General features: G+C 63.5%; 54 protein-coding genes and 1 tRNA gene (1 of these 55 running past the window's edge). 36 read left to right on the top strand and 19 right to left on the bottom strand.

Annotated features, from left to right (window positions below):
• From dgcN to OE747_RS21060, 7 genes are all read left to right on the top strand, one after another.
• Positions 1-687 carry the 3' portion of an N-acetyltransferase DgcN gene (gene dgcN, locus OE747_RS21090; protein ID WP_263830443.1) on the top strand. The gene continues 315 nt to the left of window position 1, outside the view, so only the last 687 of its 1002 coding nucleotides appear in the window; its start codon lies off the left edge, out of view; its stop codon occupies positions 685-687.
• Positions 688-765: 78 nt separating this feature from the next.
• A complete protein-coding gene (gene dgcA / locus OE747_RS21085; protein ID WP_263830442.1) occupies positions 766-1731 on the top strand; it encodes an N-acetyl-D-Glu racemase DgcA in 966 nt (321 codons plus the stop codon).
• Positions 1732-1743: 12 nt separating this feature from the next.
• Positions 1744-2592, top strand: a complete 849-nt coding sequence (locus OE747_RS21080) for a DUF6544 family protein (protein WP_263830441.1) — start codon at positions 1744-1746, stop codon at positions 2590-2592.
• Between the two features lie 50 nt (positions 2593-2642).
• The gene (locus OE747_RS21075) at positions 2643-3503 is read left to right on the top strand and encodes a D-amino-acid transaminase (RefSeq protein ID WP_263830440.1); all 861 of its coding nucleotides are present in this window, start codon (positions 2643-2645) and stop codon (positions 3501-3503) included.
• Between the two features lie 40 nt (positions 3504-3543).
• A complete protein-coding gene (locus OE747_RS21070) occupies positions 3544-4680 on the top strand; it encodes an adenylate/guanylate cyclase domain-containing protein (RefSeq protein ID WP_263830439.1) in 1137 nt (378 codons plus the stop codon).
• Positions 4681-4725: 45 nt separating this feature from the next.
• Positions 4726-5292 carry a tetratricopeptide repeat protein gene (locus tag OE747_RS21065; RefSeq protein WP_263830438.1) on the top strand — a complete coding sequence of 189 codons (567 nt, stop codon included), beginning with the start codon at positions 4726-4728 and terminating at the stop codon, positions 5290-5292.
• 152 nt (positions 5293-5444) lie between these two features.
• Complete coding sequence (locus OE747_RS21060) at positions 5445-6638, top strand: CaiB/BaiF CoA transferase family protein (protein ID WP_263830437.1); 1194 nt, start codon at positions 5445-5447, stop codon at positions 6636-6638.
• Here the strand turns inward: OE747_RS21060 and OE747_RS21055 are convergent.
• Together OE747_RS21055 and OE747_RS21050 are read right to left on the bottom strand one after the other, a co-directional pair.
• Positions 6622-6936 carry a DUF1244 domain-containing protein gene (locus OE747_RS21055; protein ID WP_263830436.1) on the bottom strand — a complete coding sequence of 105 codons (315 nt, stop codon included), beginning with the start codon at positions 6934-6936 and terminating at the stop codon, positions 6622-6624. The two genes, OE747_RS21060 and OE747_RS21055, sit on opposite strands and share 17 nt — an antisense overlap.
• A gap of 67 nt (positions 6937-7003) precedes the next feature.
• Complete coding sequence (locus tag OE747_RS21050; RefSeq protein WP_263830435.1) at positions 7004-7741, bottom strand: N-formylglutamate amidohydrolase; 738 nt, start codon at positions 7739-7741, stop codon at positions 7004-7006.
• A 117-nt stretch (positions 7742-7858) separates the two neighbouring features.
• Between OE747_RS21050 and pyk the strand changes: the two genes are divergently transcribed.
• From pyk to rplT, 5 genes are all read left to right on the top strand, one after another.
• Positions 7859-9304: a pyruvate kinase gene (gene pyk / locus OE747_RS21045; protein ID WP_263830434.1), complete on the top strand. Its 1446-nt coding sequence runs from the start codon at positions 7859-7861 to the stop codon at positions 9302-9304.
• Between the two features lie 29 nt (positions 9305-9333).
• A complete protein-coding gene (locus OE747_RS21040) occupies positions 9334-9558 on the top strand; it encodes a hypothetical protein (RefSeq protein ID WP_164129655.1) in 225 nt (74 codons plus the stop codon).
• 75 nt (positions 9559-9633) lie between these two features.
• Entirely contained in the window at positions 9634-10944 is a 1311-nt protein-coding gene (gene murA / locus OE747_RS21035) for a UDP-N-acetylglucosamine 1-carboxyvinyltransferase (RefSeq protein ID WP_263830433.1), read from the top strand.
• 136 nt (positions 10945-11080) lie between these two features.
• Positions 11081-11281 carry a 50S ribosomal protein L35 gene (gene rpmI / locus OE747_RS21030; protein WP_263830432.1) on the top strand — a complete coding sequence of 67 codons (201 nt, stop codon included), beginning with the start codon at positions 11081-11083 and terminating at the stop codon, positions 11279-11281.
• Positions 11282-11296: 15 nt separating this feature from the next.
• A complete protein-coding gene (gene rplT, locus OE747_RS21025) occupies positions 11297-11662 on the top strand; it encodes a 50S ribosomal protein L20 (protein ID WP_093034506.1) in 366 nt (121 codons plus the stop codon).
• A gap of 136 nt (positions 11663-11798) precedes the next feature.
• Here rplT and OE747_RS21020 read toward each other — a convergent pair whose 3' ends face one another.
• Positions 11799-12971, bottom strand: a complete 1173-nt coding sequence (locus OE747_RS21020; protein ID WP_263830431.1) for an adenylate/guanylate cyclase domain-containing protein — start codon at positions 12969-12971, stop codon at positions 11799-11801.
• A gap of 127 nt (positions 12972-13098) precedes the next feature.
• On the bottom strand, positions 13099-13701 hold the full coding sequence (locus OE747_RS21015) for a pyridoxamine 5'-phosphate oxidase family protein (protein ID WP_263830430.1): 603 nt from the start codon (positions 13699-13701) through the stop codon (positions 13099-13101).
• Between the two features lie 162 nt (positions 13702-13863).
• Between OE747_RS21015 and OE747_RS21010 the strand changes: the two genes are divergently transcribed.
• The 3 genes from OE747_RS21010 (at position 13864) to pheT (ending at position 18918) form a co-directional block, all read left to right on the top strand.
• Positions 13864-15024 carry a WD40/YVTN/BNR-like repeat-containing protein gene (locus OE747_RS21010; protein WP_263830429.1) on the top strand — a complete coding sequence of 387 codons (1161 nt, stop codon included), beginning with the start codon at positions 13864-13866 and terminating at the stop codon, positions 15022-15024.
• A gap of 110 nt (positions 15025-15134) precedes the next feature.
• Entirely contained in the window at positions 15135-16208 is a 1074-nt protein-coding gene (gene pheS, locus OE747_RS21005) for a phenylalanine--tRNA ligase subunit alpha (RefSeq protein WP_263830428.1), read from the top strand.
• 313 nt (positions 16209-16521) lie between these two features.
• The gene (pheT, locus tag OE747_RS21000) at positions 16522-18918 is read left to right on the top strand and encodes a phenylalanine--tRNA ligase subunit beta (RefSeq protein ID WP_263830427.1); all 2397 of its coding nucleotides are present in this window, start codon (positions 16522-16524) and stop codon (positions 18916-18918) included.
• A 53-nt stretch (positions 18919-18971) separates the two neighbouring features.
• On the opposite strand, the gene OE747_RS20995 is transcribed toward pheT, so the two are convergent.
• Positions 18972-19856, bottom strand: coding sequence for a LysR family transcriptional regulator (locus OE747_RS20995; protein WP_263830426.1), 885 nt, complete (start codon positions 19854-19856; stop codon positions 18972-18974).
• Positions 19857-19940: 84 nt separating this feature from the next.
• Between OE747_RS20995 and OE747_RS20990 the strand changes: the two genes are divergently transcribed.
• The 3 genes from OE747_RS20990 to OE747_RS20980 all read left to right on the top strand — a co-directional run bounded on the left by OE747_RS20990 (position 19941) and on the right by OE747_RS20980 (position 22318).
• Entirely contained in the window at positions 19941-20573 is a 633-nt protein-coding gene (locus OE747_RS20990; protein ID WP_263830425.1) for a class I SAM-dependent methyltransferase, read from the top strand.
• 64 nt (positions 20574-20637) lie between these two features.
• Positions 20638-21087, top strand: a complete 450-nt coding sequence (locus OE747_RS20985) for a YtoQ family protein (RefSeq protein ID WP_263830424.1) — start codon at positions 20638-20640, stop codon at positions 21085-21087.
• A gap of 73 nt (positions 21088-21160) precedes the next feature.
• Positions 21161-22318, top strand: a complete 1158-nt coding sequence (locus OE747_RS20980) for an MFS transporter (RefSeq protein WP_263830423.1) — start codon at positions 21161-21163, stop codon at positions 22316-22318.
• Between the two features lie 6 nt (positions 22319-22324).
• Here the strand turns inward: OE747_RS20980 and OE747_RS20975 are convergent, their stop codons facing one another.
• The gene (locus OE747_RS20975; RefSeq protein ID WP_263830422.1) at positions 22325-23026 is read right to left on the bottom strand and encodes a glutathione S-transferase family protein; all 702 of its coding nucleotides are present in this window, start codon (positions 23024-23026) and stop codon (positions 22325-22327) included.
• 245 nt (positions 23027-23271) lie between these two features.
• Between OE747_RS20975 and mscL the strand changes: the two genes are divergently transcribed.
• From mscL to OE747_RS20950, 5 genes are all read left to right on the top strand, one after another.
• Positions 23272-23700, top strand: coding sequence for a large conductance mechanosensitive channel protein MscL (gene mscL, locus OE747_RS20970; protein ID WP_263830421.1), 429 nt, complete (start codon positions 23272-23274; stop codon positions 23698-23700).
• 79 nt (positions 23701-23779) lie between these two features.
• The gene (locus OE747_RS20965) at positions 23780-24586 is read left to right on the top strand and encodes a mechanosensitive ion channel family protein (RefSeq protein ID WP_263830420.1); all 807 of its coding nucleotides are present in this window, start codon (positions 23780-23782) and stop codon (positions 24584-24586) included.
• A 187-nt stretch (positions 24587-24773) separates the two neighbouring features.
• Positions 24774-24850: transfer RNA gene (locus tag OE747_RS20960), tRNA-Met, on the top strand.
• 257 nt (positions 24851-25107) lie between these two features.
• Positions 25108-26727, top strand: coding sequence for a GMC family oxidoreductase (locus tag OE747_RS20955; protein ID WP_263830419.1), 1620 nt, complete (start codon positions 25108-25110; stop codon positions 26725-26727).
• 18 nt (positions 26728-26745) lie between these two features.
• Positions 26746-28488 carry an aldehyde dehydrogenase family protein gene (locus OE747_RS20950; RefSeq protein ID WP_263830418.1) on the top strand — a complete coding sequence of 581 codons (1743 nt, stop codon included), beginning with the start codon at positions 26746-26748 and terminating at the stop codon, positions 28486-28488.
• A 69-nt stretch (positions 28489-28557) separates the two neighbouring features.
• On the opposite strand, the gene OE747_RS20945 is transcribed toward OE747_RS20950, so the two are convergent.
• Positions 28558-28776, bottom strand: a complete 219-nt coding sequence (locus OE747_RS20945) for a hypothetical protein (RefSeq protein ID WP_263830417.1) — start codon at positions 28774-28776, stop codon at positions 28558-28560.
• A 333-nt stretch (positions 28777-29109) separates the two neighbouring features.
• On the opposite strand from OE747_RS20945, the gene OE747_RS20940 reads away from it, so the two are divergent.
• On the top strand, positions 29110-30804 hold the full coding sequence (locus tag OE747_RS20940) for a hypothetical protein (protein WP_263830416.1): 1695 nt from the start codon (positions 29110-29112) through the stop codon (positions 30802-30804).
• A gap of 86 nt (positions 30805-30890) precedes the next feature.
• On the opposite strand, the gene ald is transcribed toward OE747_RS20940, so the two are convergent.
• A complete protein-coding gene (ald, locus tag OE747_RS20935) occupies positions 30891-32006 on the bottom strand; it encodes an alanine dehydrogenase (protein ID WP_263830415.1) in 1116 nt (371 codons plus the stop codon).
• A 138-nt stretch (positions 32007-32144) separates the two neighbouring features.
• Here ald and OE747_RS20930 point away from each other — a divergent pair, with 138 nt between their 5' ends.
• Together OE747_RS20930 and ppk2 are read left to right on the top strand one after the other, a co-directional pair.
• Positions 32145-32603, top strand: a complete 459-nt coding sequence (locus tag OE747_RS20930; protein ID WP_164129702.1) for an Lrp/AsnC family transcriptional regulator — start codon at positions 32145-32147, stop codon at positions 32601-32603.
• A 191-nt stretch (positions 32604-32794) separates the two neighbouring features.
• Positions 32795-33685, top strand: coding sequence for a polyphosphate kinase 2 (ppk2, locus tag OE747_RS20925; protein WP_404818345.1), 891 nt, complete (start codon positions 32795-32797; stop codon positions 33683-33685).
• An 83-nt stretch (positions 33686-33768) separates the two neighbouring features.
• Here ppk2 and OE747_RS20920 read toward each other — a convergent pair whose 3' ends face one another.
• Entirely contained in the window at positions 33769-34281 is a 513-nt protein-coding gene (locus OE747_RS20920; RefSeq protein WP_263830413.1) for a MarR family winged helix-turn-helix transcriptional regulator, read from the bottom strand.
• A 106-nt stretch (positions 34282-34387) separates the two neighbouring features.
• On the opposite strand from OE747_RS20920, the gene OE747_RS20915 reads away from it, so the two are divergent.
• On the top strand, positions 34388-35545 hold the full coding sequence (locus OE747_RS20915; RefSeq protein ID WP_263830412.1) for a cytochrome P450: 1158 nt from the start codon (positions 34388-34390) through the stop codon (positions 35543-35545).
• A 9-nt stretch (positions 35546-35554) separates the two neighbouring features.
• Here the strand turns inward: OE747_RS20915 and OE747_RS20910 are convergent, their stop codons facing one another.
• Complete coding sequence (locus tag OE747_RS20910; RefSeq protein WP_263830411.1) at positions 35555-36760, bottom strand: CAP domain-containing protein; 1206 nt, start codon at positions 36758-36760, stop codon at positions 35555-35557.
• A gap of 349 nt (positions 36761-37109) precedes the next feature.
• Between OE747_RS20910 and OE747_RS20905 the strand changes: the two genes are divergently transcribed.
• A complete protein-coding gene (locus OE747_RS20905) occupies positions 37110-38111 on the top strand; it encodes a DMT family transporter (protein ID WP_263830410.1) in 1002 nt (333 codons plus the stop codon).
• A gap of 28 nt (positions 38112-38139) precedes the next feature.
• Here the strand turns inward: OE747_RS20905 and OE747_RS20900 are convergent, their stop codons facing one another.
• Together OE747_RS20900 and rpsU are read right to left on the bottom strand one after the other, a co-directional pair.
• Positions 38140-39882: a tetratricopeptide repeat protein gene (locus OE747_RS20900; RefSeq protein WP_263830409.1), complete on the bottom strand. Its 1743-nt coding sequence runs from the start codon at positions 39880-39882 to the stop codon at positions 38140-38142.
• 358 nt (positions 39883-40240) lie between these two features.
• Complete coding sequence (gene rpsU / locus OE747_RS20895) at positions 40241-40447, bottom strand: 30S ribosomal protein S21 (protein WP_008207378.1); 207 nt, start codon at positions 40445-40447, stop codon at positions 40241-40243.
• Between the two features lie 109 nt (positions 40448-40556).
• On the opposite strand from rpsU, the gene OE747_RS20890 reads away from it, so the two are divergent.
• The 6 genes from OE747_RS20890 to amaB all read left to right on the top strand — a co-directional run bounded on the left by OE747_RS20890 (position 40557) and on the right by amaB (position 46570).
• Positions 40557-41237 (top strand): COQ9 family protein, encoded by a 681-nt coding sequence (locus OE747_RS20890; protein WP_263830408.1) that lies wholly within the window; start codon positions 40557-40559, stop codon positions 41235-41237.
• A 62-nt stretch (positions 41238-41299) separates the two neighbouring features.
• Positions 41300-42283, top strand: a complete 984-nt coding sequence (locus OE747_RS20885) for an NAD(P)H-quinone oxidoreductase (protein WP_263830407.1) — start codon at positions 41300-41302, stop codon at positions 42281-42283.
• An 81-nt stretch (positions 42284-42364) separates the two neighbouring features.
• Positions 42365-43348, top strand: a complete 984-nt coding sequence (locus OE747_RS20880) for a quinone oxidoreductase family protein (RefSeq protein ID WP_263830406.1) — start codon at positions 42365-42367, stop codon at positions 43346-43348.
• 54 nt (positions 43349-43402) lie between these two features.
• Complete coding sequence (locus OE747_RS20875) at positions 43403-43831, top strand: Lrp/AsnC family transcriptional regulator (RefSeq protein WP_263830405.1); 429 nt, start codon at positions 43403-43405, stop codon at positions 43829-43831.
• A gap of 114 nt (positions 43832-43945) precedes the next feature.
• The gene (locus OE747_RS20870) at positions 43946-45052 is read left to right on the top strand and encodes a saccharopine dehydrogenase family protein (RefSeq protein ID WP_263830404.1); all 1107 of its coding nucleotides are present in this window, start codon (positions 43946-43948) and stop codon (positions 45050-45052) included.
• Positions 45053-45055: 3 nt separating this feature from the next.
• Positions 45056-46570 (top strand): L-piperidine-6-carboxylate dehydrogenase, encoded by a 1515-nt coding sequence (gene amaB / locus OE747_RS20865; RefSeq protein WP_263830403.1) that lies wholly within the window; start codon positions 45056-45058, stop codon positions 46568-46570.
• A 60-nt stretch (positions 46571-46630) separates the two neighbouring features.
• Here amaB and OE747_RS20860 read toward each other — a convergent pair whose 3' ends face one another.
• The 5 genes from OE747_RS20860 to ugpB form a co-directional block, all read right to left on the bottom strand.
• On the bottom strand, positions 46631-47566 hold the full coding sequence (locus OE747_RS20860; protein WP_263830402.1) for a glycerophosphodiester phosphodiesterase: 936 nt from the start codon (positions 47564-47566) through the stop codon (positions 46631-46633).
• Complete coding sequence (locus OE747_RS20855) at positions 47563-48618, bottom strand: sn-glycerol-3-phosphate import ATP-binding protein UgpC (protein ID WP_263830401.1); 1056 nt, start codon at positions 48616-48618, stop codon at positions 47563-47565. Before OE747_RS20855 ends, OE747_RS20860 begins: the two co-directional genes overlap by 4 nt.
• Positions 48619-48628: 10 nt before the next feature.
• The gene (ugpE, locus tag OE747_RS20850; RefSeq protein ID WP_263830400.1) at positions 48629-49480 is read right to left on the bottom strand and encodes a sn-glycerol-3-phosphate ABC transporter permease UgpE; all 852 of its coding nucleotides are present in this window, start codon (positions 49478-49480) and stop codon (positions 48629-48631) included.
• Positions 49480-50361, bottom strand: a complete 882-nt coding sequence (gene ugpA, locus OE747_RS20845; protein WP_263830399.1) for a sn-glycerol-3-phosphate ABC transporter permease UgpA — start codon at positions 50359-50361, stop codon at positions 49480-49482. The genes ugpE and ugpA overlap by 1 nt, the downstream gene beginning before the upstream one ends.
• A gap of 86 nt (positions 50362-50447) precedes the next feature.
• Complete coding sequence (gene ugpB, locus OE747_RS20840) at positions 50448-51749, bottom strand: sn-glycerol-3-phosphate ABC transporter substrate-binding protein UgpB (RefSeq protein ID WP_263830398.1); 1302 nt, start codon at positions 51747-51749, stop codon at positions 50448-50450.
• 146 nt (positions 51750-51895) lie between these two features.
• Here ugpB and OE747_RS20835 point away from each other — a divergent pair, with 146 nt between their 5' ends.
• Positions 51896-52816, top strand: coding sequence for a LysR substrate-binding domain-containing protein (locus OE747_RS20835; RefSeq protein WP_263830397.1), 921 nt, complete (start codon positions 51896-51898; stop codon positions 52814-52816).
• Here the strand turns inward: OE747_RS20835 and OE747_RS20830 are convergent.
• Both OE747_RS20830 and OE747_RS20825 read right to left on the bottom strand, forming a co-directional pair.
• Positions 52808-53842, bottom strand: coding sequence for an Ldh family oxidoreductase (locus OE747_RS20830; RefSeq protein WP_263830396.1), 1035 nt, complete (start codon positions 53840-53842; stop codon positions 52808-52810). The two genes, OE747_RS20835 and OE747_RS20830, sit on opposite strands and share 9 nt — an antisense overlap.
• Before the next feature lie 4 nt (positions 53843-53846).
• The gene (locus OE747_RS20825; RefSeq protein WP_263830395.1) at positions 53847-55334 is read right to left on the bottom strand and encodes a trimethylamine methyltransferase family protein; all 1488 of its coding nucleotides are present in this window, start codon (positions 55332-55334) and stop codon (positions 53847-53849) included.
• Between the two features lie 240 nt (positions 55335-55574).
• Between OE747_RS20825 and OE747_RS20820 the strand changes: the two genes are divergently transcribed.
• Positions 55575-56468, top strand: coding sequence for a LysR substrate-binding domain-containing protein (locus OE747_RS20820; protein ID WP_263830394.1), 894 nt, complete (start codon positions 55575-55577; stop codon positions 56466-56468).
• The last annotated feature ends 336 nt before the right edge of the window (positions 56469-56804 follow it).

Below are 56804 nucleotides of genomic sequence, written 5' to 3'. Positions count from 1 at the left end.
GACCTGGTTGCCGTCGCCGAGGCCTGTGGCCGCAAGCTGCACGACGTGCGCATCCCCTCGGTCAAGTACCCGATCGCCAATGGCGTCAAGCGCAAGGGCAAGCGGTGCCTGGCCGTGGGCACCGACTGTTCGGTGGGCAAGATGTACACCGCGCTGGCGATGGATGCCGAGATGCGCGCGCGGGGCATGAAGTCGACCTTCCGCGCAACCGGTCAGACCGGCATCCTGATCACCGGCGACGGCGTGCCGCTGGACGCGGTGATCGCCGATTTCATGGCCGGGTCCATCGAATGGCTGACGCCGGATAATGACGAGGATCACTGGGACCTGATCGAAGGGCAGGGCAGCCTGTTCCACATCTCTTACTCAGGCGTGACGCTGGCCCTGGTGCATGGGGGCCAGCCCGACGCGCTGGTGCTGTGCCATGAGCCGACCCGCGCCCATATGCGCGGCCTGCCCGGCTATCAGCTGCCGTCGCTGGAGGCGGTGCGCGATACCGCGCTGGCGCTGGCCAAGGTCGGCAACCCGGACTGCCAGGTGATCGGCGTATCGGTCAACACCCAGCACTTGGGCGAGGAAGAGGCGCGCGCCTATCTTGCCAAGGTCGAGGCCGACATGGGTCTGCCCGCGACCGATCCGTTCCGCTTTGGCGCCGGCAAGCTGGTGGACGCGCTGGCCGCAGTGTGATCTGAACGACCCGCCGGAGGCCGACGACAGGTGCCTCCGGCGGGAGTATTTGAGGCAAAGTGAAAAGGAACGGGCGGTATGCAGATCGAGGTGACGCGCGACGTGTTCCGGCTGGCGCAGGTATTCACCATCTCGCGCGGGTCGCGGACCGAGGCCAAGGTTCTGACGGTGCGGGTGTCCGATGGCGCCCATCAGGGCTGGGGCGAATGTGTGCCTTATGCCCGTTATGACGAAACACTGGAATCGGTCGAGGCGCAGATTGCCGGGCTGCCCGAGGACATCACGCGTGCCGCGCTGATGGATCTGTTGCCCGCAGGGGCCGCGCGCAACGCGGTTGACTGCGCGCTTTGGGATCTGGAGTGCAAGCGCGCGGGCAAGCGGGCGTGGGAACTGGCAGGCCTGCCGGTTCCGGGGCCCGAGATCACCGCATATACCCTGTCGCTCGACACGCCCGAAGCGATGCGGGCGCAGGCGCAGAAGAATGCGCATCGGCCCCTGCTGAAGATCAAGCTGGGCACTCCCGACGACATGCCACGACTGGAAGCGGTGCGGGCGGGCGCGCCGGGTGCCAAGATCATCATCGACGCCAACGAGGGCTGGTCGGCCGAGGTCTATGCCGATCTGGCGCCGCATCTGGTACGGCTGGGCGTGGCGCTGGTCGAACAACCGCTGCCGGCCGGGCAGGACGAGGCGCTGATCGGCATGAACCGCCCGGTACCCGTCTGTGCCGACGAGAGCTGTCATGACCGGGCCAGCCTGCCCAAACTCAAGGGCAAGTACGATGTGGTCAACATCAAGCTCGACAAGACCGGCGGACTGACCGAGGCGCTGGAGCTGCGCCGCGCGGCGCTGGCCGAGGGCTATGGCATCATGGTCGGCTGCATGGTCGGCTCGTCGCTGGCGATGGCGCCCGCGACGCTGGTGGCGCAGGGGGCGCTGGTCACCGATCTCGACGGCCCACTGCTTCTGGCCGAGGATCGCGAGACGCCGCTTGAATTCGATGCGGCGGGTGTGCATCCGCCCAGCGCGGCGCTCTGGGGCTGAGGCGCGCGTGCAATGGCGGCCTGGGCCATCGGACTGGCTGGTGCGTGTCTTGCCTGTCTGGCTGTCCTGGCGCTGTGGCGCCGCCGCGACCTGCGCGCGGACGAGGGCGAGGCACTGCGCCTTGCCCGTTTTCAGCCCGCCGCGCCCGAACGGTTCGACCCGCAGATCGTGGCCGATCTGCCAGAGCCTGCACGCCGGTTCTTTCACTGGGCTATTGCGCCCAATGCCGAACTTTTCAGCGTTGCCGAGTTGGAGATGCAGGGCCAGTTCGGCATGGGAGACAAGGCGCGCCCGGGCTACATGCCGATGACGGCGCGGCAGACCCTTGCCAGCCCGCATGGTTTTGTCTGGTCCATGCGGACCGGGCGCGGCCTGCGTCGGTTGTCGGGCTCGGATTCCGGCAGCTGGACCCGGTTCTGGCTGGCCGGGCTGGTGCCGGTCGCGCGCTATGGCGGCACAGCTGATCATCGTCGCTCGGCCTTTGGCCGCTATGCCGCCGAGGCGGTGATGTGGACACCGGCTGCGGTCCTTCCGCGCCCGGGTGTTACCTGGACGGGCATTGACGAGAATTCGGCCCGCGTGACGATCGAGCATCTGGGGATGGAGCAGGCGATCGACCTCACGGTGGATGCCGCGGGCGCGCCGGTACAGATCGCCTTTACCCGCTGGAGCAATGCAAACCCCGAAGGCGTTTGGCGCGAACAGCCCTTTGGTGCCTTTCTTTCCAATGACCAAGATTTCTCCGGCATCCGCATCCCGACTCATGTCGAGGCGGGCAATCATTTCGGAACCGATGCCTGGTTCCCGTTTTTTGTTGTCGATGTCACCGACCTGCGTTTTCCGCAGGCGGGCCGGGCTTGACGCAGACCCTTAATCGCCGCAAGACGCGGCATGTCCCAAAGGAGCCACACATGACCCGTACCGTTTACGTTAATGGCGAATACCTGCCCGAGACCGAGGCCAAGGTTTCCATCTTCGACCGCGGCTTTCTGATGGCGGATGCGGTTTACGAGGTGACCAGCGTTCTGGATGGCAAGCTGATCGATTTCGAGGGCCACGCGGTGCGCCTGAAACGCTCGCTGGACGAGTTGGACATGTCCGAACCCTGCACCAAGGAAGAGCTGCTGGAGATTCACCGCAAGCTGGTGGAACTGAATGGCATCGATGAGGGGCTGGTCTATCTTCAGGTCAGCCGCGGGTCGGATGGCGACCGGGATTTTGTGTTCCCTTCGGCCGATACCCCGCCGACGCTGGTGTTGTTCACCCAGAACAAGCCCGGCCTGGCCGACAATCCGGCGGCCAGGAAAGGTGCCAAGATCATCTCGATCGAGGATATCCGCTGGGGCCGTCGCGACATCAAGACGGTGCAGCTGCTCTATCCGTCGATGGGCAAGATGATGGCCAAGAAGGCCGGTTGCGACGACGCCTGGCTGGTCGAAGACGGTTTTGTGACCGAGGGCACCTCGAACAACGCCTATTTCGTCAAGGCAGGCAAGATCGTGACCCGGCCGCTGTCCAACAACATCCTGCACGGGATCACCCGCAAGGCGGTGATGCGTCTGGCCAAAGAGGCGCAGATGGAGGTCGAGGAGCGGCTGTTCACCATCGACGAAGCAAAGGCGGCGGACGAAGCGTTCACCACCTCGGCCAGCGCCTTTGTCATGCCGGTGGTCGAGATCGACGGCGTCGCGCTGGGCGATGGCACCCCTGGCCCCATCGCCCGCCGCCTGCGCGAGATCTACCTCGACGAGGCGCGCAAGACGGCGATCTAAGGCGCTTTGAATCAACGGCGCGCGGCCCTATCATCGTGCTATGGAACGCCGACTTGCCGCCATCCTGATCGCCGATTTCGTCGGGTCGACTGCGTTTTTGCAGGCTGACGAGGAAGGTGCGCTTGTGCGTATCTCCTCTGTGCTTGGTATAGCGCGGGAGTGTATCGAACGGGCCGGTGGTCGTGTCTTCGACACGGCGGGCGATTCCGTGCTGGCCGAGTTCCGCAGCCCGGTCAGCGCGTTGCGCGCCGCCATCGAAACCCGTGCCCGTCTGGGGGGCGGTGGTGAACACACAGCCGAAGACATGCGGTTCGGTCTGCATGTCGCCGATGTGGTTGCGGATGGAGACGATCTGAAGGGCGAAGGTGTGAACGTGGCCGCACGATTGCAGGCCACGGCCGATCCCGGTGCCATTGACGTTTCGGAAACGCTGTTTACCCACGTGGTCAAGGTTTCATCCTGCAAGTTCGAAACGCTGGAACCGCGCCACCTGAAAGGTATCGCCGAACCCGTGCGGGTTTATCGCGTGTCGCAAAGTGCGGATCGCCATGTCTATCAGATTGCACCGACCCGCGATGAGCCCGCCGTTGCGCTGCGCCCAAACTCGGTGGCGGTGCTGCCCTTCCGGGTGACAACAGGCGCGGACGAGGATCGGGCTTTTCTGGCCGATGGTCTCACCGACGACCTGATTCACGAACTCAGCCTGATCCGTCCTCTCTTTGTCAGTTCCCGCACGGCCAGCCATGCGGTTGACACCAACGATCCGACCGCCGTCGGCCAGCGTCTTGGAGTGCGCTATGTCCTGTCGGGCACCATTCGCAAGCTTGGCGATCGGGTCCGGCTGTCGATCGAGCTGAGCGGCACCCGGAACGGCGAACTGATCTGGAGCGAACGCATCCAGCGCCCGTTCAATGAACTGCTGGATGCAATGGAAGAAATCGCCGCACGGGTTGCGGCAACCGTATCGGGCCGGATCGATCATGCGGAAATCGGTGCGGCCCGGCAGAAACGGCCTGAGAACATGTCCGCCTACGAGTTCTATCTGCGCGGCCTCGAAGAGCACCGGCTGAGCGGCATCTACAACAGCCATGCCCGTCAGGCGATCGGCTGGTTCCGCAAGGCACAAGAGGCCGATCCCGGGTTTGCCCGCCCCTTGGCGATGGAGGTTTGCGCCTGATCGTACCTGCCCGATTTCGACCTCGGCCAGTCCGAGAAACTGCTGATGCGGGCGCTCGAACTGGATCCGTCAGATCCCGAGTTGCACCGTATTTTGGGTATCGTTCTGATCAAGCGGCATCGCGACTATGCGAGCAGCCGTCGCCATCATGAAAAAGCTTTGGAACTGGCCCCGAACGACGCCTATATCGTGGGTCGTTGCGCGGCTTTCTTCACCTTCGCCGGCGAACCCGAGCGGGCGTTCGGTTTGCTGGACCGGGCCGAAGGACTGGACCCGTACCTGCCGGTCTGGGTGGTCGAAGAGCGGATCGCGGCGCTTTACGCACTGGGCCGGTTCGAAGACGTCAACCGCGCTGCGCTGGACCTTCCGTTTCAGACCCGGCGCACCCGTTTTTACCGGGCCGCGGCACGGATCGCGCGGGGCGATATCGAACGGGCGCGGATCCTGATCGGCGAGGCCTTGACCGACGACCCGTCGCTGTCCATCGAATATGTCCGTTCGCAGGAGCTTTACGAAGACCACGACCGGATGGAATGCCTTGTCGATCGTCTTCGTCAGGCCGGTTTGCCAGACACTCCGCAAAACGGTGCAGGGCCGGTAGCGTCGCATTAGCGACCGCTGCTCGAGAAGCCTTGCCGATCCGGAGCCGAGGCTTTGGCGGCAGCAGGCGTCGATATGGTCAGGAAACGACGCGGAAATGACGCCGGTGGCCATGCCAGCGCGGTGCGGGACCGACAGGCTGGCAATAGACCACAGGAGGCACGATGCGACCGTTCGAGGGGATCCGGGTTCTTGATCTGACCCATGTGTTTGCTGGTCCATTCTGCACCTATCAACTGGCGGTGCTCGGGGCTGAGGTGATCAAGATCGAGCCGGTGGACCGGCCCGACATGACAAGGACTGAGGGCGCCGATCCGGCGCTGAACGCCGCTGGCATGGGGCTGGTGTTTCAGGCGCAGGCGAGCGGCAAGCGGACCCTTGCGCTGGACCTGAAATCCGACGCCGGGCGGGAAGTCTTTGACCGGCTTGTCAAGACGGCCGACGTGGTGGTGCAGAACTACACCGCGCATGCGGTGACGGCGCTGGGCCTGGAGTATGACCGTCTGTCGGCACTGAAGCCGGATCTGATCTATTGCGCGATCTCAGGCTATGGCGCCACCGGGGACAAGGCGGCGCATCCCGCCTATGATGTGGTGATACAGGCCTTTACCGGCGTGATGGCCGCCAATGGCGAGGCCGACAGCCCGCCGGTGCGCATCGGCCCGGCGGTGATCGACTATGGCACCGGCGCGCAGGCGGCGCTGGCGATTTCGGCGGCGCTGTTTGCCCGGGCGCAGACCGGGCAGGGGCGGCGGATCGACGTCGCGATGAGCGATTGCGCGCTGATGCTGATGAACTCCAGCACCTTTGGCACGCTGTCCAGCGGCGCCGCACCGCGTCCGCATGGCAACCGCGATCCCAATCTTGCCGGTTATGCCGCCTATGAAACCGCCGAAGGCACACTGATGATCGGCGCCTATACCAATGCCCAGATGGCTGGCCTGATGCGGGCTGTCGGTGCGCCCGAGGCTGCGGCCGAGATCGAAGCCACCCCGCGCGACAGGATCAGCGCGCGGCGGGACAGCGACGCCTCGCTGCTGGCACAGGTGCTCAGAACCCGCCCCGCCGCCGAATGGGAGGATCTGCTGAACGCGCATCACGTCCCGGCGGCGCGGGTCCGCGACCTGAAACAGGCGCTGGACGAGCCGCAATTCACCACGCGTGGCGTGGTGCAGGCGCAGGGCGGGCAGAGCTTTACCGTGGCCGGGTTTCTCTATGACCACGGCGGGCCGGAACTGAGCCATCCGCCGCGTGCCCATGGGCAGGACAGCCGGGCGGTGCTGGGCGAGCTGGGCATTGGCGCGGCAGAGTTCGACAGCCTCGCCGCGCAGGGCGTCGTGTTCAGCCCTTGTCGGTGACGTTTTCCTTGAACGCCACTTCGAAGGCCGCCTGTTTCTCGGCGCTGGCCTCGGTCTGATACTTGGATTTCCACTCGGCCATGGTCATGCCATAGTAGATCTCGCGCGCCTCTTCCTTGCCCATTTCAATGCCCTTGGCATTGGCCGCCTCCTGGTACCAGCGCGCCAGGCAGTTGCGGCAGAACCCGGCCATGTTCATCAGGTCGATGTTCTGCACGTCGGTGCGGTCCTGCATCAGGTGCTGTTGCAGGCGGCGAAAGGCGGCGGCCTGAATCTCGATCTCGGTTTGCTGATCCATTGGAACTCTCCTCGATTGTTACAGCAGAGGTAGCAACCGCGCCCGGCGGCGACAACCTTGCCGATGTTCAAAGCCCGCTGTCGACCAGTGCCCGTTCCAGGATCGGCGCCAGCCGGTCCGCCCAGGCGCGTTGGCCGTCATGCTCGCCGATCAGGTCGTTGCGGATCTCGATCAGGGCATTGGGGCGGCGGAAGGCGGTGCAATGCTTGTCGATGGCATCGCCCGGCAGGACGCCGGAATAGGGCTCGTTGACGCCGACGCAGAGGTCATTCTCGGCCCTGAGCTGCGCCACCAGCGGGCGCGACAGGCGCTCGTCCTCGGTATGCAGGATGCCGATGTGCCAGGGGCGCGGGTCGCGCCCGCGCAATTGCCGGGTGAACGAATGCATCGACACGATCACCGCGCCGGGTCGCGCGGCCAGCCGTGCCAGCGCGTCATGATAGGGCCGGTAACACATGTTCAGCCGCCGTTCCCGCTCGGCCGCGTCCGCGTGGCGGTTGCCGGGAATGATCGACCCGTCATAGAGTTTCATCAGCAGGGTCGGATCGTCCTCGCCCCGGTTCGGGTCGATCACCAGACGCGAGAAGTTGGCGGCGATCACCGGGGCATCCAGCAGCTCGCCCAGATGGCGCGAGACCTCATAGGCGCCCACGTCATAGGCGATATGGCGTTCCATATCCTCGCGCGCCAGCCCCAGGTCGCCGCCACACACATCGGGGGGAACGATATTGGTGGCATGGTCGCAGGTGATCAGCCAGCGGGACGGGCGATCTTCGCCGTGCACAAAAAACGGGGTGTAAGTCATGGGCCTGTCATCTAGTTTGGTGCAGGTGTAGGGCAGTTGCCTGCAAAAGGGAATTGGGCCATAACGGGCCTGCTGCATGTTTGCGGTAACAATCTTGAGGCAAAGGAGTTGTGGGGCATGCGTCGCCTGAGAAAAGTGAAAATCGTGGCAACGCTGGGACCGGCGTCGGACACTTACGAGATGATCCGCGCCCTGCACGAGGCAGGCGCCGACGTATTCCGCCTGAACATGAGCCACGGCACCCATGACGAGATTCGCGCCAAGCACGAGATCATCCGCCGGGTGGAAAAGGATCTCGATAGCCCGATTGCCATCCTGGCCGATCTTCAGGGGCCCAAGCTGCGGGTCGGCACCTTTGAGAATGGGTCCGAGGACCTGGCCGAAGGCGCGGCCTTCCGGCTCGACCTCGATCCGGCGCCGGGGGATGCGGTGCGTGTCTGCCTGCCCCATCCCGAGATCTTTCAGGCGCTAGAGGCCGGGTCACATCTGCTGGTCAACGACGGCAAGATCCGCCTCAAGGTTCTGGAATGCGGTCCCGATTTCGCCGATTGCACCGTCATCACCGGCGGCACCATTTCGAACCGCAAGGGGGTCAACGTGCCCGACGTCGTGCTGCCGCTGGCGGCACTGTCGGAAAAGGACCGCGACGATCTGGAGTTCGCCTGCCAACTCGGCGTCGATTGGCTGGCGCTCAGCTTTGTGCAGCGCGCCCGCGACGTGTTCGAGGCGCGCACGCTGGCCGATGGCCGCGCCGCGATCCTGTCGAAGATCGAGAAGCCGGCCGCGGTCGAGGATTTCGACGCGATCCTCGATGCCTCGGACGGGATCATGGTGGCGCGCGGTGATCTCGGCGTGGAACTGCCTGTCGCTGCGGTGCCGCCCATCCAGAAGCGGCTGGTGCGCCGCTGCCGCGCCGCCGCCAAGCCGGTGATCGTGGCCACCCAGATGCTGGAAAGCATGATCGAAAGCCCGATGCCCACCCGGGCCGAGGTATCGGACGTGGCCACCGCCATCTACGAGGGCACCGACGCCATCATGCTCAGCGCCGAGTCCGCCGCCGGTCATTACCCGGTCGAAGCGGTGCGGACCATGGACAAAGTCGCAATCGAGGTCGAGGCCGACCCGACCTATACCCAGATCATCGCCGCCTCGCGCACCGCCAAGGGCAGCACCATCGCTGACGGGATCGTCGCCGCCGCGCGCGAGATCGCCGAGAAAACCGATATCAAGGCGATCTGCTGTTTCACCCAGTCGGGCACCACCGCGTTGCTGACCGCGCGGGAAAGGCCGGGCGTGCCGATCATCGCCATGACCTCGCTGCTCGACACCGCCCGCAGACTGTGCCTCAGCTGGGGTTGTCATTGCGTGATCACCCCGGAACTGGAGCGGTTCAAGGGCGCTGTGGTCAATGCCGCGCGCGCTGCGCGGGCAGGTGGGTTCGCTTCGGAAAAGGATCAGATCGTAGTGACGGCGGGGGTGCCCTTCAACGTGCCGGGCACCACCAACATCCTGCGTGTCGCGCCCTGTGACGAGCGTTTGATCTACAATACCGACCCGGGTTAACCTGAGGCTGACCGAGGGAGGAAGGGATCATGGACGCAGACACGCTCTTTGTCATGGGGCTGGTGCTTGCGGCCCTGTCCATCCCGGCCAGCGTATCGGCCTATAGCGAAGGGCGCCGCCCGGTCGCGGGGCTGGTGTCGATGGCGGTGTCGGTCGGCATGATGGTCTATGCCAGCCGCTGGCGCCCCGGCGGCTATGCGCTGGCCGACATCCCCGAGGTCTTCTTTGGCGTCGTCGCCCGGATGATACCGTGAATTCGGCATCGGGCGTCTTTTCACCCGGCAACGCGCCTGCTAGGGCGGGCAAATAACAAGGCAGGAGCATCAGGCATGGCCGTATCGCACCCCAAGGAGCGGATCGAATACATCGTCGAAGGCGGGCGGCGCCTGTCTGGCACGATCTCGCCGTCGGGCAACAAGAACGCGGCGCTGCCCATCGTCGCCGCCGCCCTGCTGACCGAATATCCGGTGATCCTGACCAACGTGCCGCGTATCCGCGATGTCGAGGCGCTGGTGACCCTGATCCGCTCGGTCGGGGCCGAGGCCGAATGGACCGACCGTAATGCCCTGCGCATCCATGCCAAGGAATTGCGCCCGACCGCACTCGACCCAGACCTGTGTTCGCGCATCCGCGCCTCGATCCTGCTGGCCGGTCCGATGCTGGCGCGCTGCGGCCAGATCACGCTGCCGCCGCCGGGCGGCGACGTGATCGGACGCCGCCGCATCGACACCCATTTCCTGGCCCTGCGCCAGCTTGGCGCCGAGATCGAGCTGAACGATGCCTATGTGCTGACCGCCCGCGATCTGGTGGGCGCCGATGTCTTCCTAGATGAACCCTCGGTCACCGGGACCGAAAACGCGCTCTGTGCCGCCGTGGCTGCGCGCGGCACCACCGTGCTGCGCAACTGCGCATCCGAGCCGCATGTGCAGGATCTGGCGCATTTCCTGATCGCCATGGGGGCCGAGATCGAAGGCATCGGCACCAACTGCATGACCATTCACGGCGGTCACAGCCTTGGCGCGGTCGAACACCGGATCGGACCCGATCATATCGAAGTCGGCTCGCTCATCGGCCTGGCTGCGGTCACGCGCTCTGACCTGCGCATCGCGGGGGCGGGGGTGGAACACCTGCGCTCGACCCTGATGGGGTTCGAACGCCTCGGCATCCGCTGCACCACCGAGGGCGACGACCTGTTGATCCCTGCCAACCAGGAGATGCGTATCGTTCCCGATTTCGGCGGCCACGTGCCCAAGATCGAGGACCAGCCCTGGCCCGCCTTTCCGGCTGACACCATGTCTATCGCCATCGTCACCGCCACCCAGTGTGACGGCATGGTCCTGATGTTCGAGAAGATGTTCGAATCGCGGATGTTCTTCGTCGACAAGCTCATCGCCATGGGTGCCCGCATCGTGCTGTGCGATCCGCACCGGGCGGTGGTCTCGGGCCCAGCGAAACTGCGCGCCGCCCGGATGGAAAGCCCCGATATCCGCGCCGGCATGGCCATGCTGATCGCCGCCATGGGGGCCGAGGGCACCTCGATCATCAACAACGCCCAGCAGATCGAACGCGGATACGAGCGGATCGACGAGCGGCTGAATGCGCTGGGCGCCCGGATCACCCGCAACCCGCCCCGCGACTGAGGGCGCAACTGGCCAATACGGGGCAAAAAGGGCTTGCCTCCCCCCCGCTTTCTGCGTAAACGGCGCCTCTATTCGCGCGACCGGCCGGTGTGGCATGCCGAGTCGCGCGCAAACCGAACCCAAAAAGGAGACGGAAATGCCCAAGATGAAGACCAAGTCGAGCGCCAAGAAGCGCTTCAAGATGACCGCGACCGGCAAGGTGAAAACCGGCCAGGCCGGCAAGCGTCACGGCATGATCAAGCGCACCACCAAGTTCATCCGCGACGCCCGTGGCACCACGACCCTGTCCGCCCCCGACGCCAAGATCGTCAAGGGCTACATGCCCTACGACCGCTAAGAGGAGATTGAAGAGATGTCCCGCGTTAAAGGTGGAACCGTAACCCACGCCCGTCACAAGAAAGTCCTCAAGGCCGCCAAAGGTTACTATGGCCGTCGCAAGAGCTCGTTCAAGGTGGCGACCCAGGCCGTCGACAAGGCCAACCAGTATGCAACCCGTGACCGCAAGGCCCGCAAGCGGAACTTCCGCGCGCTGTGGATCCAGCGGATCAACGCCGCCGTGCGCAGCCATGACGAGGCGCTGACCTATTCGCGCTTCATCAATGGCCTGAACCTGGCCGGCATCGAAGTGGACCGCAAGGTTCTGGCCGACCTGGCCGTGCACGAGCCCGAAGCCTTCGGCGCCATCGTCGCCAAGGCCCAGGCCGCTCTGGCCGCCTGATCGCTCGCATCAGACGAGAGACAGTGAAGGAAAGGCCGCCCTCCGGGGCGGTCTTTTCGTTTCTGGCGGGTGGCAGCATCGCCCGACTGGGCCGCAGCTCAACTTCTATTCGACGCGGCGACAGTCTACTCCCCCATCAAGGGGCGTTGCCGCGAAGCGTGAAGATCTCGACCGTATCCTTCAGCCCGCGTACCGCATGCCTACCCCGCGAGACGAAGAGATCCGGCGCGTGTCGCGCCACCGAAGACGTGGCCAGAACCGGGGCGCCGACCGCCTTGGTCAGCCCCTCGACCCGGCTGGCGACATTGACCGCGCCGCCAAGCACGGTGAAGTCCAGCCTGCCCTGGCTGCCGATATTGCCATAACTGACCTGACCCGCATTCAGGCCGATGCCGACCTCCAGCGCCCCCTTGCCCTCTGCGCCGCGCCGCGCGTTCAATGCCGCAAGACCGGCAAGCACAGCCTGCGCTGCCATGGCGGACTGTCGGCATCGCTCGGCCGTTTCCGCAGTGCCAGAGATCGGGAAGACAGACAGAACACCATCGCCCATGAACTTGAGTACATCGCCGCCGTTTTCCTCGACCGATTGCACCACCACTTCGAAATATCCGTCCAGCGCGTCGAATACCTCTTGCTCGCTCTGCGTGTCGGAAAAGGCCGTGAATCCCCGCAGATCGGAAAACATGATCACGGCGTCAAGCGTGCTGCGTTTGCTGCGCTTGATGGCGCCGTTCCAGACCGCCGTCGAAGGGCCATCACCCAGATATGTGCGCAACAGGCTCCGGGTCGACTTGCGCATGGTGATCGGCTCCATCGCCGAGGACAGTCCCGGTTTTACCGCTTCGATCAGGGCCAGATCGGTGGCTGAAAACCCCTCCTCGGCCCGCGTCGCAAAGGTGCAGCCGTGTTGCGAACCATCTCCGTAGTCGAGCAAGGTGGCATAGTAGTCCGTCCCGCCCTCGGCTGCGAATTCCAGGTATGAGACATGGTCGCGCGCCGGGTCCAGGCCGCGCAGGCTTTTGTGCAGAGGGCGCTGGTTCTCCAGGATGTATTCGAACGCGCTGCCGATATACCCGTCGGTCAGCATCCGCGCATGTGTCACATCATAGACTTCGGTCCCGTCCGGCGTCCAAACCACGCCCCAGGCGATCAGCAAGGGGTTGGCAAAGCGTTGGCCTATGTTCACGCGCCAGAGCGGCACACCAGCGTCGGTCAGCGCCGTGCAAAGATGCGAGACGATCTCGATCGGATCACCCGACCGGCGCCCGGTTGTCATCATCCAAGTGTTGAGTTTGGCGGCCGCTTCCATCACCTCTGATTACCGCAAGGTGATTTTGATGCCTAGCCTCATTGCGTGGTGCGGCGTGGCGCCAACATGGCGCTCTGCGCAGTCAAGCGTCCGCTCGACCCGTGCCGTCCCGCTGGCCGCGCGCCTCTTACCACATCCGCGGCTTGGCATATTCGGCATAGCCCGCGTCATACTCCTCGGCGGCGAACCCGGCGTCCTGTTCGCGCAGGAACTGGCCCGCCGTGGGGACCAGCCCGCTCTCGTCGCCCCGCGTCCAGAGACCCGAACGCATCAGCGCCTTGGCGCATTGGAAATACATCTCGCCCACCGTGACCACGATGACCGTTGCAGGCTGGCGCCCCTTGCGTTCGAAACTGGCGCGGGCCTCCTTGTCGGCGGTCAGAAAGGCGGCGCCGTTCACCCGCACCACGTTCTGACAGCCGGGCACCATGAACATCAGACTGACCCGATTGTCACGGACGATGTTGCGCAGGCTGTCGATCCGGTTGTTGCCGCGCCAGTCAGGCAGCCACAGGGTACTGTCATCGAGAATGCGCACCACCGGGCCGTCATCGCCGCGCGGGCTGGCATCGGTGCCCTCTGGGCCGACCGTCGACACCACGCAGAACCGCGCGGTTTCGATCCATTGGCGGTAAAGCGGGCTTAGCCGGGTACGGACCTTGGTCAGCGACGCGGGCACCGCCGCGCCATAAAGGCCCTCAAGCTCGGCCATTTCGGTTATGGGGCGCATCGGGCTCTCCTCGCAGTAGCGTCCAGACCTTTCTCGTCTTTCCGGCGAACGGACGCCAGAGGTTTCGCGACACGAACGCTCGACGGGGCCGGTGCTTCGGGAATCGATGCCATGGGAGGTTGTGCGTGTTATCGTCGGGGATCGGCAATCGCGGGCAGGGCCATGCACGATACATCACCGGACATCCTGATCGGCACCACCAAGGGTACGTTCATCCTGCGAGGAGAGCCCGGCCGCAAGCGCTGGTCGGTCGCGGGGCCGTTCTGCGACGGCTGGCCCATCAACCATGTGATCGGCTGCCCGCGTACCGGAACCATATGGGCCGGGGGCGGCAGCGACTTCCATGGGGCAGGGGTCTGGAGATCGGATGACAAAGGGGTAAGCTGGTCCCTGACGCGCCTCACCAGGGGAACGCTGGACGATTGGGCGGCCAACGATCCCCAGTTTGCCGAAATGATCGGCTGGACGGATAGCCCGCTGCCTTTTGCAGACGGATTCACCCAAATCTGGTCCCTTTGCGCGGCGCATGGCAGGCTCTACGCTGGAGCCAAACCCGCCACGCTGCTGGCCAGTGACGACATGGGCGAGACCTGGCGCTGCATCGACAGCCTGACCGATCATCCCTCGGCCGAAAGCTGGAATCCCGGCGCTGCGGGGCTGACGCTGCATACGATTGTGCCGGACCCAGACGATGCCCGCAAACTCTGGGTCGGGATCTCGGCGGCCGGAGTGTTCGCCACCGAAGATGGCGGCGCGACATGGGAACGCCGTAACCGCCTGTCCAATGCCGAGGCCTGCGGGCATCACGACCACCCGGCCGCGCCGCGTGACGGCGAAACCGGCCATTGCGTGCACAACATGCGCCGCGCCGCCGGTCCCGAGGACCTGCTTTACCAGCAGAACCATCACGGCGTCTGGCGGTCTTCGGATGGCGGCCGCAGCTGGGACGACATCACCCCCGGCCTGCCCTCGACCTTCGGCTTTCCGATCCATGTTCATCCGCGCGACGGGCGGATGATCTGGACCTTGCCGCTCAACGGCGATCAGGCCGGACGTTATCCGCCCGATGCTGCCGCCGCCGTCTGGCGCTCGGCGGATGGCGGGGCGACATGGCAGGACCAGCGGAATGGCCTGCCACAGAGCGCCTGTTTCTTTACAGTCCTGCGGCAGGCCATGGCGGGCGACACATGCGATCCCGCCGGGGTCTATTTCGGCACCAACAGCGGCTCGGTCTTTGCCACCGCAGACGAGGGCGAGACATGGTCCGAGATCGCCCGCCACCTGCCCACGATCCTCTCCGTCGAAGTACTCGAGCGCGCCTGACGCGGCGCGCGCGCGACGGTGCCCAGATTACGGCCCTTTCCCGGCGTCGTTCTCTTGCAATCGCGCCCATTGGCCGATAGCAGGTTCCGGAGCAATTTCAGGGAACCGTCATGGACGATCTTAAAGCCAAATATCTGGGCCAGATCGCAGAGGCCGCCGACGAGGCCGCGATCGAGGCGATCCGTGTCGCCGCCGTGGGCAAGAAGGGCGAGATCGCCCTGATGATGCGCGAACTGGGCAAGATGACGCCCGAGGAACGCCAGACCGCGGGCCCGGCGCTGAACGCGCTCAAGGACGAGATCAACAGCGCGTTGGCCGCCAAGAAGGCGGCGCTGGCCGATGCCGCGCTCGATGAACGCCTGCGCAGCGAATGGCTCGACGTGACGCTGCCCACCCGGCCGCGCCGCGAGGGCACGCTGCACCCGATCAGCCAGGCCAGCGAGGAACTGACCGCGATCTTTGCCGAGATGGGTTTCGCCGTCGCCGAAGGCCCCCGGATCGAGACCGACTGGTACAATTTCGACGCGCTCAACATCCCCGGCCATCATCCGGCGCGGGCCGAGATGGACACGTTCTACATGCACCGCGCCGAGGGCGACAACCGTCCGCCGCATGTGCTGCGCACCCATACCTCGCCGGTGCAGATCCGCTCGATGGAGATGCAGGGCGCGCCCATTCGCGTCATCTGCCCGGGCGGCGTGTACCGCGCCGACTATGACCAGACCCACACGCCGATGTTCCACCAGGTCGAGGGGCTGGCCATCGACAAAGGCATCTCGATGGCGAACCTGAAATGGACGCTCGAGGAATTCGTCAAGGCCTTCTTCGAGGTGGACGATGTCGAACTGCGCTTCCGCGCCTCGCATTTCCCCTTCACCGAACCCTCGGCCGAGGTCGACATCCGCTGTTCCTGGGAGGGAGGCCAGCTGAAGATCGGCGAGGGCGACGATTGGCTGGAGATCCTCGGCTCCGGCATGGTGCACCCCAAGGTGATCGCCGCCGGCGGCATCGACCCGGATGTGTACCAAGGTTTTGCCTTTGGCATCGGCATCGACCGTCTGGCGATGCTGAAATACGGCATCCCCGACCTGCGCGCCTTCTTCGATTCTGACCTGCGCTGGCTGCGGCATTACGGCTTTGCCGCGCTCGACATGCCGAACCTGCATGGGGGTTTGAGCAGGTAAGGGGGCGACGGCTGCGCGGAATCAAGGCCGCAGGCCGCCGCGCAAGCGCCAGACCGCCCGCACGGGCTGGCGATATTGGGCCACCAGCGCGCACTTCGGCGGTCATACGGACTTGGCCGACATAAACTGCCCCGCACGACCCAAGGATCGCCATCCCGCGGTCTGGCGCTTGCGCGGCGCACCACCGGGACGCCAAGTACTCTTTTCCCGCCTGCTCTAATCCGCTAAAGCCCCTTGTGACCCAAATGAACCTTGGCAGCAGCGTACCGGACCCGGCGGCGGGCTGACCTCGTATCAAGGACAGGACGACGACATGAAATTCACCCTCTCCTGGCTGAAGGACCACCTCGACACCACCGCCAGCGTGGACGAGATCGCCGAGGCGCTGACCGATCTGGGGCTCGAGGTCGAAGGCATCGAAAACCCCGCCGCGCGGCTGGCGGGCTTCACCCTGGCCCGCGTCAAGGCCGCCCAGCAGCACCCCGATGCCGACCGCCTGCGCGTCTGCGTGGTGGAAACCAACGAGGGCGACAAGCAGATCGTCTGCGGCGCCCCCAACGCGCGCGAAGGCATCACCGTGGTGCTGGCGAAACCGGGCGACTATGTGCCCGGTATCGACGTGACCCTTTCGGTCGGCAACATCCGGGGCGTTGAAAGCCACGGCATGATGTGTTCCGAGCGCGAGCTGGAACTGTCCGAGGAACATGACGGCATCATCGAGCTGCCCTCGGGCGAAGTGGGCGAGCTGTTCATCGACTGGCTGGCCGAGAACGACCCGGCCAAGGTCGATCCGGTGATCGAGATCGCCATCACCCCCAACCGCCCCGATGCTCTGGGCGTGGCGGGCATCGCCCGCGACCTGGCCGCCCGTGGCCTCGGCACGCTCAAGATCCGTGCCTATGCGCCGGTGCCGGGCGATTTCGACTGCCCGATCAAGGTGACCATCGACGAGGATACACGCGACGGCTGCCCGCTCTTCACCGGCCGCCTGATCCGCGACGTGCGCAACGGCCCCAGCCCGCAATGGTTGCAGGACCAGCTGCGCGCCATCGGTCTGCGCCCGATCTCGGCGCTGGTCGATATCACCAACTACATGACCTATGACCACAACCGCCCGCTGCACGTCTTTGACGCGGACAAGGTCAAGGGCAACCTGCGCGTCCACCGCGCGGCGGGGGGCGAAACGCTCAAGGCGCTGGACGAGAAGGAATACACCTTCCAGCCCGGCATGATGGTGATCTCGGACGACGAAGGACCCGAGAGCATCGCCGGGATCATGGGCGGCGAGGCCACCGGCTGCACCGAGGAGACGGTGAATGTCTTCCTCGAAAGCGCCTATTGGGACAATGTGCAGATCGCGCTGGCGGGCCGGGCGCTGAAAATCAACTCGGACGCACGCTATCGTTTCGAGCGCGGCGTCGATCCGGAATATACGCTCGAAGGGCTGGAACACGCGACCCAGATGATCCTCGATATCTGCGGCGGCGAGGCATCCAATGTGGTGATCGCGGGCGCGGTTCCCGACCATTCCCGCGCCTACAAGCTCGATGCCGAGCGGGTGCGGTCGCTGGTCGGCATGGACATCCCCGAGAGCGAGCAGCGCCAGACGCTGACGCGCCTTGGCTTCCGGCTCGAAGGCAACATGGCGCATGTGCCCAGCTGGCGCCCCGATGTGCAGGGCGAGGCCGATCTGGTCGAGGAGGTCGCCCGCATCGCCTCGCTGACCAAGCTGGTGGGCAGGCCGCTGCCCCGCCTGACCGACGGTGTGCCCAAACCGGTGATGACCCCGCAGCAGCGCCGCCTGTCGATGGCGCGCCGCACGGCGGCCTCGCTCGGGTACAACGAATGCGTCAGCTACACCTTCATCGACCAGGCCGCCGCGGCGCTGTTTGGCGGCGGCACCGACGCCACCATGCTGGAAAACCCGATCTCGTCGGAAATGAGCCATATGCGCCCCGACCTGCTGCCGGGCCTCTTGGCTGCCGCTGCCCGTAACCAGGCACGCGGCTTTGCCGATCTGGCCCTGTTCGAGGCGGGGCCGGTGTTCCATGGCGGCGAGCCGGGCGAACAGCGGGCGCAGATCGCGGGCCTCTTGGTGGGTCGCACCGGCCCCAAGGACGTGCATGGCGCCGCGCGCGCTGTCGATGTGTATGACGCCAAGGCCGATGCCGAGGCGGTGCTGGCCGCCATGGGCGCGCCCGCCAAGGTGCAGATCCTGCGCGGGGCCGAGGGCTGGTGGCATCCGGGCCGCCATGGCCGCATCTGCCTTGGCCCGAAAAAGGTGCTGGGCGTGTTTGGCGAGCTGCATCCCCGCGTGCTCCAGGCGATGGATGTCAAGGGACCGGCGGTCGCCTTCGTGCTCTGGCCCGAAGAAGTGCCGCTGCCCCGTAAATCGGGCACCACGCGCGAGGCGCTGGCCCTGCGCGACCTGCAAGCGGTCGAGCGTGACTTTGCCTTCGTGGTCGATGCGAATGTCGAGGCGCTGACGCTGGTCAATGCCGCCGCAGGTGCCGACAAGGCGCTGATCGAGGATGTGCGCGTCTTTGACGAGTTCATCGGCGGTTCGCTGGGCGAGGGCAAGAAATCGCTGGCCATCACCGTGCGCCTGCAACCGACCGAGGCGACGCTGAAGGAAAAGGATATCGAGGCCGTCAGCGCCAAGATCGTCGAAAAAGTCGCCAAGGCCACCGGCGGCACCCTGCGCGGCTGATCCCCTCCTGAACGCAGGAAAGGGCGCACCCGTGTGGCGCGCCCTTTCCTGTCTCATGCGCTCAGGTAATCCGCCAATATGTCAAACACCAGCCGGATGCGTCGGCTGGTATGCAACTCGCGATGCGCGGTCAACCAGACTGGAAACAGCAGAGGTTCCATCTTGGGCAACACCCGCTCGATCCCCGGCGTGGCGGCGGCCACGTCATCGCCCATCGGTGCGATGCCGAAACCCTGCCGCACGTAATCCCAGGCCACCACCCCGCTTTGCGAGCCAAGGCGGAAGTTCGCGCGCGTCAGCGGCAGGCCAATCGGCGTCAAATGGCCGAGCATCTCGGTGACATCGCCAAAGGCGATGAAATCATGCGTCGCCAGATCAGCCTTGGTCAGCGGGCGCCCGCGCCGGTCGAGATAATCGGAAGCGGCATAGAAATGCGCCGTTGCCTCGCGCACCAGCCGGGCGATCAGGTCGGGCTGCTCGGGGCGCACATGGCGGATGGCTATATCGGCCTCGCGCCGCATCAGGTCGCGGATATCGTTGGCCGCGATTACCTCGATCTCCAGCCGGGGGGCCTGGTCGCGGATGCGGCGCAGTGCCTCGGGCAGGACATAGGATGACATCACGTCGCTGGCAGTGATCCGCACGCGCCCCTCGATGGATTGCGCCTGACCCGAGGCTGCCAGCGCCACCCGGTCCGCCGCCGCCCCCATGGCGCGCGTATGTTCCAGCAGGTCGGCCCCCGCCTCGGTCAGCACCAGTGTCCGCCCGATCCGTTCGAACAGCATTACGCCCAGATCCTGCTCCAGCGCGGCCACCTGCCGACTGAGGGTCGGCTGTGTCAGGTCCAGCCGCCGCGCCGCAGCCGACAGAGACCCCGCCTCGGCGGTTTTCAGAAAAGCGCGGATATGGTTCCAGTCCAGCTTGGTCAGATCGCTCATGCATTCCTGTATAAGCAAACTGCGAATTTCGGCAATTTCTAATGGCTCGGCGCATATCTATTCTTCCGGCAAAAGGAGACACCCATGGTTGACAGCGTAACATTCTGGAACCGGATCGCCGAGAAATACGCCCGCACCCCGATCGCGGACATGGCATCTTATGACTATACGATCGAACGCACCGCCGCCCACCTGAACTCGGGCGACCGGGTTCTGGAACTGGGCTGCGGCACCGGCACCACCGCCTTGCGGCTTGCCCCGAACGTGGCCGAGATCGTGGCCAGCGACAGTGCCCCGGCCATGCTGGCGGTCGGGCGCCGCAAGGCGGCGGAGCAGGGCGTGACCAACATGTACCTTGTCGAGGCGCAGGCGGAAAACCCGCCTGAGGGTTCGTTTGATGCGGCACTTGCCTTCAACCTGCTGCATCTGGTCGACGATCTGGATGCCAGCCTTGCCGCCATCCGTGACCGGCTGAAACCCGGCGGGCTGTTCATCTCGAAAACCTTCTGTGTCGGAACCGGGCGGAACAGTTTCAAGCTCTACGCGATCCGCCTCGCCCTGCCGCTGATGCAACTTTTGGGCAAGGCGCCGTCGGTGCGCTTTCTGACCGAAGAGCAATTGGACCGCGCGGTGATCCGCGCCGGGTTCGACCTGATCGAACAGGACAGTTTTCCGGCCAAGGACCCGCGCCGCTTCCTCGTCGCCCGCCGCCGCTGACCGACCGGGGTTGCCCCCGGCGGCCCCCGACCCTAGGGTCGGGGCCAGCGGAAAGGAGACCCGGATGACCCTCAAAATCTACCTCTCGGGCGAAATCCACACCGACTGGCGCGAACAGATCGTGGCGGGTGCCAAGGGGCTGGATGTCAGCTTTGCCAGCCCGGTTACCGACCATGCCGCCAGCGACGATTGTGGCGTGGCGATCCTGGGTGCCGAACCCAACAAGTACTGGCACGACCACAAGGGCGCCATGCTCAACGCCATCCGCACCCGCAAAGGCATATCAGACGCGGATGTGGTCGTGGTCCGCTTTGGCGACAAGTACAAGCAGTGGAACGCGGCTTTTGACGCGGGCTATGCCGCCGCGCTGGGCAAGTCGATCATTGTGCTCAGCCCGCCGGAAGATCAGCACGCGCTGAAAGAGGTGCACGCGGCTGCGCTCGCCGTCACCGAGACGCCCGCGCAGGTGGTCGCCGTCCTGCGCTATGTGCTGACCGGGATCTTGCCCGCCTGACCCTCACGCGATTTTCGTTGACGGACAACGGATTATCCTGAAGCTGGTCGCATTTGCTGTCGGAGGGGGAACGATGGCGTTGCATTGGCGTATTCTTATCCTGCTGTTTCTGGTGCGTTGCACCATGGCCTTTCAGTTCGCGACCATCGGCGGCATCGGTCCTGTGCTGTCTGACACTTACACGCTGGATATCGCCGGGCTCGGCTGGATCGTGGGGCTCTATTTCCTGCCGGGGGTGGTGGTTGCCCTGCCGGGCGGCGGCATCGCCCGCCGGTTCGGCGATGAAAGGGTGATCCTCTTCGGACTGGCGCTGATGACGTCCGGGTCGTTGATCATGGCGCTGCAACCGCCGTTGAGCGTGTTCAGCGCCGCCCGGCTGATGGCCGGTATCGGTGGCATCCTGATGAACGTCCTGATGAGCAAGCTGGTGCTCGACTGGTTCGCCAATCGCCAGATCGCAACCGCCATGGTGATCTTCATCAACTCCTGGCCTGCCGGTATCGGCCTGTCGCTTGTGGTACAGCCCTGGCTGGCGGCCCAAGGTGGCGTCGCGCTGCCGTTCGAGGTCGAAACCGGCCTGATCGCGACGGCCCTGGTCGCCTTTTTCCTGTTCTATCGCCGCCCCGACACAGAACCCGTCACCACAGGCACACCTGCCCGGGCCGTGCCGCAGGGCGCTATTCTTGCCGCCGTGCTTGTTGCCGGGTTCTCTTGGGGCGCGTTCAACGCCAGCCTTGCCGCCTTGCTGTCCTTTGGTCCCACATCGCTTGTCGACAGGGGGATGTCGCTGGAACTGGCGGGCCTGTCGATCAGCATCGTGTCCTGGACCGTTGTCGTGACCGGTACATTTGGCGGCTGGCTGACAGATCGCACCGGGCGGCCCGCGGCGGTGTTGTTGACCGGCCTCAGCCTCTTTGGCCTCGCCCTGTTCCTGTTTCCCCGCGTCCCGCCGATGCTGATCACCATGGCCTTGATCGGTCTCTTGTCGGGCATACCGGTCGCGGGATTGATCAGCCTGCCCGCCCGCGTTCTGAAACCCCAACAGCGGGCCATCGGCATGGGCCTGTTCTACACCGTCTATTACGCCTGTTTCGCGATCCTGCCCGGTCTGGGCGGCAAATGGGCCGAAAGCGCCGGAACAGTGTCCGCCGCTTTCGAATTTGCCGCCTTTGTCATCGTGCTGGCGATACTGGGCGTATTTGTCTTTCTACCCCTGTCGCGCCGGGTCTGACAGGGATCACTCCTCGCGCGCCGGGATCGTCAGCCCGCGCTGCACCGCAGGCCGCGCCAGGAACCGGTCGAGATAGGCCACCACATTCGGGAACCCGTCCCAGCCCAGAACCTCGCGCGCGCCGTAATAGTCAAGCCCCCGCAGCCACGGGCCAATGGCGATATCGGCGATCGAGTAATCGCCCGCGATCCAGTCCCGCGTCGCCAACTGCCCGTCCAGCACCGCCAGAATCCGCCGCGCCTCGGCGATATAACGATCACGGGGGCGAGGATCCTCGATCTCGGCTCCGGCGAACTTGTAGAAGAACCCAAGCTGGCCGAACATCGGACCGACCCCGCCCATCTGGAACATCAGCCACTGAACGACGCGCGCCTTGTCTGCGGCGGTTTCACCGATGAAACGCCCTGTCTTCTCCGCCAGATACAGCAGGATCGCTCCGCTTTCGAACAGCGCCAGCGGCTGCCCGTCCGGCCCCTCCGGGTCGATGATCGCGGGAATCTTGTTGTTGGGGTTCAACGACAGGAACTCGGGGCTTTTCACATCCGAATCCGACAGCGTGACGGTATGCGCCTCATAAGGCAGGCCCAACTCCTCCAGCAGGATCGAGACCTTGATCCCGTTCGGCGTGGGAAAGGAGTAAAGCTGCAACACGTCAGGGTTCTGCGACGGCCAGCGGCGGCTTACAGGGAATTCGTTGAGATCGAACATGGCGGGGGCTCCTTATCCCGGACTCTCGTTGCCTCAAGCTAGGGGTGCGGGTCCGCCGGTTTAAGGCCCCGGTCTGTGCGCCGGTTCCATACGGTCTGTGCCCTGACGAACAGCGCCCGGGTCCGAGCACCGGAAAAGCTATGCCCGGAATGCGAATTTTCCCCGTGATTTATGGGCGCCAGCGGGTATTCCTGTGCCGGGCCAGAGGGCCCGCAACAAGAATGGGACATCCAGGGGAACGGAACATGCTCAAGGAATTCAAGGCGTTCATCGCCAAGGGCAACGTGATGGACATGGCGGTCGGCATCATCATCGGCGCCGCCTTTACCGCAATCGTGAAATCGCTGGTCGACGATCTGATCAATCCGATCATCGGCCTGTTCACCGGCGGGGTGGATTTCACCAACAATTACGTGGTGCTGGGCGGCGACGGCGCCGCCTACGACTCGCTCGCCGCCGCGCGCGAGGCCGGGGCCTCGGTCTTTGCCTATGGTGCCTTCTTCATGGCGGTAATCAACTTCCTGATCATCGCCTGGGTGGTGTTCCTGCTGGTCAAGGCGGTGAACCGGGCCAAGGACGCGGCCGCCAGGGAAGAGGCCGCGGCGCCCGCGGCGCCCGCAGGGCCGTCTGAACTGGACGTCCTGCTCGAAATCCGCGACGCTCTGAAACGCTGAACACCGCACGCGGATCGGGGCCGCTCTCCGGGTGAGGGCGGCCCTGCCATTTGTGCGAGGCTGAAAGGAGAGGTGAATAATGCAGGAATACATGGATCAGGCCCACATGCTGTGGCCGCTTATTCTCAACGCGGGCAAGGCGCTCGTCGTTATCATAATCGGTTGGATGATTGCCGGAGCGGTCGGCAACATGGTGCGCAAGCGGGTCAACGCAACGCCTCATATCGATCCGACGCTGGGCAATTTCCTGGCCAGCACCGTCAAATGGGGCATCCTGGCCATGGTGCTGGTCGCGGTCCTGGGCATCTTCGGCATCCAGGCCACCAGCATCGTCGCCATTCTGGGCGCCGCATCGCTGGCCATCGGGCTGGCGCTTCAGGGCACGCTCAGCGATCTTGCCGCCGGGGTCATGCTGGTGATCTTCCGGCCCTACAAGCTGGGCCAATATGTCGATATCGGCGGCACGGCTGGCACCGTGCGCGACCTCAATCTCTTCACCACCGAACTGGTCACTCCCGACAACGTTCAGATCATCATGCCCAACGGCAAGGCCTGGGGCTCGATCATCATGAACTTCTCGGCCCACGACACGCGCCGGGTCGATCTGGTGTTTGGGATCGACTATGGCGACGACGCCGGCACCGCGATGAAGATCATCGAAGGCACCGCACGCGCCGACGCGCGGGTCATGTCCGACCCCGCGCCCTGGGTCCGTGTCACCAATCTGGGCGACAGCTCCGTCGATCTCACCGCCCGGCTCTGGTGCAAGGCTGGCGACTATTGGGAACTGAAGTTCGAACTCACCCGCAAGATCAAGGAAGCCTTCGACGCGGGTGGCATCTCGATTCCCTATCCGCACTCGGTCGAGATCCAGAAAAAGGGCTGATCCCCTCTGCGGGGCAGGTCTTTCATTTCGCTTCAAATACTCCGGGGGAACCGCCGCTTGCGGCGGTGGGGGCAGCGCCCCCGCACCCCGGAGACGCCCGAAAACCGGCCGGGAAAATTTTGCCTTTGACGCCCCGGAATCCGTTTGACACCGCCGCCGCGCTTGGGTAGTCACCGCCCGTGGTTGCGGCGTGATAGCTCAGTTGGTTAGAGCACAGCACTCATAATGCTGGGGTCGGCGGTTCAAGTCCGCCTCACGCTACCACCCTCTCTCTATTCTCTCTCATCCGATGCAGAACCCGGTTTTGCGTGAACACGTGCGCCGTTGATCGTGTTGTCCGTGCCGTGCGGCGTCGCGCGCCAAATCCATGCCAGAGGCCGGGCTCGTCACAAACCTGACCCGAAAAAACTGGACAAACGTCCAAAAATTGTCACTACTCCAACATGCGACCCCTGTGGAGACCGCAGATCAAGCAGATCCGCGCCTCTCCTGCGATCGGGTCGCGCGGGGAGGAAGCACAAATGAGCTTTGATTTCGTAATCGTTGGCGGCGGGTCCGCGGGCGCGACATTGGCGTCGCGTCTCAGCGAGGACCCCAAGGTCAAGGTCTGCCTGCTCGAGGCGGGCGGGACAGGCCGCGACATCCTGATCCGCGCGCCTCTGGGCGTGGTGGGGATGCTGCCGGGCTATGGCAAGATCAACAACTGGGCCTTCAAGACGGTGCCGCAACCGGGGCTGAACGGGCGCCAGGGCTATCAGCCGCGCGGCAGGGCGCTGGGCGGCTCCTCGGCGATCAACGCAATGCTCTATATCCGTGGCCAGAAACAGGACTATGACAGCTGGGCCGATCTGGGCAACGACGGCTGGGATTGGGACAGCGTCCTGCCTTATTTCAAAAAGGCCGAAAACAACGTGCGCGGCGCCGACGCAATGCATGGCGACAGCGGCCCGCTGCATGTCTCGAACCAGAAGGCGCCGCGCCCGATCTCAGAGGCCTTCATCGAGGCCAGCACCCAGATGCAGATCCGCCGGACCGAGGATTTCAACACCGGCAATAACGAAGGCGCGGGCCTCTACCAGACCAGCATCTTTCATTCCCCCGACAGGAACGGCGAACGCTGTTCGGCGGCAGCCGCTTATCTGCATCCCGTGATGGACCAGCGCCCCAACCTGACCGTCATCACCAAGGCCCGCGCGACCCGCATCCTGTTCGAAGGCAAGCGCGCTATCGGCGTCGCCTATCGTCAGGGCAAGCAGGACAAACAGGTTCTTGCGGGCAAGGAGGTGATCCTCTGCGGCGGCGCGTTCCAGTCGCCGCAACTGCTGCAATTGTCCGGGGTTGGTCGGGCGCAGGACATCACCCCGCACGGAATAGACATGGTGCATGACCTGCCCGGCGTGGGCCAGAACCTTCAGGACCACATCGACTTCATCCTCGCCTACAAGACCCGCGATACCGACAATATCGGCATCGGTCTGCGCGCAACCGCGAAACTGGTGGGCGAGATCCTGAAATGGCGCAAGGACGGCAATTCGATGGTGGCCTCGTCCATCGCCGAAGCGGGCAGTTTCTTCAAGACCGACCCGAGCCTCGACCGGCCCGATGTGCAGACCCATTTCGTGATCTCCATTGTCGACGATCACGCGCGCAAGCTGCACCTGGGTCATGGCTATTCCTGCCATGTCTGCGTCTTGCGTCCCCATTCGCGCGGCGAGGTCTTCCTGCAATCGGGCGACCCGATGGCCGATCCCGGCATCGACCCGAAATTCCTCAGCGACGATCGCGACCTGCAAACCCTGATCAAGGGCGCCAAGATGACCCGCGCCGTGCTTGAGGCGCCAGCGATGGCGAAGTACCGGCACAAGGAGCTGTTCGGGGTGCATGACACCACCACCGATGCCGAGTGGGAACAGCACATCCGCAACCGCGCCGACACCGTTTATCACCCGGTCGGCACCTGCAAGATGGGCGTCGATGACATGGCGGTGGTCGATCCCCGGCTCAGGGTGCGCGGGCTCGAGGGGCTGCGCGTGGCCGATGCCTCGATCATGCCGCTCCTGGTATCGGGCAACACCAATGCGCCTTCGATCATGATCGGCGAGAAATGCGCCGACATGATCAAGGCCGATCACGCCGCCTGACCTGGAAAGGACTCCGAAGTGCTCGACGCCGCGCAACTGGACCTGCAAGACCAAGATAACCTTTACGACGCCTACGACACCGCCCTGGCCGAGTTGCACGCGGCCAAGGATCGTTGGGCGCGGTCGCCGGTCGCCGACCGCATCCGCCTTTTGTCCGGCATGAAGGACGGGATCATGAAGGTGGCCCAGGGCTGGGCCGACACAGCCGCCCGCAAAAAGGGGCTGATCCCCGGTACCGCCGTCGCTGGCGAGGAATGGATCGCCGGGCCCTATGCCTGCATGGCGGGGTGCAATGCCCTGATCGCCACCTTGTCGCAGATGCAGGGCAAGGCGTTTCTCGACCACCTGCCGACCCGCGAACTGGTCACCGGCCAGCTGGCGGTCAAGGTGCTGCCGCACTCGATCTGGGACCGGTTGCTGCTGTCCGGCGTGTCGGCCGAGGTCTGGATGCAGCAGGGCGTGACCCGCGCAAACCTGAGGGATCACGCCGCCATCGCCTATGGCCAGCCCGAGGCCAAGCGCACCGGCAAGGTCGCGCTGGTGCTGGGCGCGGGTAATGTGAACGCGATCACTCCGCTCGACGTGCTGCAAAAGCTGATCCTGGAAAACCAGGTGGTGATCCTCAAGATGAACCCGGTCAACGATTACCTGACCGACTATTACAGGATCGCCATGAAACTCTTCATCGACGAAGGTTTCCTGCGCATCGTCAAGGGCGACGCCAGGGGCGGCGCCTATCTGTGCGACCATCCCATTGTCGAGGAGCTGCATATCACCGGCGCCGATACCACCCATGACGCCATCGTCTGGGGCACCGGCGAAGAGGGCGCAAGAAACCGCAAGGCCGGTACCCCCCGGAACGCCAAGCGGTTCACGTCCGAGCTTGGCTCGGTCAGCCCGACCATCGTGGTGCCGGGGCCGTGGACCCCGGCCGATATCCGGTTTCAGGCGGAAAACATCGCCACGATGAAGCTGCACAACTCAGGCCACAACTGCATCGCCTGCCAGGCGCTGATCCTGCCCAAGGGCTGGGACAAGGGCGCGCGGCTGGTGGACGCGGTCAAAACGGTGGCCGCCAGTTCCACCCGCCCCGCCTGGTATCCCGGCGCCGAGCAGCGGCTGGAAACCTATGCCCGTTACGCGGGCAAGGCCGACAGGGTGGATCGCGGCCCGAACGCCCCGGCGCTCATCGTGGGCGAACTGGGCGAGGACCACTTCAACGCCGCGTGCGAGGTGTTCGCCCCCGCGCTCAGCATCAAGGAGCTGGAGGCCCCCGATCCCGCCGCCTATCTCGAGGCGGCCATCGACTATGCCAATACCGAGCTTTGGGGCACGCTGGGCTGCCAGATCCTGATCCACCCAAAAACCATTAAACAGATCGGCAAGAAGCGCTTTGAACAGATCGTGGCGAAACTGCGCTATGGCACCATCGGCATCAATGGCTGGTGCGGGCTGGGCTTTCTGATCGCGGCCTGCCCCTGGGGCGCCTTTCCCGGCCACACGCTGGACGATATCGGTTCCGGCATCGGCACGGTCCACAACGCCTTCATGCTGGAAAAGACCGAGCGCACGGTGGTCCGGGCGCCTTGGCGGCCGTTTCCGCGCGGGTTGCTGTCAGGGCAATTCTCGCTGTTGCCGCGGCCGCCGTTCTTCATCACCAACACCCGCCAGCACAAGATCGGCAAAGCGCTGACGGCGTTTCAGTACAAGCCCAACTGGTTCAAGCTGCCCGGCATCTTCTATCACGCCTTGCTGGGCTGAGAGTTGGCAGGCGGTGGCACGACAGCCGCACACGGTCCAAGCCTGCGCGCAGCGCCAAATGTTCGGATGTCAGAGGGCAGCCTTGCGAAACCGGTCCTCGGCAGCCTCGCGCACGCTTTCGGTAAAGTCGTCATCCACCGGCAAGCCCAACTCTGCAAACCCCTGCAACTCAGCCTGCCTGGCCACGTATTCGGCGTAACCCTGAACCGCCGACTCGTGCGTTTTCTCATAGCGTTTGGCTCGTTCGACCTGCTGCTGCCGCAGTTTGTCAGACGTTCTGCTGGGCATCGTGCGCCTCTTCGTTAACCATAAGCCGGTCAGAATGCGTCGTATCGACGTGATCCTAATACCACATGGGGTGCCAAGCGTAAATATGGCCCCGGTGCGGCATTTTCCAGAACCAGTCCGGAGGAGAGTATCACGAAATCGTTGACAAATGGTTGAGGGTTGGGTTTCGTTTTTCAACCATTTATTGTGATCGGGGATTTTTGTGTGAAAGATCAGACGGTTGGTTCGGTTATCCGCAATGTGTTGCCGACGGGTTCGGTGGAATTGCCCGACTACAAGGTGGATGGAACCATTTCCCTGACATGGAAATGGGAGATTTGCCCACCTCACCCAATGGATGTTTTTGCGGTCGCCGCCTATCTGCTAAAGGTCGGCGGCGTCATCGCGTTTTTCGAACCTTCCCCGTTTGCCGAAAAGGACGACCTGAGCGGCGGGCAATTCGTACTGTCCACAGCCGACCGCAAACTGGCCGATACGGCGGGTGAAATGTGGCGCGATGCGGAACAGAATCCAAAGGGTTTTCCGCCAAAATATGTTCAGGTCCTGTGGCGGCAACTGATCCGCCATTGGGGCGATCCCGTCACCCCCGGTTCCTATCTGGGCGACGATGCGGACAACAGCAAATGGTGGCGCTGGGCGCTGAAGCTGGTGATGATCTCCGACATGGCCTGCAACCGGATTTTGCGCGACCCCGTTGGCGCGTTTAAGCGCAGCCCGTTCGAGGAATTTGTCGAGGATTGGTATCTGACCCCCTATCGTGAGGATGACAAGCTCACCAGGATGCGCTGGCGGCGTGGCGGGGCGAGCGGAATGGAAACACCCCGTCCGCCCGCGTCGCTCACGCTCCTGGCTGACCGCTCGGTCGTCTGCGTGCTGCCAAAGGTCCGGGTGGCGCCGGTCGGCGCGACCCTGCGCAACCTGACCCGGAACCTGAGCCTGTTGCCGGGGCGCGGCGAGGTGCGTTGTTCATGGTACGACCTGCCCGAACCGGCAAACGGCGAAGATCAGGAAACGCTCGATATCCTGCTGATACCCGAGCCCGCGACGCTTGAGGCCAAGTGCTTTTGTCCCCACGAGGATACGCAGCAGACGCAAAAGAACCTGCATTACTGGAAAAAGGACTGGGACAACTTTCACCTCGATCAGACCTGGATCAAGGGCAAGGAAAAGCGCGATTTGTTTCTGGAGAACTGCGAGAGTCTTCTGAAATCGGCAAAAGATCAATCGCGGCGTGTAAATGGCATTGTCCTGCCCGAATATGCGGTGGATTACGCCTTGTTCGAGGACTTGTGCACCCGTCTCAAGAAAGTGGAACCGGGTCTGGAATTCATAATCTCCGGCAGCAGCGACAATTGCCGCGAGGCGGACGGGTGTGCACCCGAACCGGGAAACCACGTCCTGACCCGGGTCTGGTACGGCGCCGCCGATCTGCACCGGACCACCAGCCGCAGAAAGCACCATCGCTGGCGGATGGATCGCAGTCAGGTCGAAACCTATGCGCTGTCCTCCTCGCTCAACCCCAAGATCAAGTATTGGTGGGAATCCTGTCCCCTGGGCCGTCGCGAGGTGCATTTCCACCGCTTCCGAAAGCGGTCGGTGTTCTCCGTCCTGATCTGCGAGGAACTGGCGCGCTCCGACCCGTGCCACGAGATCCTGCGCTCGGTCGCGCCCAACCTGATCTTTGCGCTGCTGCTGGACGGTCCGCAGATCCGGAACCGCTGGCCCGCGCAATATGCCTCGAACCTTGCCGACGATCCCGGCAGTTCGGTGCTGACCATGACCTCCTACGGGCTTATCGACCGGGCAAATCGCCAAGGCAAGTTTGGCCCTTGCCATTCGTTTGCAATGTGGAAGGACGAGACAGGCAAGATCGTCGAGATCGACATGCCCAAGGGCGACGGGCCGCGCGCGGTGCTTCTGTCCTTGTGGTCAGAGCATGTCTCCGACCGCACCATCGCGGGCAAGAACAACCTGGCCCGCAGTTGGCGCTACAGCAGCCATTACCCGGTCTTTTCGTCCCGCACCTAGCCTGTTTGCTGCCCCCGGTGGCGAAAAAACCCGCCGGACCAGCCGACGGGTTCTCCACTCTTGCACTGTCAGGCCGGTCAGACCGCTTACTGGACCAACTGGCTCGCCGACACGACGTCGAGACCCAGCGCCTCGCCAACGGCGGCATAGGTCAGCTTGCCGGCATGCACGTTCAGGCCGTTCAGCAGGTGCACGTCATCGGCGCAGGCCTGTTTCCAGCCCTTGTCGGCCAGCGCCAGCATGAAGGGCATGGTGGCGTTGCCCAGCGCGATGGTCGAGGTGCGCGCAACCGCGCCCGGCATGTTGGCGACGCAGTAATGCATGATGCCATCGACCTCATAGATCGGGTCCTGATGCGTGGTCGCCTTCGAGGTCTCGAAGCAGCCGCCCTGGTCGATCGCAACGTCAACCAGCGCCGCACCCGGCTTCAGCTCGCTCAGCTGTGCGCGGCTGATCAGCTTGGGCGCGGCCGCACCCGGGATCAGCACGGCGCCGATGATCATGTCGGCCTGACGGGCCAGCTCGATCGTGTTGCCTGCGCTGGCATAGCTGTTCTTGAAGGTGCCGCCAAAGACGTCGTCGAGGTAACGCAGGCGCGGGATCGAGCGGTCGAGCACGGTCACATCCGCACCCATTCCAGCCGCGATCTTGGCCGCGTGGGTACCGACGACGCCGCCGCCGATGACCAGAACCTTGGCCGGACCCACACCGGGAACGCCGCCCATCAGGACGCCGCGGCCGCCATTGGCCTTTTGCAGGGTCCAGGCGCCGACCTGCGGTGCCAGACGACCGGCAACCTCGGACATCGGCGCCAGCAGCGGCAGGCCGCCGTTGCGGTCGGTCACGGTCTCATACGCGATGCAGGTCGCGCCTGAGGCCAGCAGGTCATGGGTCTGGTCCGGATCGGGCGCCAGGTGCAGATAGGTGAACAGCAGCTGGCCTTCGCGCAGCATCTTGCGCTCGATGGCCTGCGGCTCCTTGACCTTGACGATCATGTCGGCAGCGGCGAACACCTCTGCCGCGGTGCCCAAGATCTTGGCGCCCGCGTCGACGTAATCCGCATCCTCGAACCCGGCACCCATACCGGCATTGGTTTCGATGATCACCTCATGCCCGTGCGAGACCGCCTCGCGCGCGGCGTTCGGGGTCATGCCGACACGGAACTCCTGAGGTTTGATTTCCTTGGGGCATCCGATTTTCATTTCGCGTCCTCCGTTCGCAATCTGCCCAATGTTTTGGCAGATCACGCAAACAATTTCTGTGAAACTCCACTCGTCATTTGCATGTTTTTTGCGATATTCTTCGAACTATGATCATCAACACGCAAAGGATGTGCGCGCATGAGCCTTGATGCGACAGATCGAAAGATTCTCGCGGCCCTTCAGACCAGAGGTCGGATGTCCAATGCGGACCTGTCGGAACGGGCCAATCTGTCCCCCTCTGCCTGCCACAGGCGGGTGCAGCGGTTAGAGGCTGACGGCTATATCCGCGATTATGTCGCCCTGCTGGATGCGCGCAAGATGGGGCTGCCGACCACAGTCTTTGTCGAAATCACGCTTCAGGGCCAGGCCGACGAACTGCTTGACGCCTTTGAAAAGGCGGTGTCGCGCATCCCGGACGTGCTGGAATGCCACCTGATGGCCGGAACCGCCGATTACATCCTCAAGGTCGTTGCCGAAAACACCGAGGATTTTGCTCGCATCCACCGCCAATACCTGTCGCGTCTGCCTGGCGTGGCCCAGATGCAAAGCTCGTTCGCCCTCAGGACCGTGTTCAAGACCACGGCGCTCCCGGTCTGAGAGGCAGACCTTGCAGCCGCCGCCCGCCTTCCCATGTCTGGTTTCAGATCCCGGTTCGCGCGGTTTGATTTCCCGCAACGACAGGGGCCGGTCCATATGACATCAGATTTTCATCCCACGCCCTTACGGGTGATGCCCAGCCAGAAAGCCGAAAGGAATTTATCTTGACCAAGGAAACCAACGATCCGTCGATGGAATGGCTCGAAGCCGAACTTGAGGATTCGCTGGACGAGGATATCGAAATCGAGTTCAGCGAGCCGATGCTCTCGATGGAGATCCGCAAGATCTACAAGGACCAGCATCCCGACATGCTGGACCGGCAGACCTATTTCCGCAACCTGCTGCGGCTCCAGGCCGAACTGATCAAGGTCCAGGACTGGGTCGAACATACCGGCGCCAAGGTCTGCATCCTGATGGAAGGGCGCGACAGCGCCGGCAAGGGCGGGGTGATCAAGCGGATCACCCAGCGGCTGAACCCGCGTGTCGCGCGTGTGGTGGCGCTGCCCGCACCCTCGCGCCGGGAACAGAGCCAGTGGTATTTCCAGCGCTACGTGCCGCACCTGCCCGCCGGGGGCGAAATCGTGCTGTTCGACCGCTCCTGGTACAACCGCGCGGGCGTCGAACGGGTGATGGGCTTTGCCACCGATGACCAGGTGGAACAGTTCTTTCAGGACGTTCCCGAGTTTGAACGCATGCTGGTGCGCTCGGGCATCATCCTGCTGAAATACTGGTTCTCGATCACCGACGAGGAACAGCAGATGCGATTCCTCATGCGCATCCACGATCCCATGAAACAATGGAAACTGTCGCCTATGGATCTGGAAAGCCGCATCCGCTGGGAACAGTACACCAAGGCCAAGGAGGCGATGTTCGAACGCACCAACATCCCCGAGGCGCCGTGGTATATCGTCGAGGGAAATGACAAGAAGCGCGAACGGCTGAACTGCATCGAGCATCTTCTGTCGAAGATCCCCTATTCCGATGTGCCGCACGAAAAGGTCACGCTGCCGGACCGCAAGTATAACCCCGATTACGAACGCCGGGTGCTGCCTGACGAGCTCTACGTGCCGAAGGTCTATTGAATCCCGGGCCAGGGGGGCTCTGCCCCCCGCGCCTGCGGCGCTCCCCCCGGAGTACTTCGAGCGAAATGAAGCGGCGGGTGGGCTCAGGGATCGGTGGCGCCGAGCGTTTCGATATTGTCGAGGATGCGCCGCAGATAGGTGGTGAAGGCGTCGACCTCCTCTGGCGTGAAGCCGTCGAGCAGGCGGCGCTGGCGCTCCAGCGCGCTGTCGAGGATACGGCCATGCATCCGGCGCCCGGCCTCGGTCAGGGTCCAGTGGCGGCGCCGTTCGTCGCCGTCCCGGGCTGCAGCCAGCCCCAGCGTTTCCAGGCGGCGCAGCGAGCGGCTGACCGCCGCCTTGTCGATGCCGATGGTGCGCGCGGCATGCGAGACCGAGCTGTCCGGCTCGCGCGTCAGCATCACCAGCATGCGCCAGTCCATCGCACCGATGCCGAATTCCGATTGGTAATGCCGCGCTGCCGCCCGGGTGAACCGGTTCCCGGCAAAGGTGAGCAGGACCGTCGGCGAGCGGGTAAAGCTGAGCGTTGCGGCGGCGGGGCCGTCAGCCGTGCCGTCGGGGTGGACAAGGAACAGGTCGTCGGAAAGGTCGATGGTCATGGGCTCCTGATCCTGATGCCACCGCAGCCTAGAGCGATTGTGTTGACACGACAACAGGCTCTGCGCAGAGTGATCAGATGTTGACATGACAACAGGGAGTCGCGCCATGTCGGATGCACCCGTCTACGAAATCGACCCGGGCGCCTTCTGGGCCGATCCCTATCCCGATCTGAAACGGATGCGGGCCGAGGCGCCCATCGCCTATGTGCCGCAACTGGGCGCGACGCTGATCACCCGGCGCGGCGACATTTTCGAGCAGGAGAAGCGGGTGGAGGTGTTCTCTTCGGACCAGCCGCAGGGGTTGATGACCGTGCTGATGGGCCAGAACATGATGCGCAAGGATGGTGATGCGCATATGGCCGAGCGCAAGGCGATCTTTCCCACCGTCTCGCCTAGGACGGTGAAACAGGTCTGGACCGCGCAGTTCCGCGCCGCCACCGAGCGGGTTCTGGACGATCTGGCGCCGCGTGGCGCCTGCGATCTGGTGCGCGACTATGCCATGCCCGTCTCGGCCGAGGCGCTCAAGGCGATCACCGGGCTGACCAACATGGCCGCCGTCGAGATGGATCGGGTGAGCCAGGGCATGATCGACGGTTGCGCCAATTACGCGGGCGATCCCGCGGTCGAGGCGCGCTGCCATGACTGCACCGCCTCGATCGACGCCCATATCGACGCGATGATCCCTGTGCTGGATGCCGCCCCCGACCATTCGCTGCTCTCGGTGCAGCGCCGCGCAGGTCTCAGCGATGCGCAGACCCGTGCCAATATCAAGCTCGCCATCTCCGGCGGCCAGAACGAGCCGCGCGATGCCATCGCCGGCACCGCCTGGGCGGTACTCAGCCACCCGGAGGCGCTGGCGCGTCTGCAATCGGGCGCGGTGCCCTGGTTGCGCGCGTTCGAGGAATATGCCCGCTGGATCTCGCCCATCGGCATGTCGCCGCGTCGGGTGGCGCTGCGCGCCACGGTGCAGGGCGTGACGCTGGAGCCCGAGGACCGGGTATTCCTGATGTTCGGATCGGGCAATCGCGACGAGAGCGTTTTCACCAATCCCGACCGCTTCGATCTGGATCAGGATATCGCACCGGCGATCTCCTTCGGCGCCGGGCCGCATTTCTGCGCCGGGGCCTGGGCCTCCAGGGCGCTGATCGGAGATGTGGCGCTGCCGCTCCTCTTCGAACGGTTCCCGGGCCTCGCCCTGAACGGCGAGGCCCGGTTCGGCGGCTGGGCTTTCCGGGGGCCTCTCACCGTGCCGGTCCGCTGGTGACGGGCCGGATCAGAACAGGAAGTCCCCGGCCTCCAGCATGCCGCGGCCGATCCCTTCGAGAACCATCACCTCACCCATGGCGTCGGTGATCAGGGCATTGCCGTCGGCAAAGCTCAGGTGGTTGGCAAAGAGATCGCCGAACCCCGTGATGCCCGCCGCCGCGCGCAGATCGATCCGGTCCGCCTCGCCTCCGGCGCCAAAGTCGCGAACAATGTCGCGCCCGGCGCTGAACACGAACAGATCGGGTCCCGCGCCGCCCGCAAGATCGTCATTGCCCGCGCTGCCGTTCAGGTGGTCGCGCCCGTCCTCGCCGCGCAGCAGATCGTCATCCGGACCGGCGATCAGCGTGTCGTTGCCGGTGCCGCCATAAAGCTGGTCGTTCTGGGACCCGCCCCAGATCCAGTCGTTGCCATCGACCCCCCAAAGACGGTCGGCGCCGCTGCCTCCGGCCAGCGTGTCGCTGCCCGCGCCGCCGCCAAGCAGATCGTTGCCGGCATCGCCCCGCACCCGGTCGTTGCCGCCCCCGCCCGAGATCGTATCGTTGCCATTGCCGCCCGACAGCCAGTCGTGGCCACTGCCGCCGTTGAGGTTGTCGTGGCCATCCGCGCCGGTCATCCTGTCGTTGCCGTCGCTCCCCCAGGCCCGGTCATTGCCCGCACCACCATCGATCGTGTCATGGCCGGACCGACCGACCAATACATCGTCGCCGCCGCCGCCTTCGATCCGGTCGTCACCCGCCGTCCCGTAGATCCTGTCAGCGCCGGCGCCGCCGATCAGGCCCGATCCGGCATCCACCCGCACTGCCGCCGCGGTCCGGGCGAAATTCTGCGTCACCATCACCGCGTCCCAGCCTTTGTAGTCGCCCTGGTCGATGCCGATCCCGATCACCGTCACATCCGGGTTCAGGATATTGGCCCGGTGGCCGGGGCTGTTCATCAGCCCGGTGTGCAGGTCGATCACATCATCGGCCAGTCCCGGCGCGCCGCGTTCGCTCTGCCAGGCGATATTCTCGGCCCAGGTCCAGTTGCCCGAGAACACGAACCCCGCGTCCTCCATCCGGTCGCCCGGCGAGCTGCCCCCGGCGCCGGTGTGCGAGAATACATCCCTGTCCAGCATCCACCGGCTGTGCAGCTCGGCCGAGCTGTTCAGCCGCAGCTCCAGCGTCACCGGGTTCAGCCCCGCCGCCGTGCGCTCCTGGTTGATCAAGGTCAGCATCTGACGTTCTAATGTGCTTGCCACCGACATTTTGGTCTCCATCCTGTTTGCGCCTCACTGGCCGCTCTCTCTTGCCTTGGGACAATCGGGGCGGGAACGGGGCCTTTGGTTTTCTCCGGCTCCAAGCGCCAGGCCGCTTTCCGGCCCTTCCGAATCGCGCGGAAAAAGGCGCAGCGCGTCGGCCCGGCGCGCCACCGGCGGAACCTGGCAACCGCCTCGCTGTGATTTGAGCGGAAAACCGGGGACCGCCCGCGCGCTCCGGGCCGGTTCGCGACCCCGCTGTCGCCCGTCGACAAGACCGCCGATTCTATCCGGGGCGAAATACGACGGGTACCAAGGGAAGAACGTGATGACCGCTGCCGATCCGAACACAACCGCCGGAGCGGATCAGCCCGAAGGCGCGACCACGCTGACCGGCATCCTGTTCCTGCTGCTTGCCACCACGATCTTTCCGATCCAGGACGTGATCATCAAAAGCCTCAGCAGCGATTTCGCGGTGCATCAGATCGTGTTCTGGCGCTCGGTCTTTGCCCTGCCGGTGGCGATGGCCATGGCCCGCTACGAAGGCGCGCTCTGGCCGCTCAAGATCGGTTCATGGCCGTTGCAACTGACCCGCGCGGTGGCGGCGTTTTCGTCCTACCTCGTCTATTACATGGCGCTGGCCGCCATCGGCCTGGCCGAGACGGCGGCCATCACCTTCTCCACCCCGATCTTTGTCACCCTGCTGGCGGCGGTGTTCCTGGGTGAGCGGATCGGCATCTGGCGCTGGCTGGCAGTGCTGCTCGGCATGGCCGGGGTGCTGGTGATCGTGCAGCCGGGGGCCGCGGTGTTCGAACCGGCGGCGTTACTGGCGCTGGCGGCGGCGCTGTTCTATGCGGTCTCGATCATCGCCACCCGGCGCCTGGGCAGCCGCACCAATGGCGGCACCATGACTCTGGTGACCCTGCTGGTCTATATCGTCGGCGGCACCGTGCTGGGGCTGGTATTCTCGGGGCTGGAAACCGCCTCACCGCACCCGAGCCTCGCCTTTCTCTACCGCGACTGGATCGCGCCCGCGCCCATGGACTGGCTGGCGCTGGCGGCGCTGGGGGTGACTTCGGGCATCGGCTTCTTCGCGCTCAGCCAGGCCTATCGCATGGCCGAGGCCAGCGTCGTCACCCCGTTCGAATACACCTACCTGCCCTGGGCGGTGCTGTGGGGCTATGTGGTGTTCGGGGTGCTGCCGGGCCTGTCCACCTGGATCGGGCTGACGCTGATCGTCGGCTCGGGCCTTCTGATCCTGTTCCGCGAAACCATACGCGGCCGCCGCCTCGTCCGCCGCCGGGGTCTTGGCGTGATGCGGCAGCGGTAAGCGCCACGCAGCCGATCAGCCGCTGAATTCATTGCCAAGCCGCCTGCTTGAATCGGCCGCCATCAGGCATTGTCGATGTTGGCTCTTCCCCGGTTCCGCACAGGTCCAGTTGCTTCTTGTCATGCAGCGAAAACAAGAGCTCACTGATCCTGCACCGCAGTTCAGTGTTGCTGCGAAGATAAACCGGAACGCCCAGCAAGGCCGTGATTGCCTGTTCTTCACGCCCCAGCTTCTGGAGCACATTGGACAGACCCAGCCAGCCCGGAACGAAACTCTCATTGATTGTGACGATGTCCTGAAAGCACTCCAGCGCCGAACACGGATCGTCTTTGGCAAGATGGACATCAGCCAGGGCGGATTTCAGCGCAATATTCCCCTTATGCGTGTCAGCGGCCTTTCCGAGCACCACAATCGCATCGCAGAACTTGCGCCGCCGCGTGTATATTCCCCCCAGAAGCTTGGCCGCCTTGGGCCGGTTGGGGTCCTGGTCGAGCGCGTCTTGCAGGATCGTTTCAGCGCGGTCGTCGTGCCCTGATTTCACAAGCATCTCTGCCAGCTCTTCTTTGAGAAATACGACCTGAGGCTGTGCGTCGATCGCCTCCTCCAGCAGGGCGACAGCTTCTGGCAGGCGTCCGGTATCGACGAAAAGCCTGGTACAGCGACGGTGGCATTCTGTCCGGACAGGATCGAGGGCAATGGCCTCCCGATAGGCGGCCTCCGCTCCTTTGGTGTCCTTGCATTGGTGCAGAATATTGCCGAGCGCCTGAAAATCCGAGGCGTCGAGCGTTTGCAACGCCGAAACCCTGGAGGCGAGGGTGCGAGACGCGCCCGAATTGTTGCGTGCCGCGTAGATGCGGGCAAGCTCGAAGTGGCTGTTGGATGGCCGCACCATGCCGCCTGCCGCCTGTTCGAGAACCTCGATCGCCTGTCTGATCTGCCCTCGCTGCCGATAGGCGGATGCAAGGTTTATGAGCGCCCATTCCGGCAGGTTGTTGCGCACGCTCTCGTAATGCTCGACTTCGCCGTTCAGATCGCCCTGCTTGGACAGTCGAAACGCGGTGATGGCCGCATCGGGTAACTCAGGGCGACGGGAGGGATGGTGAACAAGGGGATTGTGCGCCGGGCAGGGGGCCGGGTCATCACTCCCAAGGCTTTGTTTTATCACTCCGGCAAGTTGCGAAACCCAGGCCGTCTGCCAGATCTCGGTATGCGTGCAGGGAAATTCGAAGACATCCACGCCGCCGGATGCCAGGTAATCCCAATCCGAAGCGGCGCCCGGTTGCCGTTCACCCAGCCAGTGTTCGGCTTTGATCAGTGTCACCTTGCCGCTGAAAAACTCGAGCATGTTGCGATCCACCGCGCGCCGTCCGGCGGCAATCGGGTTTTGCAACGCGTGGTTCTCTTTCTCGATGCCGAAGCGGCGTCGATGGACATCGGCATCATCATCGACCAGAAGGATCTGTCCGGGTGTTTTCCCGGCCTGATCCATCAGCGTTGCGATCTTGTAGCAAAGCTGTGCTCCAAAAGACGTCCCGACAAGATGGAACGCATCGTCAATACCGATATCTTCGAGTTGCCTGAGATGGATTTCGGCCATCTCACTGAGATCGGCTAAGAACAATCCTTCCCTTTGCAGCCGGTCGAGTGCGACAATCGGCTGGTCTTCCCCAAGTTCAGCCGCGAGACTTCGGCCGCGCGCATAGGAACTGCCGCCGATGGTGGGTGCGACTATCAGCGGAGGTTTGCTTCCCGTTTCGTTGAATAGTTTCAAACCCGACCCTCTTGGACAATCGCCATGACAGGGTTGTTCCCTCGAACACCGTCCCCCGCTTCAACCTACATGGCGCGACGCGGGCTCTTCAAGGCAGGTCGAGAATATCGCAGACGCTCTTTCCCGTTTCCCGTGCCATGATCGGGCGCAGCGATCCGACGCGTGCCGATCTTCGAACCGGTGGGGCGGCCGGATGCGAGTTGCTTTGGAAACCACCGTCATGCGTTGTACAAAACGGCCAATCCACCTGCCGGAGCGCGTACAAAACGGTCAAAACCCCCACAAACGACAAACCCCCGGGGCGGGGCCGCGGGGGTCGTCAAATAGTGTCATCCAAAGCCGGACGAGAGCGAATGCCTTAGAGCATGCCTTCGCGCTGTGCTTTCTTGCGTGCCAGCTTGCGGGCACGGCGGATCGCTTCAGCCTTCTCGCGCGCTTTTTTCTCGGACGGTTTCTCGAAATGCTGCTTCAGCTTCATTTCACGGAAAACGCCTTCGCGCTGCAGCTTCTTCTTCAGGGCACGGAGCGCCTGATCGACGTTGTTGTCGCGAACACTAACCTGCATGTGGTTTTCACCACCTTTCTAAGTTGAGTTGCAAGGAATTGCAGGAGCCCGGCGTATAGCAAAGCGGGAACAACTTGTCTAGATAGGGGGAGAAACAAGGAGATGTGCCATGACCATGTCCTATGAACAGGCCAAGGACCGGCTGCTGGACGCCGCCCTGACCCACGTGGCCTTTGACGGTTGGACCGACGAAACCTTTCGCGCGGCGGTGGCCGACACCGGTTTGGACGCCGGGTACGCCCGCGCGCTCTGCCCGCGCGGCGCGGTCGATCTGGCGCTGGCCTATCACGCGCGCGGCGATGCCGCGATGCTGGACCGCCTCGCCGCCGAGGACCTGTCAGAGCTGCGCTTTCGCGACCGGATCGCGAGAGCCGTCCGCTTCCGGCTGGAGGCGGTGACGGACAAGGAGGCGGTGCGCCGGGGCGCCACCCTGTTTGCCTTGCCCGCCTATGCGGCCGACGGCGCCAAGGCGATCTGGGGCACCTGCGACGCGATCTGGACGGCACTGGGCGACACCTCGGAAGACGTTAACTGGTACACGAAAAGGGCAACGCTTTCAGCGGTTTACTCTTCCACCGTGCTCTATTGGCTGGGCGATGAAAGCCCGGATCACCAGGCAACATGGGAGTTTCTGGACCGTCGCATCGACAACGTGATGCAGTTCGAGAAGTTCAAGGCGGATATCCAGAAGAACCCGCTACTGAAGCCCTTGCTTGCCGGTCCCAACTGGCTGGCCGGGCAGCTGCGCGCGCCTCGCCGTGGCGATGATCTGCCCGGCTCGCTGGGGTGAAGGAAACAAAATTGGCGGGGCCGGCCAAGGCCCTCGCGATCAATCCAACCTGAGGAGGTCTCATGTCCGAGCAGATGCGCGCGGTTGAAATCAGCAAGCCCGGCGGGCCGGAAGTTCTGCAACTCACCAACCGCCCGATGCCGGTGCCCAGGCATGGGCAGGTGGTGATCAAGGTCGCCTATGCCGGAGTGAACCGGCCCGACGCGCTGCAACGGGCGGGGGCCTATGACCCGCCGCCGGGTGCCAGCGACCTGCCGGGGCTGGAATGTTCAGGCGAGGTGGTCGCGGTTGGCCCCGGTGTCGATTCTCTGGCGCGTGGCGACATGGTCTGCGCCCTGCTGCCCGGGGGTGGCTATGCCGAATACGTGGCCACACCCGCCGCACATTGCCTGCCAGTGCCCCAGGGCATGGGCCTGCGCGAGGCGGCATGTTTGCCGGAAACCTTCTTTACCGTCTGGTCCAATGTGTTTTCGCGCGGCGGACTCAAGGCCGGTGAACGTTTTCTGGTGCATGGCGGGTCCAGCGGCATCGGCACGACTGCGATCCAGCTTGCCAATGCCTTTGGCGCGCGGGTTTTCACCACCGCCGGATCGGATGAGAAATGCCAGGCTTGCCTGGACCTGGGTGCCGAACGCGCGATCAACTACCGCAATGAGGATTTCGTCAAGATCCTGCGGGCCGAAGGCGGCGCCGACCTGATCCTCGACATGGTGGGGGGCGACTATATCCCGCGCAATATCAAGACATTGGCCGATGATGGGCGCCTGGTGCAGATCGCGTTCCTGCAAGGGCCGGTGGTCGAGCTTAACTTTGCCCTGATGATGGTGCGCCGCCTGACGATTACCGGTAGTACGCTCCGTCCGCAAAGCGACCTGGCCAAGGCGCAGATCGCCCAGGACCTGCTGGAAGCGGTCTGGCCACTGATCGAGGCGGGCCGGGTCGCGCCGGTGATGGACAGCGAGTTTGACCTGGTGGATGCGGCCGCGGCCCATGCCCGGATGGAAAGTTCGGGCCATATCGGCAAGATCGTTCTCAAAGTCGGCTAAGTCCGGCCCATTCCCTTCGGCCTGTGCTCTTGCCGACGTCCTTCTGCCTGCTAGGGTAATGCGCAAAGCGGGAGGAAAGACATGAGTGAAACTGCAAGAACCGTAGTGATCGAGGCATTCGGCGGCCCGGAGGTTTTGCAATTGCGGGACCGGCCCGTGGGGGAGCCGGGACCGGGGCAGGTGCGGATCCGACACAAGGCCTGCGGGTTGAATTTCATCGACGTGTATCAGCGCACGGGCCTTTATCCGCTGCAATTGCCGCATGCGCTGGGCATGGAAGCCTCGGGCGTGATCGAGGCGGTGGGTGAGGGTGTAACGCATTTGAGCGTGGGCGACAGGGCGGCCTATGCCTCGGCCCCGCCGGGCGCCTATACCGAGGCGCGGGTGATGCCGGCGGCACAGGTCTGCCCGCTGCCCGACGAGATCGGCTTCGACGAAGGTGCCGCGATGATGCTCAAGGGGTTGACGGTCGACTACCTGTTCCACCGCACAACGCCGCTCAGCCGGGGCGATACGGTGCTGTTTCATGCCGCTGCCGGTGGCGTCGGCCTGATCGCCTGCCAATGGGCCAAATCCGAAGGCATCACCCTGATCGGCACCGCCGGGTCCGACGAGAAATGTGAATTGGCCAAGGCACATGGTGCGACCCATGTGATCAACTACCGCACTGAGAATTTTACCGAAAAGGTGCGCGAACTGACCGGTGGCAAGGGCGTCGACGTGGTGATGGATTCGGTGGGCGCGGACACGTTCGAGGGCTCGCTCGACTGTCTGAAGCCTCTGGGCATGATGATTTCGTTCGGCAATGCCTCGGGGCCCGTGCCGCCGGTGAATATCGGCATTCTGGGGCAGAAGGGCAGCCTGAAGATCACCCGCCCGACGCTGTTCACCCATATCGCCGACCATGCGGCGTGTCAGGCGATGGCGCGGCGGCTGTTTGGCAAGGTGACCGGTGGCGAGGTCAAGATCCGCATCGACCAGCGCTTTCCGCTGGAACAGATAGCCGATGCCCATCGTGCGCTTGAGGCGCGGCAAACCACCGGGTCGACCATCCTGGAGCTATAAAGTCGAGTATGTATTTTCTTGCACCCGCCCCATGTGGCGGGGCAAGGAAGGAACATGGACAAGCTCGACCGCCAGATTGTCGCGGCACTGCAACACAATGCTCGCGAGTCTACGACCAAGATCGCCACGAGACTGGGCGTGGCGCGCACCACCGTGCACGAACGCATCGCCCGGATGGAGGCGCGCGGCGTGATCGCGGGCTATTCCGTCGTTCTGCGCGAGCCGCAGGATGACAGCAAGGTGCAGGTCGTGGTGCTGCTGGAAGTGCAGCAGAAGGAGACCGCGCGCATCATCAAGCGGCTGGAAGCCTATCCCGAGATCAAGCTCTGCCTGTCGATCAATGGCGAGTTCGACCTGCTGTTGTCGGCCGAGGCGCCGCGTATCGAGGACCTAGACATTCTTGTCGATGAACTGGGGGCGATTCCGGGGGTTCAACGGACGAACACCTTTGTCGTATTTGGACGGCGTATCGACCGGATCTGACAAAAAGTTAGGTTTGCCGTCAAATTGACGGGATGAGGAGTCATTCCGACACTCTGCTCCCTACAGATCGAACAGCAAAAGCGTCATCCTGTTGCGCAAACAAGGAGACGTGCCATGCGCTGGAATATTTGCGTCGTCGGGGCCGGGAAGATCGGCCAGATGATCGCCACTTTGCTCAAGACTTCGCCCAACTATACCGTCACCGTGGCCGATCACGATCTGGCGGCGTTGTCGGTGCTCAACAAGATGGGCGTGCCCACCAAGCAGATCGACGCCAAGGACGAGGCTGGGCTGGCCGAGGGGTTGAAAGGGTTCGATGCGGTCATTTCAGCGGCGCCGTTCTTTCTGACCCCTGCCATTGCCAAGGCCGCGCAGGCGGCGGGCGCGCATTACTTCGACCTGACCGAGGATGTGGCCGCCACCAATGCCGTTCGCGCGCTGGCGGAGAAAGGCAAGACCGCGTTCATGCCGCAATGCGGGTTGGCGCCCGGTTTCGTCGGTATTGCCGGGGCGGCGCTGGCCGCCGAGTTTGACGAGATCGACAGCCTGCACATGCGGGTGGGGGCGCTGCCGCTCTATCCGACCAATGCGCTGAAATACAACCTGACCTGGTCCACTGACGGGCTGATCAACGAATACTGCAACCCCTGCGATGCCATCGTGAACGGCGAACTGGTCAAGACGGCGCCGCTGGAGGATTACGAGATCCTCGGCCATGACGGGGTGGAATATGAATGCTTCAACACCTCGGGCGGTCTGGGCACCCTGCCGGAAACGCTGGAAGGCAAGGCGCGGGCGGTGTCCTATCGCTCGATCCGCTATCCCGGGCACCGCGATATCCTGCGTCTGTTGCTGAACGATCTGGGGTTGGAGCGGCGCCGCGATCTGCTCAAGGATATCTTTGAGACCGCGTTGCCGCGCACTGATCAGGACGTGGTGCTGGTCTATTGCACCGCCAAGGGTCGGATCGGTGGCCAGTTGCGCGAAAAGAGCCTGATCAACAAGTCCTATTCTCGGGTGATCGACGGCCAGACCTGGAGCGCGATCCAGGTCACCACTGCCGCCGGCGTTCTGGGCGTCGTTGACCTGATGCGGACCGGCACGCTGCCATCCAAAGGGTTCATCCGGCAGGAACAGGTGCAGTTCGCTGACTTCCTCGAAACCGAATTCGGCCGCCTTTACCGGGCGGGCGATGTCACCAAGCAAAGCAAGGCAGCCTGAGACATGAAAGATGTAGTGATGACCGCAGATAGCGTGATGGAGAAACTGGGGATCACTGCCGCCGAACGGACGGGTGGCAAGATCCGCGTCACCTCGCCGATCGATGGCAGCCTGCTGGGCGAAATACGCGAGATGCCAGTGTGCGAGATGGACGCGGTGCTGTCGCGTGCCAAGTCGGCGTTCAAGGATTGGCGCACCGTGCCCGCCCCGCGCCGGGGCGAGCTGATCCGCCTGCTGGGTGAAGAGCTGCGGGCGGCCAAGGATGACCTTGGCGCATTGGTCAGCTGGGAGGCGGGCAAGATCACCTCCGAAGGCTTGGGCGAAGTGCAGGAGATGATCGATATCTGCGATTTTGCCGTGGGCCTGTCGCGGCAGCTTTACGGCCTGACCATCGCCAGCGAACGCCCCGGTCACCGGATGATGGAAACCTGGCACCCAGCAGGGCCGGTCGGTGTGATCTCGGCCTTCAACTTCCCGGTCGCGGTCTGGTCGTGGAACGCGGCATTGGCGATTGTCTGCGGCGATCCGGTGATCTGGAAACCCTCGGAAAAGACCCCGCTGACGGCGCTCGCCTGTCAGAAGATCTTTGACCGGGCCGCCCTGCGGTTCGGCGACGCGCCCGAAGGGCTGTTGCAGACCTTGATCGGTGGCGCCGACCTAGGCAAGGCTCTGGTCGAAAGCGAGGATGTGCCGATCATCTCGGCCACCGGCTCCACCCGTATGGGGCGTGCTGTTGCGCCCATCGTGGCGGCCCGGTTTGGCAAGTGCATCCTGGAACTGGGTGGCAATAACGCGATGATCGTGGGGCCGTCGGCGGACCTGGAGATGGCGGTTCGCGCCATCGTGTTCTCGGCCGTGGGCACGGCTGGTCAGCGCTGCACCACACTGCGCCGCCTGATCGCCCATAACTCGATCAAGGACGAACTGGTTGCACGCCTGAAGAAGGCCTATGCCGGTCTGCCCATCGGCAACCCACTGGCCGAGGGCACGCTGGTTGGCCCGCTGGTGGACGAGGGCGCAGGCGCCGCCATGGTTGCCGCGCTGGATGCGGCGCGTACCCAGGGCGGAACCGTCTTTGGCGGCGAGCGGGTGCGTGACGGCGTACCGGCGGCTGGCGTCTACATGACCCCGGCGATTGTCGAGATGCCGGAACAAAGCGCGGTGGTAAGAACCGAGACCTTTGCCCCGATCCTTTACGTTCTGGGTTACGACGAATTCGATCAGGCGGTCGAAATCCAGAACGACGTGCCGCAGGGCCTGTCGTCTTGTGTGTTCACGCTGAACATGCGCGAGGCGGAGCAATTCCTGTCGGCGGCCGGATCGGATTGCGGCATCGCAAACGTGAACATCGGCCCGTCGGGCGCGGAAATCGGTGGGGCGTTTGGCGGCGAAAAGGAGACCGGCGGCGGTCGCGAGAGTGGCTCGGACGCATGGAAAGCCTATATGCGCCGTCAGACCAACACCGTGAACTACTCCGCCCAGCTGCCGCTGGCACAAGGTGTCAAGTTCGACATCTGACTGTCCAGGGCAGCCAAGACCGGAAAGCCCCGCCTATGCGCGGGGCTTTTCATTCTGAGGTTACTCCCAGCGCAGGCCGCGGTTCAGCAGGTGCCTTTGCACCCGGCCGGGATAGTCGGTGACAATCCCGTCGACGCCTGCGTCAATCATCCGGTCTATGTCTGCCGTTTCGTTGACGGTCCAGGTGCAGACGGGCAAGCCCAGGGCATGGGCTTCGGCGACAAGTTCAGGCGTCACGTCCATGAAATACGGGCACCAGAGCTGCCCGCCCGCATCAGCGACCGCGCGTGGCACCGATACCGTCATGTTCTTGTAATCGGGGCCAACGGACTTGGCGGAATCCTCGCCGGGATCGTCGTCGTTCTCTGGCAGTTGCGACAGGTAAGAGGTGGGCATCTCTGGAGCCTGTCGGCGACATTCGTCAAGCAGTTTCCAATCGAAACTGTGAAGCACGGTGTGATGCTCCAACCCGAACTTTCGCACCTCAGCAACGGAGTTGGCCACCAGCGAAGCCCGGGCGACCGCTTCGTCTTGCAGGTCGGGGTCCGATTTCAATTCGAACAGCAGATAGGCTTCGCTGCCGGGTTTGCTGCACAGATCCAGCAACTCTGACAGTGCCGGGATGCGGACGCCGGACATGAAAGCCTGATCCGGGAAGCGTTGACCATAGACAGTTCGGCCATCCAGACCGCCCACATCCAGTGTCTTAAGCTCGGCCAGGGTCAGATCAGCGACACGCAGCTCGGGTCCGGTCAGCCACTTGCCTTGTGCGTCGCGCGTCGCGGAATTTGCCAAGTGCAGGTTGTGCGTGACGACCGGCACCCGATCGGCTGTTGCAACCACGTCGAACTCCAGCGCGGTCACACCGATGGACAGCGTGAAATCGAAGCCTTCGATCGTGTTCTCGGGCATCACCCCCCTTGCACCGCGATGACCGATGATGCGGACGATCCCGTCGTCCCCGGTAAACGGGGTAAGCTGCGGAAACCGGCTCATGGCTCGATCCGTTTGCCGGTTTCGGCGTGAAACAGATGCAAGGCCCCGGCCGCAGGCGCGAAACCCATGACCGTTCCGGCCGCGGCTGACATATGCCCGGGCTGGCTGACAACCATTTCGATGTCAGTGCCTTCAAGCTTGCCATGCAGCAGTGAATTGGCGCCCAGTTGCTCGACCAGTTCCACGGTGACCCGCACGGGTCCGGCATCGTCTTGCAGCAGGTGTTCGGGGCGAACACCCAGTGTCACTGCGCCGTTGGCCGCACCGGCGTTTGCAAGTTGCGCGCCGTTGCCCAGGGTCGCCATACCGGCACTGACGGTGGCTGGCAGAAAGTTCATCGCGGGGCTGCCGATGAAGCCCGCCACAAAGGTGGTGGCGGGGCGATCATACAGCTCGATCGGGGTTCCGAACTGTTCCACGTAACCACCGTTCAGCACCATCAGCCGGTCGCCGAGTGTCATCGCCTCGACCTGGTCATGCGTGACATAGATCGAGGTCACCCCGAGCCGCTGTTGCAGCTTGCGGATTTCCAGCCGCATCTGCACCCTGAGCTTGGCGTCGAGGTTCGACAGCGGCTCGTCGAACAGGAACACTTGCGGGTTGCGCACGATGGCGCGGCCCATAGCCACGCGCTGACGCTGGCCGCCTGACAATTGCCTGGGTTTGCGGTCCAGATAGGGGCGCAGTTCAAGGATGTCGGCGGCCTCTTCCACCCGGCGGGCGATCTCGTCCTTGGATATCTTCCGGATCTTGAGGCCATAGGCCATGTTCTCGCGCACCGACATATGCGGGTAGAGCGCGTAGTTCTGGAAAACCATGGCGATATCGCGGTCGGCAGGTTCCAGCTGGTTCACTACCTTGTCGCCGATGCGGATCGTGCCCGAGGTGACGGTTTCCAACCCCGCCACCATGCGCAGCAGCGTGGACTTGCCACAGCCCGAGGGGCCGACGACCACGATGAACTCGCCATCGGAAATCTCGCCCTCGACGTGATGCAGGACCTCGGTGTCACCATAGGCTTTCACTAGGTCTTTGAGTGTTATGGATGCCATGATGTCCTGCCTATTTGTCTGTCTCGGTCAGCCCTTGAACAAAGAGCTTTTGCATTGCGACGACCACGAAGACCGGCGGCAGCATCGCCAGGAGCGCGGTCATCATGATGATGTTCCATTGCGGGGATTGTTCTGCCGCTTCCAGCATCTGCTTGATGCTCATCACGATGGTGGTCATGTCGGTATCGGTGGTGATCAGCAGTGGCCACAGATACTGGTTCCAGCCGTAGATGAAGAGGATCACGAAGAGAGCCGCGATATTGGTGCGGGACAGCGGGATCAGGATATCCCAGAAGAACCGTAGTGGTCCGGCCCCGTCGATCCGCGCGCTTTCCAGCATCTCGTCGGGGATGGTGAGGAACACTTGCCGGAACATGAACGTCGCCGTGGCCGAGGCGATGAGCGGGATCGACAGGCCCCAATAGCTGTTCAGCATGCCCAGATCGGCCACCACTTCGAACGTGGGCAGGATGCGAACCTCGACCGGAAGCATAAGGGTGACGAAGATCAGCCAGAAGAACATCATCCGGAACGGAAACTTGAAATAGACGATGGCAAAGGCCGAGATCAGTGAAATCGCGATCTTACCGAGCGCTATCATCAGCGCCATGGCAAGGCTGTTGAGCAGCATCCGCCAGACCGGCGCGGTCTCGGTCCCGCTCAGGCCCGAGCCGAGCAGGGTCTGGGTGAAGTTTTCCCAGAAATGCCCGCCCGGCAGCATCGGGATCGGCGCCTGTGTCATGCGCACCGCGTCATGGGTGGAAGCGACAAAGGTGATCCAGATCGGCAGCGCCACGATGACGATGCCGAGGATCAGCACCAGATGGGTGATGACGTTCAGAACGGGGCGATTTTCGACCATCAGTATTCCACCTTGCGTTCGATATAGCGGAACTGGACCACGGTCATTGCTATGACCAGCACCATCAGGATCACCGATTGTGCCGCCGAGCCGCCCAGATCGAGACCGACGAACCCGTCGTTGAACACCTTGTAGACCAGGATCGTGGTCGAGTTGGCCGGTCCGCCCTGTGTCACCGCGTGGATGATGCCGAAGGTGTCAAAGAAGGCATAGACCGCGTTGATCACCAGCAGGAAGAAGGTGGTGGGCGAGATCAGCGGAAAGATGTGATCGATAAAGCGGCGCACCGGCCCGGCGCCGTCGATCGCCGCCGCCTCGATCAGCGAACGCGGGATCGATTGCATGGCGGCCAGATAGAACAGGAAGTTATAGGCGATCTGTTTCCATGCTGCGGCAAAGATCACCAGCATCATCGCATGGGTCCCGTTTAGGTAGTGGTTCCAGTCGATGCCGACCATATCGAGTAGGAAAGGGAAGATGCCCAGCGTCGGGTTGAACATGAACACCCAGAGCGCACCTGCCAGCACCGGCGCCACGGCATAAGGCCAGATCATCAGTGTGCGATAGGTGGTCGCGCCGCGCACCACCCGGTCGGCGAAACCCGCCAGAACCAGCGCCGCCGACATCGACAGCAGCGCCACCGCAGCGGAAAAGAAGATCGTCCGCCCGAAACTCTGCAGATAAAGCTCATCGTCGACCAGAAGTTCGAAATTCTCGAACCAGACAAATTCGGTCGACAGGCCGAACGCGTCTTCGATCAGAAAGGATTGATACACCGCCTGACTGGCGGGCCAGATAAAGAACACCAGTGTGATCAGGATCTGAGGGGCGACCAGAAGGTAAGGGAGCACGGATCTGGGAAAATGGACACGTTTGAGCATTCGGGCCTCGTCTTATGTGCCTTGCGCGGTGAAGGCAGGACATCCGGCGGAGATCTCCGCCGGATGCCGTCTTGGGGTTTCCCCGATCAGTTGGCCGTGCGCTCGAACTTGCGCAGCAGGTCGTTACCGCGGGATACGGCGGCATCCATCGCCTCTTTCGCGGTCTTGTCCCCGGCCCAGAGCGCCTCCATCTCTTCGTTGATCACGTCGCGCACCTGCACGAAGTTGCCAAACCGCAGACCGCGCGAGTTGGGGGTCGGCGTGTTCAGGCTCAACTGCTGGATGGCGGTGTCGGTGCCCGGGTTCTGGTCGTAGAAGCCCTGGGTCTTGCTCAGCTCATATGCGGCGGTGGTGATCGGCACGTAACCGGTTTCCTGATGCCACCAGGCCTGCACCTCGGCCGAGGAGAGATAGGTCAGGAACTTGGCCAGTCCCTTGTATTCTTCGGCATCGTGACCTGCCAGCGCCCAAAGGGTGGCGCCACCAATGACCGAGTTCTGCGGCGCGCTGGCCACGGCGGTATCCAGCGGCAGCATGGTCTGGCCGAATTCGAACTTGGCCTGGCTCTTGATCGAGCCGTAATAGGCCGACGAGTTCATCCACATGCCGCATTCGCCATTGGTGAACATCGGCAGGCTGTCGCCCCGGCGGCCACCGTATTTGAACAGCTTGCTCTTGCCCATCTCGGCGATATCGGCCAACCGGTTCTCGACCGCTTCGTTGTTGAACTCGAACTCGGTATCGAAGCCGGCAAAGCCGTTTTCCTTGGTGCCCATGGCGATGTTGTGCCAGGCCGAATAGTTTTCGATCATCACCCAGGACTGCCAGCCAAAGGAGAAACCGCAATCCATGCCGCTGTCGACCAGCGCCTGCGCGGCGGTTTTCATGTCGTCCCAGGTTTTCGGAACCTCGACACCAGCGGCCTTCAGAGCGTCGGCATTGTACCACAGCACCGGGGTGGAACTGTTGAAGGGCATCGACAGCAATTCGCCATCCGGGGTCTGATAGTACGAGATCACCGCAGGCAGATAGTCGGACTTGTCAAACGGTTCGCCCGCGTCTGCCATCAGCTTCTCGACCGGATAGATGGCGCCTTTGGCGGCCATCATGGTGGCGGTGCCCACCTCGAACACCTGCACCAGATGCGGATGCTCCTTGGCGCGGAAGGCCGCGACGGCGGCGGTCATGGTTTCGGTGTAGTTGCCCTTGTAGGTCGGCACGACCTTGTACTCGGACTGGCTGGCGTTGAAGTCGGCGGCGATCTTGTCGACGCGTTCGCCATTGGTGCCACCCATCGCGTGCCACCATTGAATTTCGGTTTGCGCAAAGGCCATTCCGGCCGTCAGGACCAGCGCCGAGGCACTGAAGGATAGGATCTTGCAGGTCATGTAAACCTCCCAGTTTCATGGATGCGCGGATCGTTGCGCAGCAAAAAAAATAACTCAAGCAAAAGTTTTATGAACAAAATAATAGCAAAATGTTATGTCTGTGTGGAGGCGAAACAAATTTCTGCATGTGCAAAAGAGGCAAGACGTTGAATTTCAAGCTCAGACAACTGGAAGCGTTTCGTGCGGTCGCCCAGACCGGCTCGATTACTCGTGCAGCGCAGCAATTGGGAATCTCGCAACCGGCCGCCAGCCGGTTGATTTCGGATTTCGCCGCATCGGTGGAGTTTCCGCTGTTCGTGCGCGAGGGCGGCAGCCTGATTCCCACGCCCGAAGCGCGCTACATGCTGGTCGAGATCAACCGCGTCTTCGAGGGGCTGAGCCATCTCGAGGATCTGCGCCAGAATCTCAAGGACCGGACCGCCGGGCATTTGCGGATCGCCTGCCTACCGGGATTTGCCACCAGTCACCTGCCAAAGGTCCTGACCGAGTTTCTGAAAGACCGCCAAGGGGTCACCGTAACCATCGAACCGGATAGGCCTGAACGGATTCTGGAATGGATCGTCGGACAGCAATACGATTGCGCGATTACCGATGGCTTTGGCGGACATCCGGCAACCGAAAGCACCGACATTCCCATTCGTACGGTCTGCATTCTGCCCCGGGGGCATCGGCTTGAGGCGCAGCATGAGATCACCCCGCATGACCTGCGCGGCGAAAAGCTGATCCATTCCCGTCGCGACAGCCCGTTCTTTCGCCGCCTGGCGCAGGCTTTTACCGATTGTGACGTCGAGATGAACTCGTGGATCGAAGTGCGCCAGTTCACCGCCGCTTGCACCATAGTGGCGCAAGGGTACGGGGCGGCGGTTCTGTCGGCGCTGGACGCGGAACAGTTTCGCGACCAGGGATTGGTGATCCGGCCATTTGCGCCACGTTTCTCGCACCGCCTGTCTCTGATACGTCCTGTCACCGGCAGCCTGTCGCCGCTGGTTCTGGATTTCCTCGATCACTTCACGCTCAGCCTGGCCCCCTTTGTCGATCACGAGGAGCAGCGGCAGATGTTAGCTTAGGGTCGCTGACAGGGTCTGAATGTCGGTCCAGGTCGATGTCGGGATATGCAGGACATTGCCCGAGGCCGCACGATATGCCCGCTCGCGTTCGCCAGGGATTTCCACCCGATCATAGCCGGGGGCAGGAGGACAGTCGCGCAATTCGGCAAGCACCTCTTCGGCGGCAGCGGTCATGGCGTGACCGCTGCGAAACCGACTGGTATCCAGTGTAATCAGCAGCCAGTGGCATTCGGTCGTGGACGGACCCAGCATCGCCTCGCCGATCAATTCCCCGATCAGCGCCAGCCCATACCCCTTGTGTTCGCCCGAGGGCAGGATGGCGCCACCCGCGAAGTAGTCTTCGGGGTCGCGGGTGGGGTTGCCGTTGCGGTCGATGACGCAACCCTCGGGTAACAGCGCCCCGGCGGAACGGGCCGCATAAATCCAGCCGCCAGCGATCTTCGAAGTGGCAAAGTCGAGAACAACAGGGCCACGCGGTCCACCCGGTATGCCGATACACCAGGGATTTGTCGGCAACATGGCCTTTGCACCGCCATGCGGTGCGACCTGCCGCCAGGTCTGGCGGTTGCCGCCGCCCACGCAGATCGTCAGGAACCCCCGTTCGGCCGCCATATCGGCAAAGGCTCCGTGTCGCCCGGTATGGCCGACGTTCCGGATTGCCAGCGCCGATATCCCGGTCGCCAGAGCCGCGTCCATGCCGGTTTCATAGGCTTTCAGCATCGCCGGTATGCCAATGCCGCCACCGCCATCGACAACCAGCCCCCCACGTCCATTATCCGTTACATACGTCTGGGTATTGGCCGTCACATAGCCTGTCCGCATCTGCTCGGCATATTGCAGGGTGCGCATGACCCCGTGGCTCTCCATGCCACAAAGGCTGGTGTCGACCAGATGGTCGGCAACGCACCGCGCTGTGTCATCCGAACAGCCAAGACGGGAAAAGATCGAGATCAGCAGAGCGGTCACTTCGCTCGCCGGAACCGGCACGCGGTCTCCCTTGAATTCGAGTTTAGACCGGTATTCCATCGTATCACGCCTTTAGGCTTGGGAAAGCTTGCAAGAGAGTCACGCGCATCTCGGACGAAAGATGCGACGGGTGGTGATCGCGCAGGATCGCGATGGCCCGTTGCCTCGCCCGGGCTGCCATATCGGTTGCGCCTGCTGTCTGCCAATCGGTGATGGAACTGCGATCGGCAACCTCGGGATAGAGGAAATCGCTGCGCATCCGGGCATAGGTTTCCGGACGGCCCAGATAGTGGCCTTCGCCCCGCGCCACATCGGCAATCGCATCAAGCGCCAGGGTCGTCTGATCAACGACGGGCGGCATGTTGGCCCGCATCAGCGCACCCAGCATATCGTTATCCGCAACCATGGCCGAGAAATCGACTGCCATCAATCCGGCCTGCGTGCCCGCCGCCTGCGTCACCAGATGCGCCCCGGCCTGCATCGCGGTCAGAACGGTGAGCGCCTTTTCATATCCGGCCTGGTGGTCCGGCAACTTGCTGTCGGTGGCCCCCGCAATGACCGAGCAGGGCAGGGACCACAGACGCAACACCTGTACCGCCATGGCCGTGGCCATCGCCTGTTCGCCGGACCCACCGGAGAAGCCGCCGGTACGCAGGTCGGTGATCATCGGGCGCGGGCCCGCGATGACCAACGCGCCGGGCGCGGCCAGCTGCGCCAGAACGATACCGGCCAGCGCCTCGGCCAGGGTTTGAGCCACCGATCCGGCCAAAGTCACCGGGCTCGAGGCGCCAAGCTGGCCAAATACATTTGCGTGCACGGGAATGCCAAGGCGCGCGGCCTCGATCAGAACCCGCGCGCTTTCGGCATGAAGCCGCAGCGGCGGCACGACATGATTGATGTTGAGCGACAGGAAGGGTCGGGCGCGAAACGCGTCCTCGGACCCGGCAATCAAGTGGCACATCCGGGCGATATGCGGAACATGGGACAGGTCGCTGGCCTGCACCATCACATGTTTGCTAGTGCCGCAAAGCGACGCAAACGCGGTGTTGAGGTCGAGCGCCAGCGGATCTGAAATATCGCCCGCCACCAATGACCGCGAAAAGAAATGCACATGCGGCAACGCATCGGCAAGCCGGGCGGCATCCCGAAGGTCCAACAGGCTGGACGGACGGATGTCGCCGGTATTCAGATCGGCAACGTTGGGGGCGGCGCCCCCTGTCCCCGGGTGGGTCTCGGTGCCGCCTACGATCAGATCGTTTTCCGGTGCCTGTCCGCACAGGGTGACGGTTTTCGGGGAGAGGGCGAGCATGTTTTCCACCAGTTCGCGTGGAAACATCAGCCTGCCATCGTGTGATCGCCCGCCATGCTCGGATACCAGCGCGCTTACGTCTGGCGGGGCCTCGGACAGGCCGACCCGTTCCAGAATGTCAAAAGCTGCGTCGGCGATCAGATGTGCATCCGCGTTTGCAAGAGGGGCCCAGGACCCACCGACCGCCCGTGTCGACGGACGCCCGGCAGGCGCCGCGGTGCCACGGGATGCGCGTCGGGCCATCAGGGGATGTCCCCTGTCTGACATGGCTGGGCGGCAAGCCATTTCGGCATTCCTTGTCCTAAGGCTTGCACGCGATACCCTCGCATTTCTTGTCCAAGTCAGGCGTTTTGCCTATCCGCCAAAATAGCCGCGACAGGACACGGCATGTATCTTCATCCGCAGAGGGATGTTTGGCCAGAGTATCCGGTTGATTTTCCGAGGGTAGCCTGAAAATGTGAATGAAGATCATTCACGAGGGGAATGATGAAGCCGAGCCGTCCCTTGCCGCTGCACCAGATTGCCGCCTTTGATGCAGCCGCGCGTCACCGCAGCTTTTCCGTTGCCGCGCGTGAGTTGAATGTCCAGCAGCCTGCAGTGAGCCGTCAGGTTGCTCTTCTCGAAGATTGGGTGGGTGTCCGGCTGTTCCTGAGGACGAAACCGCGCCTGACGTTGACGCCCGCTGGCGAGTCCCTTGCTGCCGCGATCGGCGAGGGGATGTTGGCCATCAGAAACGGGCTCGACGCGCTGTCTGCACGCAAGCGTCAGGATGTTGTTGTGGTGAATGTCGCGCTGGGCTTTGCCTCGCTTTACCTGTTGCCCCGTATGGGCGAGTTTCAGGTACAACATCCTGACATTCAGGTCGAGTTCCTGACTCGGGACCAGAACATGGATTTTGATCCGGCCCGCTGCGACATCGCGGTGGTGTTTGGCGAAACCGGATTGTCCGGTCGCGAATGTCGGCGAATCTTCGATGAGGAACTAGTGCCGGTCTGTGTTCCGAATTTCCTTTCGGGTGGGCCTTTGACCCTGGAGGCTTTGGCGCAAAGCCGACTTCTGCACATGAGCAACCCCAATCATGCGTCGGACTGGAGCCGATACTTTCGCGGGACCGGGCTGACCGTGCCAGAGCCGAAGCCGATGGATCGGCTCTACAGCTACATGGTCTTGTTGCGTGCGATACAGAACGGCACCGGCATCGGTCTTGGCTGGCGTCATATGGTCGACGACATGATCGAGGCGGGAACACTGGTCGTTGCGTGCGAGCGTGTGATCCGAACGAAACGCGGATACCATTGCTGTCTGATGCCTTCTGCGGACCACAAGCCCGAAGCCAGAGTGTTCTTCGATTGGCTTTCGCAAGGCGATGGGTGTTGAGCACCAACGTTTTGCCACGCATTTGAGTCGCTCGATTGTGCCAATCGGCATGGCGCCCGCTATATGTTGTGTTCCTATTTCCCAGACAGATCGCCGGGATCTATCCGACAGCTATGATTCCATTCCGGGGGACCCAAAAAGCACGGAGGAATTGGTGTTTTTTGGAATCTAAGTATATGATAATACGTATACTTTCACTTTTTTCGGATTTCTGTGCGTTTTGCGCTTGCGACTCTTTGGGCTTGGGCCTAGAACCCCTTTCACCGGCGGCGCTGAGGTGCTGCGGACGGGTCGGAGAGACGGCTGGACACGCTGGAGAGACGGCGGCATTCGAGG

This window comes from Ruegeria aquimaris (genome assembly GCF_025751555.1).
Lineage (GTDB): Bacteria > Pseudomonadota > Alphaproteobacteria > Rhodobacterales > Rhodobacteraceae > Ruegeria_B > Ruegeria_B aquimaris.
This window is presented reverse-complemented; position numbering and strand designations above follow the sequence as displayed.

Bases quoted from the DNA above. Each gene is read 5' to 3' on its own strand.
- dgcA (WP_263830442.1), top strand. From the start codon at position 766: ATGCAGATCGAGGTGACGCGCGACGTGTTCCGGCTGGCGCAGGTATTC.
- OE747_RS21080 (WP_263830441.1), top strand. From the start codon at position 1,744: ATGGCGGCCTGGGCCATCGGACTGGCTGGTGCGTGTCTTGCCTGTCTG.
- OE747_RS21075 (WP_263830440.1), top strand. From the start codon at position 2,643: ATGACCCGTACCGTTTACGTTAATGGCGAATACCTGCCCGAGACCGAG.
- OE747_RS21070 (WP_263830439.1), top strand. From the start codon at position 3,544: ATGGAACGCCGACTTGCCGCCATCCTGATCGCCGATTTCGTCGGGTCG.
- OE747_RS21065 (WP_263830438.1), top strand. From the start codon at position 4,726: ATGCGGGCGCTCGAACTGGATCCGTCAGATCCCGAGTTGCACCGTATT.
- OE747_RS21060 (WP_263830437.1), top strand. From the start codon at position 5,445: ATGCGACCGTTCGAGGGGATCCGGGTTCTTGATCTGACCCATGTGTTT.
- OE747_RS21055 (WP_263830436.1), bottom strand. From the start codon at position 6,936: ATGGATCAGCAAACCGAGATCGAGATTCAGGCCGCCGCCTTTCGCCGC.
- OE747_RS21050 (WP_263830435.1), bottom strand. From the start codon at position 7,741: ATGACTTACACCCCGTTTTTTGTGCACGGCGAAGATCGCCCGTCCCGC.
- pyk (WP_263830434.1), top strand. From the start codon at position 7,859: ATGCGTCGCCTGAGAAAAGTGAAAATCGTGGCAACGCTGGGACCGGCG.
- OE747_RS21040 (WP_164129655.1), top strand. From the start codon at position 9,334: ATGGACGCAGACACGCTCTTTGTCATGGGGCTGGTGCTTGCGGCCCTG.
- murA (WP_263830433.1), top strand. From the start codon at position 9,634: ATGGCCGTATCGCACCCCAAGGAGCGGATCGAATACATCGTCGAAGGC.
- rpmI (WP_263830432.1), top strand. From the start codon at position 11,081: ATGCCCAAGATGAAGACCAAGTCGAGCGCCAAGAAGCGCTTCAAGATG.
- rplT (WP_093034506.1), top strand. From the start codon at position 11,297: ATGTCCCGCGTTAAAGGTGGAACCGTAACCCACGCCCGTCACAAGAAA.
- OE747_RS21020 (WP_263830431.1), bottom strand. From the start codon at position 12,971: ATGGAAGCGGCCGCCAAACTCAACACTTGGATGATGACAACCGGGCGC.
- OE747_RS21015 (WP_263830430.1), bottom strand. From the start codon at position 13,701: ATGCGCCCCATAACCGAAATGGCCGAGCTTGAGGGCCTTTATGGCGCG.
- OE747_RS21010 (WP_263830429.1), top strand. From the start codon at position 13,864: ATGCACGATACATCACCGGACATCCTGATCGGCACCACCAAGGGTACG.
- pheS (WP_263830428.1), top strand. From the start codon at position 15,135: ATGGACGATCTTAAAGCCAAATATCTGGGCCAGATCGCAGAGGCCGCC.
- pheT (WP_263830427.1), top strand. From the start codon at position 16,522: ATGAAATTCACCCTCTCCTGGCTGAAGGACCACCTCGACACCACCGCC.
- OE747_RS20995 (WP_263830426.1), bottom strand. From the start codon at position 19,856: ATGAGCGATCTGACCAAGCTGGACTGGAACCATATCCGCGCTTTTCTG.
- OE747_RS20990 (WP_263830425.1), top strand. From the start codon at position 19,941: ATGGTTGACAGCGTAACATTCTGGAACCGGATCGCCGAGAAATACGCC.
- OE747_RS20985 (WP_263830424.1), top strand. From the start codon at position 20,638: ATGACCCTCAAAATCTACCTCTCGGGCGAAATCCACACCGACTGGCGC.
- OE747_RS20980 (WP_263830423.1), top strand. From the start codon at position 21,161: ATGGCGTTGCATTGGCGTATTCTTATCCTGCTGTTTCTGGTGCGTTGC.
- OE747_RS20975 (WP_263830422.1), bottom strand. From the start codon at position 23,026: ATGTTCGATCTCAACGAATTCCCTGTAAGCCGCCGCTGGCCGTCGCAG.
- mscL (WP_263830421.1), top strand. From the start codon at position 23,272: ATGCTCAAGGAATTCAAGGCGTTCATCGCCAAGGGCAACGTGATGGAC.
- OE747_RS20965 (WP_263830420.1), top strand. From the start codon at position 23,780: ATGCAGGAATACATGGATCAGGCCCACATGCTGTGGCCGCTTATTCTC.
- OE747_RS20955 (WP_263830419.1), top strand. From the start codon at position 25,108: ATGAGCTTTGATTTCGTAATCGTTGGCGGCGGGTCCGCGGGCGCGACA.
- OE747_RS20945 (WP_263830417.1), bottom strand. From the start codon at position 28,776: ATGCCCAGCAGAACGTCTGACAAACTGCGGCAGCAGCAGGTCGAACGA.
- OE747_RS20940 (WP_263830416.1), top strand. From the start codon at position 29,110: ATGGATGTTTTTGCGGTCGCCGCCTATCTGCTAAAGGTCGGCGGCGTC.
- ald (WP_263830415.1), bottom strand. From the start codon at position 32,006: ATGAAAATCGGATGCCCCAAGGAAATCAAACCTCAGGAGTTCCGTGTC.
- OE747_RS20930 (WP_164129702.1), top strand. From the start codon at position 32,145: ATGAGCCTTGATGCGACAGATCGAAAGATTCTCGCGGCCCTTCAGACC.
- ppk2 (WP_404818345.1), top strand. From the start codon at position 32,795: ATGGAATGGCTCGAAGCCGAACTTGAGGATTCGCTGGACGAGGATATC.
- OE747_RS20920 (WP_263830413.1), bottom strand. From the start codon at position 34,281: ATGACCATCGACCTTTCCGACGACCTGTTCCTTGTCCACCCCGACGGC.
- OE747_RS20915 (WP_263830412.1), top strand. From the start codon at position 34,388: ATGTCGGATGCACCCGTCTACGAAATCGACCCGGGCGCCTTCTGGGCC.
- OE747_RS20910 (WP_263830411.1), bottom strand. From the start codon at position 36,760: ATGCTGACCTTGATCAACCAGGAGCGCACGGCGGCGGGGCTGAACCCG.
- OE747_RS20905 (WP_263830410.1), top strand. From the start codon at position 37,110: ATGACCGCTGCCGATCCGAACACAACCGCCGGAGCGGATCAGCCCGAA.
- rpsU (WP_008207378.1), bottom strand. From the start codon at position 40,447: ATGCAGGTTAGTGTTCGCGACAACAACGTCGATCAGGCGCTCCGTGCC.
- OE747_RS20890 (WP_263830408.1), top strand. From the start codon at position 40,557: ATGACCATGTCCTATGAACAGGCCAAGGACCGGCTGCTGGACGCCGCC.
- OE747_RS20885 (WP_263830407.1), top strand. From the start codon at position 41,300: ATGTCCGAGCAGATGCGCGCGGTTGAAATCAGCAAGCCCGGCGGGCCG.
- OE747_RS20880 (WP_263830406.1), top strand. From the start codon at position 42,365: ATGAGTGAAACTGCAAGAACCGTAGTGATCGAGGCATTCGGCGGCCCG.
- OE747_RS20875 (WP_263830405.1), top strand. From the start codon at position 43,403: ATGGACAAGCTCGACCGCCAGATTGTCGCGGCACTGCAACACAATGCT.
- OE747_RS20870 (WP_263830404.1), top strand. From the start codon at position 43,946: ATGCGCTGGAATATTTGCGTCGTCGGGGCCGGGAAGATCGGCCAGATG.
- amaB (WP_263830403.1), top strand. From the start codon at position 45,056: ATGAAAGATGTAGTGATGACCGCAGATAGCGTGATGGAGAAACTGGGG.
- OE747_RS20860 (WP_263830402.1), bottom strand. From the start codon at position 47,566: ATGAGCCGGTTTCCGCAGCTTACCCCGTTTACCGGGGACGACGGGATC.
- OE747_RS20855 (WP_263830401.1), bottom strand. From the start codon at position 48,618: ATGGCATCCATAACACTCAAAGACCTAGTGAAAGCCTATGGTGACACC.
- ugpE (WP_263830400.1), bottom strand. From the start codon at position 49,480: ATGGTCGAAAATCGCCCCGTTCTGAACGTCATCACCCATCTGGTGCTG.
- ugpA (WP_263830399.1), bottom strand. From the start codon at position 50,361: ATGCTCAAACGTGTCCATTTTCCCAGATCCGTGCTCCCTTACCTTCTG.
- ugpB (WP_263830398.1), bottom strand. From the start codon at position 51,749: ATGACCTGCAAGATCCTATCCTTCAGTGCCTCGGCGCTGGTCCTGACG.
- OE747_RS20830 (WP_263830396.1), bottom strand. From the start codon at position 53,842: ATGGAATACCGGTCTAAACTCGAATTCAAGGGAGACCGCGTGCCGGTT.
- OE747_RS20825 (WP_263830395.1), bottom strand. From the start codon at position 55,334: ATGGCCCGACGCGCATCCCGTGGCACCGCGGCGCCTGCCGGGCGTCCG.
- OE747_RS20820 (WP_263830394.1), top strand. From the start codon at position 55,575: ATGATGAAGCCGAGCCGTCCCTTGCCGCTGCACCAGATTGCCGCCTTT.